65 protein-coding genes and 1 other RNA gene (1 of these 66 cut by a window edge) are annotated in these 54,958 nt (G+C 43.9%); 21 read left to right on the forward strand and 45 right to left on the reverse strand.

Features of this window, described 5'->3' with window-relative positions; genetic code table 11:
• Positions 1-379 precede the first annotated feature (379 nt).
• The 4 genes from aroQ to I8J31_RS16120 all read right to left on the reverse strand — a co-directional run bounded on the left by aroQ (position 380) and on the right by I8J31_RS16120 (position 3,237).
• A complete protein-coding gene (aroQ, locus tag I8J31_RS16105) occupies positions 380-832 on the reverse strand; it encodes a type II 3-dehydroquinate dehydratase (RefSeq protein ID WP_199469610.1) in 453 nt (150 codons plus the stop codon).
• A gap of 80 nt (positions 833-912) precedes the next feature.
• Positions 913-1,845 (reverse strand): AEC family transporter, encoded by a 933-nt coding sequence (locus I8J31_RS16110; RefSeq protein ID WP_199469611.1) that lies wholly within the window; start codon positions 1,843-1,845, stop codon positions 913-915.
• Positions 1,846-2,029: 184 nt separating this feature from the next.
• Positions 2,030-2,890, reverse strand: a complete 861-nt coding sequence (locus tag I8J31_RS16115; protein WP_199469612.1) for a class III extradiol dioxygenase family protein — start codon at positions 2,888-2,890, stop codon at positions 2,030-2,032.
• Entirely contained in the window at positions 2,890-3,237 is a 348-nt protein-coding gene (locus I8J31_RS16120) for a protocatechuate 4,5-dioxygenase subunit alpha (RefSeq protein WP_199469613.1), read from the reverse strand. Before I8J31_RS16120 ends, I8J31_RS16115 begins: the two co-directional genes overlap by 1 nt.
• 304 nt (positions 3,238-3,541) lie before the next feature.
• On the opposite strand from I8J31_RS16120, the gene I8J31_RS16125 reads away from it, so the two are divergent.
• The 4 genes from I8J31_RS16125 (at position 3,542) to I8J31_RS21135 (ending at position 8,617) form a co-directional block, all read left to right on the forward strand.
• Positions 3,542-4,756 (forward strand): LysR family transcriptional regulator, encoded by a 1,215-nt coding sequence (locus I8J31_RS16125; protein ID WP_199469614.1) that lies wholly within the window; start codon positions 3,542-3,544, stop codon positions 4,754-4,756.
• Positions 4,757-4,953: 197 nt separating this feature from the next.
• The gene (locus tag I8J31_RS16130; RefSeq protein WP_199469615.1) at positions 4,954-5,901 is read left to right on the forward strand and encodes a Gfo/Idh/MocA family oxidoreductase; all 948 of its coding nucleotides are present in this window, start codon (positions 4,954-4,956) and stop codon (positions 5,899-5,901) included.
• A gap of 108 nt (positions 5,902-6,009) precedes the next feature.
• The gene (locus I8J31_RS16135) at positions 6,010-6,990 is read left to right on the forward strand and encodes an aldo/keto reductase (protein WP_199469616.1); all 981 of its coding nucleotides are present in this window, start codon (positions 6,010-6,012) and stop codon (positions 6,988-6,990) included.
• A 319-nt stretch (positions 6,991-7,309) separates the two neighbouring features.
• Positions 7,310-8,617, forward strand: coding sequence for a methyl-accepting chemotaxis protein (locus I8J31_RS21135; RefSeq protein ID WP_199469617.1), 1,308 nt, complete (start codon positions 7,310-7,312; stop codon positions 8,615-8,617).
• Between the two features lie 78 nt (positions 8,618-8,695).
• On the opposite strand, the gene I8J31_RS16145 is transcribed toward I8J31_RS21135, so the two are convergent.
• From I8J31_RS16145 to I8J31_RS16180, 8 genes are all read right to left on the reverse strand, one after another.
• Positions 8,696-9,547 (reverse strand): class III extradiol dioxygenase family protein, encoded by an 852-nt coding sequence (locus I8J31_RS16145; protein WP_199469618.1) that lies wholly within the window; start codon positions 9,545-9,547, stop codon positions 8,696-8,698.
• Positions 9,547-9,909 (reverse strand): protocatechuate 4,5-dioxygenase subunit alpha, encoded by a 363-nt coding sequence (locus I8J31_RS16150; RefSeq protein WP_199469619.1) that lies wholly within the window; start codon positions 9,907-9,909, stop codon positions 9,547-9,549. Before I8J31_RS16150 ends, I8J31_RS16145 begins: the two co-directional genes overlap by 1 nt.
• A gap of 48 nt (positions 9,910-9,957) precedes the next feature.
• Positions 9,958-10,830: an amidohydrolase family protein gene (locus I8J31_RS16155; protein WP_199469620.1), complete on the reverse strand. Its 873-nt coding sequence runs from the start codon at positions 10,828-10,830 to the stop codon at positions 9,958-9,960.
• Between the two features lie 81 nt (positions 10,831-10,911).
• On the reverse strand, positions 10,912-12,000 hold the full coding sequence (locus tag I8J31_RS16160; RefSeq protein ID WP_199469621.1) for a 4-oxalomesaconate tautomerase: 1,089 nt from the start codon (positions 11,998-12,000) through the stop codon (positions 10,912-10,914).
• Positions 11,993-12,670, reverse strand: a complete 678-nt coding sequence (locus I8J31_RS16165; RefSeq protein WP_199469622.1) for a 4-carboxy-4-hydroxy-2-oxoadipate aldolase/oxaloacetate decarboxylase — start codon at positions 12,668-12,670, stop codon at positions 11,993-11,995. The genes I8J31_RS16160 and I8J31_RS16165 overlap by 8 nt, the downstream gene beginning before the upstream one ends.
• A gap of 10 nt (positions 12,671-12,680) precedes the next feature.
• Positions 12,681-13,688, reverse strand: a complete 1,008-nt coding sequence (locus I8J31_RS16170; RefSeq protein WP_199469623.1) for an amidohydrolase family protein — start codon at positions 13,686-13,688, stop codon at positions 12,681-12,683.
• Between the two features lie 298 nt (positions 13,689-13,986).
• On the reverse strand, positions 13,987-14,466 hold the full coding sequence (locus I8J31_RS16175; RefSeq protein ID WP_199469624.1) for a peroxiredoxin: 480 nt from the start codon (positions 14,464-14,466) through the stop codon (positions 13,987-13,989).
• An 87-nt stretch (positions 14,467-14,553) separates the two neighbouring features.
• Positions 14,554-16,530, reverse strand: coding sequence for a methyl-accepting chemotaxis protein (locus I8J31_RS16180; protein ID WP_199469625.1), 1,977 nt, complete (start codon positions 16,528-16,530; stop codon positions 14,554-14,556).
• 249 nt (positions 16,531-16,779) lie between these two features.
• Between I8J31_RS16180 and I8J31_RS16185 the strand changes: the two genes are divergently transcribed.
• The 3 genes from I8J31_RS16185 (at position 16,780) to I8J31_RS16195 (ending at position 19,392) form a co-directional block, all read left to right on the forward strand.
• On the forward strand, positions 16,780-18,183 hold the full coding sequence (locus tag I8J31_RS16185; RefSeq protein WP_199469626.1) for an aminotransferase-like domain-containing protein: 1,404 nt from the start codon (positions 16,780-16,782) through the stop codon (positions 18,181-18,183).
• A 271-nt stretch (positions 18,184-18,454) separates the two neighbouring features.
• Positions 18,455-18,865: a PilZ domain-containing protein gene (locus tag I8J31_RS16190; RefSeq protein WP_199469627.1), complete on the forward strand. Its 411-nt coding sequence runs from the start codon at positions 18,455-18,457 to the stop codon at positions 18,863-18,865.
• Between the two features lie 11 nt (positions 18,866-18,876).
• Positions 18,877-19,392 (forward strand): DUF501 domain-containing protein, encoded by a 516-nt coding sequence (locus tag I8J31_RS16195; RefSeq protein WP_199469628.1) that lies wholly within the window; start codon positions 18,877-18,879, stop codon positions 19,390-19,392.
• A 76-nt stretch (positions 19,393-19,468) separates the two neighbouring features.
• Here I8J31_RS16195 and I8J31_RS16200 read toward each other — a convergent pair whose 3' ends face one another.
• Both I8J31_RS16200 and glpK read right to left on the reverse strand, forming a co-directional pair.
• Positions 19,469-19,762 carry a hypothetical protein gene (locus I8J31_RS16200; protein ID WP_199469629.1) on the reverse strand — a complete coding sequence of 98 codons (294 nt, stop codon included), beginning with the start codon at positions 19,760-19,762 and terminating at the stop codon, positions 19,469-19,471.
• A gap of 97 nt (positions 19,763-19,859) precedes the next feature.
• Positions 19,860-21,344, reverse strand: a complete 1,485-nt coding sequence (gene glpK, locus I8J31_RS16205; RefSeq protein WP_199469630.1) for a glycerol kinase GlpK — start codon at positions 21,342-21,344, stop codon at positions 19,860-19,862.
• Between the two features lie 155 nt (positions 21,345-21,499).
• Here glpK and I8J31_RS16210 point away from each other — a divergent pair, with 155 nt between their 5' ends.
• The 3 genes from I8J31_RS16210 to I8J31_RS16220 all read left to right on the forward strand — a co-directional run bounded on the left by I8J31_RS16210 (position 21,500) and on the right by I8J31_RS16220 (position 24,795).
• The gene (locus tag I8J31_RS16210) at positions 21,500-22,270 is read left to right on the forward strand and encodes a DeoR/GlpR family transcriptional regulator (protein ID WP_199469631.1); all 771 of its coding nucleotides are present in this window, start codon (positions 21,500-21,502) and stop codon (positions 22,268-22,270) included.
• Between the two features lie 167 nt (positions 22,271-22,437).
• Positions 22,438-23,928 carry a glycerol-3-phosphate dehydrogenase gene (gene glpD / locus I8J31_RS16215; RefSeq protein ID WP_199469632.1) on the forward strand — a complete coding sequence of 497 codons (1,491 nt, stop codon included), beginning with the start codon at positions 22,438-22,440 and terminating at the stop codon, positions 23,926-23,928.
• A gap of 96 nt (positions 23,929-24,024) precedes the next feature.
• Complete coding sequence (locus I8J31_RS16220; protein ID WP_199469633.1) at positions 24,025-24,795, forward strand: TSUP family transporter; 771 nt, start codon at positions 24,025-24,027, stop codon at positions 24,793-24,795.
• Between the two features lie 88 nt (positions 24,796-24,883).
• Here I8J31_RS16220 and I8J31_RS16225 read toward each other — a convergent pair whose 3' ends face one another.
• The 4 genes from I8J31_RS16225 to I8J31_RS16240 form a co-directional block, all read right to left on the reverse strand.
• Positions 24,884-26,257, reverse strand: coding sequence for a glyceraldehyde-3-phosphate dehydrogenase (locus I8J31_RS16225; RefSeq protein ID WP_199469634.1), 1,374 nt, complete (start codon positions 26,255-26,257; stop codon positions 24,884-24,886).
• A gap of 263 nt (positions 26,258-26,520) precedes the next feature.
• Entirely contained in the window at positions 26,521-26,850 is a 330-nt protein-coding gene (locus tag I8J31_RS16230; RefSeq protein WP_199469635.1) for a DUF3392 domain-containing protein, read from the reverse strand.
• 40 nt (positions 26,851-26,890) lie between these two features.
• Positions 26,891-27,409, reverse strand: coding sequence for a uridine kinase (locus I8J31_RS16235; protein WP_199469636.1), 519 nt, complete (start codon positions 27,407-27,409; stop codon positions 26,891-26,893).
• Between the two features lie 217 nt (positions 27,410-27,626).
• The gene (locus I8J31_RS16240; protein ID WP_199469637.1) at positions 27,627-28,532 is read right to left on the reverse strand and encodes a LysR family transcriptional regulator; all 906 of its coding nucleotides are present in this window, start codon (positions 28,530-28,532) and stop codon (positions 27,627-27,629) included.
• Between the two features lie 120 nt (positions 28,533-28,652).
• Here I8J31_RS16240 and I8J31_RS16245 point away from each other — a divergent pair, with 120 nt between their 5' ends.
• The 4 genes from I8J31_RS16245 (at position 28,653) to I8J31_RS16260 (ending at position 33,761) form a co-directional block, all read left to right on the forward strand.
• Entirely contained in the window at positions 28,653-29,651 is a 999-nt protein-coding gene (locus I8J31_RS16245; protein ID WP_233402855.1) for a TAXI family TRAP transporter solute-binding subunit, read from the forward strand.
• A gap of 54 nt (positions 29,652-29,705) precedes the next feature.
• Entirely contained in the window at positions 29,706-31,652 is a 1,947-nt protein-coding gene (locus I8J31_RS16250; protein WP_199469638.1) for a TRAP transporter permease, read from the forward strand.
• Complete coding sequence (locus tag I8J31_RS16255) at positions 31,649-32,962, forward strand: sulfatase family protein (RefSeq protein WP_199469639.1); 1,314 nt, start codon at positions 31,649-31,651, stop codon at positions 32,960-32,962. The genes I8J31_RS16250 and I8J31_RS16255 overlap by 4 nt, the downstream gene beginning before the upstream one ends.
• A 187-nt stretch (positions 32,963-33,149) precedes the next feature.
• Positions 33,150-33,761, forward strand: a complete 612-nt coding sequence (locus I8J31_RS16260; protein ID WP_199469640.1) for a uridine kinase family protein — start codon at positions 33,150-33,152, stop codon at positions 33,759-33,761.
• A gap of 36 nt (positions 33,762-33,797) precedes the next feature.
• On the opposite strand, the gene dnaJ is transcribed toward I8J31_RS16260, so the two are convergent.
• From dnaJ to grpE, 3 genes are all read right to left on the reverse strand, one after another.
• Positions 33,798-34,925 (reverse strand): molecular chaperone DnaJ, encoded by a 1,128-nt coding sequence (gene dnaJ, locus I8J31_RS16265; RefSeq protein ID WP_199469641.1) that lies wholly within the window; start codon positions 34,923-34,925, stop codon positions 33,798-33,800.
• Between the two features lie 166 nt (positions 34,926-35,091).
• Positions 35,092-37,011, reverse strand: a complete 1,920-nt coding sequence (gene dnaK / locus I8J31_RS16270; RefSeq protein WP_199469642.1) for a molecular chaperone DnaK — start codon at positions 37,009-37,011, stop codon at positions 35,092-35,094.
• Positions 37,012-37,112: 101 nt separating this feature from the next.
• The gene (gene grpE, locus I8J31_RS16275) at positions 37,113-37,679 is read right to left on the reverse strand and encodes a nucleotide exchange factor GrpE (RefSeq protein ID WP_199469643.1); all 567 of its coding nucleotides are present in this window, start codon (positions 37,677-37,679) and stop codon (positions 37,113-37,115) included.
• Between the two features lie 187 nt (positions 37,680-37,866).
• On the opposite strand from grpE, the gene recN reads away from it, so the two are divergent.
• Positions 37,867-39,537, forward strand: coding sequence for a DNA repair protein RecN (recN, locus tag I8J31_RS16280; protein ID WP_199469644.1), 1,671 nt, complete (start codon positions 37,867-37,869; stop codon positions 39,535-39,537).
• A gap of 62 nt (positions 39,538-39,599) precedes the next feature.
• Here recN and fur read toward each other — a convergent pair whose 3' ends face one another.
• Positions 39,600-40,010, reverse strand: coding sequence for a ferric iron uptake transcriptional regulator (gene fur, locus I8J31_RS16285; protein ID WP_199469645.1), 411 nt, complete (start codon positions 40,008-40,010; stop codon positions 39,600-39,602).
• Between the two features lie 69 nt (positions 40,011-40,079).
• Between fur and I8J31_RS16290 the strand changes: the two genes are divergently transcribed.
• The gene (locus I8J31_RS16290; protein ID WP_199469646.1) at positions 40,080-40,397 is read left to right on the forward strand and encodes an outer membrane protein assembly factor BamE; all 318 of its coding nucleotides are present in this window, start codon (positions 40,080-40,082) and stop codon (positions 40,395-40,397) included.
• Here I8J31_RS16290 and I8J31_RS16295 read toward each other — a convergent pair.
• Genes I8J31_RS16295 through I8J31_RS16305 form a run of 3 tightly spaced genes read right to left on the reverse strand, consistent with a single transcriptional unit; the run spans position 40,394 to position 42,471 of the window.
• The gene (locus I8J31_RS16295; RefSeq protein ID WP_199469647.1) at positions 40,394-40,678 is read right to left on the reverse strand and encodes an RnfH family protein; all 285 of its coding nucleotides are present in this window, start codon (positions 40,676-40,678) and stop codon (positions 40,394-40,396) included. The genes I8J31_RS16290 and I8J31_RS16295 overlap by 4 nt on opposite strands.
• A 1-nt stretch (position 40,679) precedes the next feature.
• Positions 40,680-41,111: a type II toxin-antitoxin system RatA family toxin gene (locus tag I8J31_RS16300; protein WP_199469648.1), complete on the reverse strand. Its 432-nt coding sequence runs from the start codon at positions 41,109-41,111 to the stop codon at positions 40,680-40,682.
• Between the two features lies 1 nt (position 41,112).
• On the reverse strand, positions 41,113-42,471 hold the full coding sequence (locus tag I8J31_RS16305) for a sodium-dependent transporter (RefSeq protein ID WP_199469649.1): 1,359 nt from the start codon (positions 42,469-42,471) through the stop codon (positions 41,113-41,115).
• Between the two features lie 181 nt (positions 42,472-42,652).
• Between I8J31_RS16305 and smpB the strand changes: the two genes are divergently transcribed.
• Together smpB and ssrA are read left to right on the forward strand one after the other, a co-directional pair.
• On the forward strand, positions 42,653-43,135 hold the full coding sequence (gene smpB / locus I8J31_RS16310) for an SsrA-binding protein SmpB (protein WP_199469650.1): 483 nt from the start codon (positions 42,653-42,655) through the stop codon (positions 43,133-43,135).
• Between the two features lie 110 nt (positions 43,136-43,245).
• Positions 43,246-43,607, forward strand: a transfer-messenger RNA (tmRNA) gene (ssrA, locus tag I8J31_RS16315).
• A gap of 225 nt (positions 43,608-43,832) precedes the next feature.
• Here the strand turns inward: ssrA and I8J31_RS16320 are convergent.
• The 20 genes from I8J31_RS16320 to I8J31_RS16415 form a co-directional block, all read right to left on the reverse strand.
• Complete coding sequence (locus I8J31_RS16320) at positions 43,833-43,976, reverse strand: hypothetical protein (RefSeq protein ID WP_199469651.1); 144 nt, start codon at positions 43,974-43,976, stop codon at positions 43,833-43,835.
• Positions 43,973-44,449: a structural protein gene (locus tag I8J31_RS16325; protein WP_199469652.1), complete on the reverse strand. Its 477-nt coding sequence runs from the start codon at positions 44,447-44,449 to the stop codon at positions 43,973-43,975. Before I8J31_RS16325 ends, I8J31_RS16320 begins: the two co-directional genes overlap by 4 nt.
• A gap of 12 nt (positions 44,450-44,461) precedes the next feature.
• On the reverse strand, positions 44,462-45,127 hold the full coding sequence (locus I8J31_RS16330) for a hypothetical protein (RefSeq protein ID WP_199469653.1): 666 nt from the start codon (positions 45,125-45,127) through the stop codon (positions 44,462-44,464).
• Positions 45,127-45,975, reverse strand: coding sequence for a hypothetical protein (locus tag I8J31_RS16335; protein ID WP_199469654.1), 849 nt, complete (start codon positions 45,973-45,975; stop codon positions 45,127-45,129). The genes I8J31_RS16330 and I8J31_RS16335 overlap by 1 nt, the downstream gene beginning before the upstream one ends.
• A complete protein-coding gene (locus I8J31_RS16340) occupies positions 45,972-46,517 on the reverse strand; it encodes a hypothetical protein (RefSeq protein WP_199469655.1) in 546 nt (181 codons plus the stop codon). Before I8J31_RS16340 ends, I8J31_RS16335 begins: the two co-directional genes overlap by 4 nt.
• Complete coding sequence (locus tag I8J31_RS16345) at positions 46,507-46,896, reverse strand: hypothetical protein (RefSeq protein WP_199469656.1); 390 nt, start codon at positions 46,894-46,896, stop codon at positions 46,507-46,509. The genes I8J31_RS16340 and I8J31_RS16345 overlap by 11 nt, the downstream gene beginning before the upstream one ends.
• Positions 46,893-47,117, reverse strand: a complete 225-nt coding sequence (locus tag I8J31_RS16350; RefSeq protein ID WP_199469657.1) for a hypothetical protein — start codon at positions 47,115-47,117, stop codon at positions 46,893-46,895. Before I8J31_RS16350 ends, I8J31_RS16345 begins: the two co-directional genes overlap by 4 nt.
• 82 nt (positions 47,118-47,199) lie before the next feature.
• Positions 47,200-47,343 (reverse strand): hypothetical protein, encoded by a 144-nt coding sequence (locus I8J31_RS16355; protein WP_199469658.1) that lies wholly within the window; start codon positions 47,341-47,343, stop codon positions 47,200-47,202.
• A complete protein-coding gene (locus I8J31_RS16360) occupies positions 47,343-47,627 on the reverse strand; it encodes a hypothetical protein (protein ID WP_199469659.1) in 285 nt (94 codons plus the stop codon). The genes I8J31_RS16355 and I8J31_RS16360 overlap by 1 nt, the downstream gene beginning before the upstream one ends.
• Before the next feature lie 12 nt (positions 47,628-47,639).
• Positions 47,640-48,467, reverse strand: a complete 828-nt coding sequence (locus I8J31_RS16365) for a major capsid protein P2 (RefSeq protein ID WP_199469660.1) — start codon at positions 48,465-48,467, stop codon at positions 47,640-47,642.
• 268 nt (positions 48,468-48,735) lie between these two features.
• Complete coding sequence (locus I8J31_RS16370) at positions 48,736-49,428, reverse strand: ATP-binding protein (protein ID WP_199469661.1); 693 nt, start codon at positions 49,426-49,428, stop codon at positions 48,736-48,738.
• Complete coding sequence (locus I8J31_RS16375; RefSeq protein ID WP_199469662.1) at positions 49,425-49,916, reverse strand: hypothetical protein; 492 nt, start codon at positions 49,914-49,916, stop codon at positions 49,425-49,427. The genes I8J31_RS16370 and I8J31_RS16375 overlap by 4 nt, the downstream gene beginning before the upstream one ends.
• The gene (locus I8J31_RS16380; RefSeq protein ID WP_199469663.1) at positions 49,913-50,113 is read right to left on the reverse strand and encodes a hypothetical protein; all 201 of its coding nucleotides are present in this window, start codon (positions 50,111-50,113) and stop codon (positions 49,913-49,915) included. Before I8J31_RS16380 ends, I8J31_RS16375 begins: the two co-directional genes overlap by 4 nt.
• Entirely contained in the window at positions 50,110-50,535 is a 426-nt protein-coding gene (locus tag I8J31_RS16385) for a hypothetical protein (RefSeq protein WP_199469664.1), read from the reverse strand. Before I8J31_RS16385 ends, I8J31_RS16380 begins: the two co-directional genes overlap by 4 nt.
• Entirely contained in the window at positions 50,525-50,746 is a 222-nt protein-coding gene (locus tag I8J31_RS16390; protein WP_199469665.1) for a hypothetical protein, read from the reverse strand. The genes I8J31_RS16385 and I8J31_RS16390 overlap by 11 nt, the downstream gene beginning before the upstream one ends.
• 12 nt (positions 50,747-50,758) lie before the next feature.
• Positions 50,759-52,360, reverse strand: coding sequence for a replication endonuclease (locus I8J31_RS16395; protein ID WP_199469666.1), 1,602 nt, complete (start codon positions 52,358-52,360; stop codon positions 50,759-50,761).
• Complete coding sequence (locus I8J31_RS16400; RefSeq protein ID WP_199469667.1) at positions 52,360-52,671, reverse strand: hypothetical protein; 312 nt, start codon at positions 52,669-52,671, stop codon at positions 52,360-52,362. Before I8J31_RS16400 ends, I8J31_RS16395 begins: the two co-directional genes overlap by 1 nt.
• A complete protein-coding gene (locus I8J31_RS16405; protein ID WP_199469668.1) occupies positions 52,664-52,870 on the reverse strand; it encodes a hypothetical protein in 207 nt (68 codons plus the stop codon). The genes I8J31_RS16400 and I8J31_RS16405 overlap by 8 nt, the downstream gene beginning before the upstream one ends.
• The gene (locus I8J31_RS16410) at positions 52,858-53,091 is read right to left on the reverse strand and encodes a hypothetical protein (protein WP_199469669.1); all 234 of its coding nucleotides are present in this window, start codon (positions 53,089-53,091) and stop codon (positions 52,858-52,860) included. The genes I8J31_RS16405 and I8J31_RS16410 overlap by 13 nt, the downstream gene beginning before the upstream one ends.
• 9 nt (positions 53,092-53,100) lie before the next feature.
• On the reverse strand, positions 53,101-53,385 hold the full coding sequence (locus tag I8J31_RS16415; protein ID WP_199469670.1) for a hypothetical protein: 285 nt from the start codon (positions 53,383-53,385) through the stop codon (positions 53,101-53,103).
• 149 nt (positions 53,386-53,534) lie between these two features.
• Here I8J31_RS16415 and I8J31_RS16420 point away from each other — a divergent pair, with 149 nt between their 5' ends.
• The 3 genes in view from I8J31_RS16420 to I8J31_RS16430 are tightly spaced (at most 17 nt apart) and all read left to right on the forward strand, a layout consistent with a single transcriptional unit that may run on beyond the window.
• On the forward strand, positions 53,535-54,200 hold the full coding sequence (locus I8J31_RS16420) for a LexA family transcriptional regulator (protein ID WP_199469671.1): 666 nt from the start codon (positions 53,535-53,537) through the stop codon (positions 54,198-54,200).
• Positions 54,201-54,217: 17 nt separating this feature from the next.
• Positions 54,218-54,934, forward strand: coding sequence for a hypothetical protein (locus tag I8J31_RS16425; protein WP_199469672.1), 717 nt, complete (start codon positions 54,218-54,220; stop codon positions 54,932-54,934).
• Positions 54,934-54,958: the start of a phage integrase gene (locus tag I8J31_RS16430; protein ID WP_199469673.1), read on the forward strand. Its footprint extends 980 nt past the window's final position; only the first 25 of its 1,005 coding nucleotides appear in the window; its start codon is at positions 54,934-54,936; its stop codon lies off the right edge, out of view. Before I8J31_RS16425 ends, I8J31_RS16430 begins: the two co-directional genes overlap by 1 nt.

Consider the following 54,958-nt stretch of genomic DNA (forward strand, 5'->3'; position numbering starts at 1 on the left):
AAACATTAAGAAAATGATTGTAAGCAAAATTTACAAAACATAAATACAAAGATACATTTACTTACAATTAATGTAAATTAACAGCAAAATTCAAACGGACAATCTGATAACGAATCTAGAAAAGACTCAACTGAGAAAACATTCAATTAGTAGAAAGGTACGGTTTAAAGAAGGACGCTGATTAATTTTCCTATAAAACACACAAGATACACTGTGTTGTTTTAAGTACTGCGGAAATATATTTAAATTTGATCGTAATTTAAAGTTGTGAATATAGAAAGAAGATCAAGGAAAACCATGAAGGATGTCTATTGCGAATAATTAAGATGACAATAGATATTCATCCATTATCATCCTACACACCACACGAAAAGCGAAATTAACGATTCGTTTTATGTACCAAGCCTTGAATGCCCAACACGTAGCCTTGCACGCCCATACCAACCACTATGCCAGTGGCAACAGGAGAGATATAAGAGTGATGACGAAAGGCTTCGCGGGCATGCACGTTGGAGATATGCACTTCGATCACTGGCACTTCTGCACCTTTAATCGCGTCGTGTAAGGCAATGGAGGTATGAGTATAGGCGCCGGGGTTGAACACCACACCGAGCACTTCACCGGCTTTAATGCGTCGCCCTGCTTCGTGGATCAGGTCGATTAACGCGCCTTCATGGTTCGATTGATGACATTCCACCTTGTGGCCCAAGGATGCAGCAGCGTCAGCGCATAGGGCTTCTACATCGGCTAAGGTTTCATGACCATACTGCTCGGGTTCACGGGAGCCTAATAAGTTAAGGTTCGGACCATTTAATACCATGATGGTAGACATATAAGACTCCTACTAAATTGATCAAACTAAAATACGCAACTCACGCCTTCTCTCAGGCCATCTAACTCAGGCTCTTTCATCTAGACAAGAAAATGCAGTAATAAACTCAATGTGAGAAAAGATAACATAGTTGTCGCTAATAAGGTGCTAGCACAGAAGCTTCGTTCACCATATTCGCCACAAACAATAGGGTAAGTACTAAACATGGGCACAGCGGCAAAAATGACCACGGCGACTTTTAGTTCATATGGCATGGTCGGTGTTAACAACAGCAACAAAGCGACACTAACAGGAAAGATGATCAGCTTCGCCAAGGCCACCAAAACAATAGGGCTCAATTGCCCTTTAATCGACACACCAACCAGAGATCCACCAATGACGATCAAGGCTGTAGGTGCCGCCCCCGCCGCCAATAAGTTCAAGCCTCTACCAATAAAGTCTGGCGGGCTGATATCTAATATGGAAAAAGCCAAACCACTCACTAGGGCAATCAATAAGGGGTTGGTTGAAATACGTTTTACCACAGTAACAATCAGGCTCTTTCCTTCGTTTTTGTCTCTGCCTAACATGGTTTCAATGAAAATTAAAAACACGGGTAATAGCACGATGTTTTCAACCATCAAGGCCATCGCAAAAGCTTGCGTTAAGGGCTGATCAAAAAATTGCAACAGCACAGGAAAACCAATAAAAGCGCTGTTTGACATGCCTGAGCCGACCCCCCTAACACCGGAGATAACTAAGTTACCCTTAAGCAGTTTCCAACTCAGTAACACGGTAATAAAGAAGGTTAATAGGCCACCAGCCGCATAGACAGCAAGGTAGTCAAAGTGGATAACGTCATTAATGTCCATGTTGGAAAGCTTCATAAAGATTAATGAAGGCAAGGCGAGATAAAGTACAAAGCGACTCATTCCCGGCAAGGAAACTTGCGGGATAAAAGAATAACGAGCGCCAATAAACCCTAATAAAATCAAGAAAAAAATAGGAGCTGTAATATTTAACACAACGGCCATGAAGCAAATGTCCTAATTAGGGATATAAAAACTAAGTAGAACCTTAGCAAACAAGCTGCCAACTCAAAACAACAAAAGCAAGATAGAGGTCTTTGCACAGCGCAAAGGTCTCAGATAATCAAAGCCTGCACTAAAAATCATGATTGATTCATGGCCATTGCGCCATGAATCAACGACAAAACACTTAATTCGTGACGGCTTCCTCGGTTGCTAGCAGTTGTAAACCCGCCCCAGTATTCGAGATAGGCAGATGATAACTACGATGCAATTCTGTCAATTGACTGGCGCCTTGTAGTGTACCTCGCATGGCTAACCACATGTTGAGTTCAACACCTTGTGAGCCGCCCTTTTCAACCAAATCGTAATTACTTAACTTGGTTAGCACTTCTGGTTCATCGACGATTTTTTCCATGCAGTACAAGTCAAACGGTTTATTGATAAAGCCCGCTCGCTGACCATCCAGCTGATGGGATAAACCACCGGTGCCAAATACCACGACATTTTGGTCACCAGAGAAAGAACGAATGGCTTCGCCAATGGCCTTACCTAAGTCATAGCAACGACTTGGCTTCGGCATTGGGTGGCGCTCACAATTGATCGCAATAGGAATCACCTTAATATGCCCATATTGATGACCCGGCCACATCAGGGTTAATGGCACGGTCAGACCATGGTCAACTTTCATTTCTTGGCAAACGGTAATATCGAAGTCATTGTCGATCAGTTCATTAATAATATGCCAAGAGAGTTGGGTTTCGCCAGTCACCGGAGGAATTTCAGCAATGCCCCAGCCTTCATCGGCGTTTTCATATTTGTCAGCGGCCCCTATGGCAAAAGTCGGTTTGCGGTCATGGAAAAACTCAAGGCCATGATCGTTATAAAAAATAACGGCAATATCCGGCTGCTGGGCATATAACCACTGGCGTACAGGCGGGTAAGCATCAAAAAAACCTTTCCAATAAGGGGCCTGCTCTAAGCCTTTATCCATGGCAACACCAATAGCAGGAATATGAGACGTGGCGATACCACCTAAAATGTGAGCCATTAGACTTCCCCTTGCTTAACCAGAAACGCTTTAAATTCCTCTGTCGTCATACCGGTTTGTAGTCCGCCTACATCCTGCACATTCAGCCCCAAGATTCCCGCGAACTTCGCTAAATAATAAATGCTACCGCCCGTCTCCAACATGGCGATCACATCTCTGTCTCGCATGACCTGTCGTTGCGCTTCTGATAAGTTAAACTTTTCGTAATAGGCCTCTTCATCAGCCAGAAATTCAGCGCGTGATTCAGCTTGATTGAAGGAGAAACACATTTTATTAAGTGGGTAACCTTTTGTGGCCATTGGCCCATCAAAGAGGATATTGCCGGGGATTTGCAGTGAATGGTTCATTTTCGCACCTTTAAGCTTGTCTTCTTATTGAGAGCTTTACAGCAACTACGTTTGCCAATGCCTAATAACAAGGTCTCATCGCATACTTTTCCAACAAGAGTATAAAAAACAACCTATGGTGCAGACCTTGATCTAGATCTGTTTTTTGCTATTTAAAAAAGAGAATCAACTCATTACATAGAACTTCATTAAAATTCACAAAAACTGCCATATATATTATATAGGCTTTCATGAATCCTTAGTTTTTGTTTGTCTGCCATTCATTTTTGAGATAGTTTAAAAGAAAACCAATCAGGAGTTCCGCATGGAAATGCCGATCCCAAATCTACGTCATCTGCGTGTTTTTCTAGCCGTGACCGAATTAAAAAGCATTACCCGCGCTTCTGAGACTATTTTTTTGTCTCAGCCTGCCATCACTCAGGCTATCGCTAAGTTAGAAGGCCAGCTAGGGACGCTATTATTTAAGCGCCACTCTGACGGCATGTATCCCACCACCTCTGGTGAAGCTTGGCAAAAACGTGTTTCTCGAGCCATTGATCATCTTCACCTAGCCACGTTAGACGTAGTAAAAGACAATGTCCCCAAGGAATTTCCGCCTAAAAATCTGCTCGCCTTAATCAGCACTACACAATTAAAAGCTCTCATTGCGGTTTGTGAAGCGCAAAACTTCAGCATCGCTAGCCGTAATTTGGGGGTTTCTCAATCTTCTGTACATAGGGCAGCACGGGACCTAGAACGCCTACTAGGGGTTACCTTATTTGAAAAAAGCAGTCTGGGAATTCGTGCAACCAAGGCGGCTCAAACCCTAGCCAAGGCCACTAAGCTCGCCTTTAGCGAACTGCGGCAGGGCCTATATGAGATTAATGCCCTGCAATTTAAGGACGTGAGTACCATTGCCATAGGTAGTATGCCGCTTGCTCGTACAACCATCTTGCCTAAATCCATTTTACGCTTTAATGACCGGCATCCTGATGTGAATGTGAATGTAACCGATGGCCCCTACGGCGATTTATTACACCACCTTCGTCAAGGGGATATCGATATGATTTTAGGGGCACTACGGCAGCCTTCCCCGGCAGACGATGTGATACAGGAAGAACTATGGTCTCCGCCTTTGTCTATCGTTGCCCGTGATGGTCATCCTTTAATGGCAAAGGAAAACATCTCTGCTCAAGACCTAGCCCAATACGCTTGGGCCGTTCCATCTCAAGGCACTCCAACCCGGCAGGCCTTTGAAGCTATTTTTCACGATGCCCAAATGAGTCTACCGACCCGTCTAGTCGAATCGAGTTCACAAATACTGGTCCGCGAATTATTGCTGGAAAGTGACCGACTGACCTTGATCTCTGCCCATCAGGTAGAGCGAGAAATCAATATCAATTTATTAAAAGTTATCAATTTTCCATTGGAACACACACGACGCCCTATTGGCCTTTGCGTTCGAAAAAGCTGGCTTCCAACTGTTACTCAATCTCATTTTTTAAGTTTGTTGAGAGAGGTGTCCGAGCATTTTCGGTGATGTTTTTAAAATACCCTTTGCATAAAACGAATATCAAATGCGGTTAATCGATTACCCCATGCAAAGGGGGAATGCTAGATTTGATGGCAATAAAAAGTCGAGTTTTTCCTCTGCTTTATTTCATAACAATAACTGACCCTAGACCTTTACACGATGTCACGAGCAAAGGTTTCGATCTGCACTTTCAGGAGTAAATAATGAGAATTTGTATTGCTGGCGCCTCTGGCGCATTTGGTATGAAACACATGGACGCCATTGCGGCGATTGAAGGTGCAGAAGTTGTTTCTGTTGTCGGTACAAAAATTGATGCCATCAAAGCCTTTGCTGAAGAACGTGGCGTGCCACATTACACAACCGACTTCGCGGAAAGCTTGGCCCGTGACGACGTTGATGCTGTGATTCTTGCGACGCCAACGCAAATGCACGCCGCGCAAACCATTCAGTGTTTAGAAGCTGGTAAGCACGTGATGTCGGAAATCCCTATGGCAGACAGCATTGAAGATGCCCGTCGTGTCGTTGAAGCCCACAAGAAAACCAACCTTGTCGCTATGGCCGGCCATACTCGCCGTTTTAATCCTTCTCATCAATGGATTCACAACAAAATTAAGGCTGGTGAACTCACTGTTCAACAGATGGATGTGCAAACGTATTTTTTCCGCCGTTCAAACAAAAACGCCCTAGGCAAAGCACGTTCTTGGACAGACCATCTACTATGGCACCACGCTTGTCACACGGTAGATTTGTTCCAATACCAAACTGGCGAAACAGCAAGCAAGGTTCAAGCTCTACAAGGCCCAATCCATCCAGAACTTGGCATTGCCATGGACATGAGCATTGGCATGAAGGTCCCTAATGGTGCTATTTGTACGCTGTCTTTGTCTTTTAATAATGATGGCCCATTTGGCACTTTCTTCCGTTACATCTGCGACAACGGCACTTACCTTGCCCGTTACGATGACCTTTATGACGGTAACGATAACAAGATTGACCTAAGCGGTGTGGCCGTTTCTAACAATGGTATCGAGCTACAAGACCGTGAATTTATTGCGGCTATTCAAGAAGGTCGGACACCAAATTCTTGTGTCACTCAAGCCATCGAAGCAATGGAAACATTAAACCGCCTAGAAGAATGTCTAGAAGACTAATATTTAAACGTTCGATATATAAATAGGGAGCCTAGGCTCCCTATTTTCGTTAATCACTTTTTTGCTATGGTATGCACCTAGCTGAGCAAAATAATGAGGATATTTTCTATGTCTAAACACCCACACCTAACCAATCCAAGTATCGGCTTGGGTTGTATGAACCTTTCCCATGCTTATGGCTCACCTGTTGCTGAGGAGCAAGCGATCAAAGCCCTTCAAGCGGCCTTTGAAATGGGCTATCGTCATTTTGATACGGCAACTCTATACGGTGGTGGAAAAAATGAACTGCTCGTGGGTAATGCGTTAAAAGATCGTCGTGATGATTTCTTCCTTGCCAGTAAATGTGGCATGGCAATGGTCGATGGCAAAAAAGAAATCAATGGTCGACCAGAGAATCTAAGAACTCAATGTGAAAATAGTCTAAAACGTTTGCAAACAGACCATATCGATTTGTACTACTTACACCGTATGGATCCGAATGTTCCTATCGAAGAAAGCGCGGGTGCTCTAGGCGATTTAGTGAAAGAAGGTAAAATTGGTGGTATTGGTTTGTCTGAAGTGTCTGCTGACACGCTCGCTCGTGCTCACCAAGAGTTTCCAGTAACCGCCATTCAAACTGAATATTCCCTATGGACACGTAACCCTGAAATTGCGGTCTTAGAGGCCTGTAAGCAATTGGACATCACCTTTGTCGCCTTTAGCCCACTGGCCCGTGGTTTTCTGACAGGCACATTAAAAGACGTAGCAGAACTGGAAGAAAAAGATATCCGTCGTAATATGCCGCGCTTTCAGGCAGACAATTACCCACATAATCTAGAATTACTCAATGACTATCTAGCACTAGCAAAAGACATTGGCTGCACGCCTGCACAACTGGCTTTGGCGTGGACCCGAGCGAAGGATAGCAATATTGTGCCGATTCCTGGGACTCGTTCGGTCAATCATATGCAGGACAATTTCGACGCAGGTAAATTAGTACTTGATAACAAGCAAGTGAGCTTGCTAGATGAAATGATTAATGAAAATACGGTTCATGGCCCACGCTACAACGCAGGCCAGCAAAAAGAAATCGACACTGAAGAGTTTTAAACAGCACTTCAAACTGCAATACTACACGGAAACCTAGCGCCTATTGGGACTTTAAACACCTGATAGGCGTTGTCGATTTTATCTCGTCACGCTCCTATAACCGTCTGTTTAGCCAATCCACAACGGCCTATTTAACCTCCCAATTTGAAGCGCCTTTTTACTTGGCTAATACGCCAATACAACGAAGCAACTCACGGTTTCATCACAGTAACGTTTCAAAACAATTAAATACCACTTTTTTTTATAGACCTTCTATATTTAGAGAAATATTAATTCAGCCTTGGATACACCAAACAGTAATAAATAGCGAGGATCAGCTATGTTTTTTAATAAAACAAAACCAATACCCCAAAGCAAAAATAAAAAAACTCACTCAGACAGCGATGCCATTATTAAGTCATTAAATAAATTTTGCGCAACCATCAGCTTTTTACCTGATGGGACTATTTTGGAAGCGAACAGCTTATTTTTACAAACTGTCGGCTACTCCCTTGAGGAAATCCAAGGACAAAAACACATGATGTTTTGCTCTAAAGAAACCGCTTCCAGTCCTGAGTACCAAAGTTTTTGGCCAAGTCTAGCCGCTGGAGAATGTCAGCAAGGTACCTTTTTACGTAAGCATAAAGACGGATCCGATATTTGGCTTGAAGCCACTTACCTTCCCATTGAAGTCGACGGGGAGATAGTTAAAGTCGTAAAAACAGCGGCCAATATAACGAAAGAAAAGAAAATGGCCGACCGCCAACTGGCCGTTTATTCTGCCATTAACCGTTCTTCTGCCGTGATCGAATTTGAACCTGATGGCACCGTACTCGATGCCAATGAAAACTTCTTGGCCACCATGGGGTTTAACAATTCATCTGAGATTATCGGCCAGCATCATCGCCTATTTTGTAAAGATGAATTCTATCAAAAGAACCCTGATTTCTGGGCAGAGCTGGCACAGGGTGATTTCAAATCAGGGCAATTTGAGCGAGTAGATAAACACGGAAATACCATTTGGCTGGAAGCGACCTACAACCCTATTTTAAATAGTCAAGGCATCGTTCGAAAAGTGGTCAAGGTAGCGTCTGATATCACCAAGAGAATAAACGATCAACTCGCCATTCAACATGCCGCTGAAGTTGCTCATTCAACCTCAGTAGAAACCGCACAAGTTTCAGAAAATGGCGCGCAAATTCTACGTCGTACCGTCGAAACGTCTGACCAAATTGTGGCCGAAATTGATGCTTCAACCGAGCTGATTGAACAGCTTAATCATCAGTCAGAAAACATCGCTAAAATCGTCACAACCATTAGTTCAATAGCCGACCAAACCAATCTGCTCGCCCTAAATGCCGCCATAGAAGCCGCCCGAGCGGGTGAACATGGACGAGGCTTTGCAGTGGTGGCCGACGAAGTCAGAACCCTAGCAGCACGCACCAGTACGTCGACGGTTGAAATTGAAGACATGGTGGCACAAAACAGTAATCTCACCCGCCAAGCCAAGGCCAGTATGGGTAAGGTAACCGAACGCTCCGCTGAAAATGCTCAGTTCATCAATGAAGCGTCAGGCATCATTGATGAAATATTGAAAGGTGCTGAGCACGTAGCTGGTACGGTGAATAAATTACTCGATAGCAAATAATTTCATATTCTTTTGATCATAAAAAAACGTGCTCTCTTACAAGAAGAAAAGCACGTTTTATTTTATCTCTATGTCTAACTAGCTGTCTGGCATTTCATGCTCAAGCAACAACAGTCCCGCCCCCGTATTAGAAATAGGCGCATGGTAATTCCGATGCAGTTCTGTCACTTTACCGCGTAACACACCACGCATGGCGATCCACATGTTCAGTTCAACCGTTTGCGCACCACCAATTTTAACCAAATCTAAATTCGTATATTTGGTTAATTCTTCAGGGGTAGTGACCAGTTTGTCCATGCATTCAAGGTCAAACTTACGGTTCAGCGTACCTGCTGCTTCACCATCTAGCTGATGGGACAAACCGCCGGTACCAAAGATCGCCACTTTCATATCGGAATCGTAAGACTCAATCGCTTTACCAATGGATTTGCCTAGCTCAAAACAACGCCAAGGTTGCGGCATAGGATATTGCTCACAGTTAATGCAAACAGGGATCACTTTCACATGACCATAATTATTTCCCGGCCACATCAAGCTAAGTGGCACAGTTAAACCGTGATCCACTTTCATTTCTTGGCAAATGGTCATATCAAAGCCATCATCTACTAGGCTGTTTGCAATGTGCCAAGAGAGTTCAGATTCGCCTGTTACCGGAGGAATAGTCGCGATGCCCCAACCTTCGTCCGAGTTGTGATATTCGTCAGCGACACCAATCGCAAAAGTTGGCTTTTTATCAATGAAAAATTCAAGGCCGTGATCATTGTAAAAAAGCACGATCACATCCGGCTTTTTTTCATTCAGCCATTTCCTTACCGGTGGATAGCCATCAAAAAAAGGTTTCCAATAAGGTGTTTCTTCCGCTTTGTTTGCCATTGCATTGGCAATCGCAGGAATATGAGACGTTGTCACTGCGCCAATAATATTCGCCATTACTCTTCTCCTGAGCCACGTTTAACAAGCATGGCTTTAAATTCGTCTAGACTCATACCCGTTTGGATCGCACCAATGTCTTGCATATTCAGTTTCAATAAGCCTGCAAACTTAGCCACATAGTAGATACTGCCGCCTTCTTGCAATAAGCCAATAATATCTCGTTCATGAATGGCTTTGATTTGCTTATCCGTTAAACCAAATTTTGCACAATACGCATCTGGGTCTTGATTGAATTCATCCCGAGCAGCTTGCTCATTGAATGAAAAACACATTTTATTCAGCCCGTAACCTTTTTTAGCCATTTTGCCATCAAAAAGGTAAGTGCCCGGTACTGGTTGCGTTGGATCATTCGTTGTCATGATTCACACCTCATTTAGTTTTATAGCTATTGCGTCACAAACTTTTCATTATGACCAATAGAGACGCATTGGGTTATCGACCAATAAAGCCTGTTGCTGGGCTTCAGTAGGTGCGATATGTGGAATAACGTCCACTAGATGGCCATCATCAGGCACGTGCGTTTTCATATTCGGATGTGGCCAGTCTGTTCCCCACAAAACACGATTGGGGAATTTTTCCACTAGAGTACGAGCAAAAGGCACAACATCTGAATAATCTGGTGCTTGTAAAGTCAATCGCTCTGGACAGCTCACTTTACACCACACATTGTCATTTTCAGCCATGAAGTCCACAAAGCGCTCGAAGTCTGGGTGATCAACACCATTTGCGACGCTCGGTGTGCCCATATGATCAACGACTATGGTGGTATTCAGCTCTTTTAAGAAAGGAATCAGATCTTCAAGATCCGCCGCTTCAAAGTACACCACAATGTGCCAGCCAAAGGGCCTGATTTTTTCAGCGATGGAGAAAAACACTTCCCTTGGCGTACTATCGACAAGACGTTTTACAAAATTAAAACGCACACCTCGAACACCCGCTGCGTGCATTGTTTCCAACTCTTCATGAGTAATGCTGTCATCAACAAACGCCACCCCACGAGCCAAATCGCCCGCTGTATTTAAAGCATCAAGCAAGGCTGAATTATCAGTACTATGACAAGACGCTTGCACAATCACATTACGAGAAAAGCCTAAATAATCACGCAACGCGAATAACTGCGCTTTCGATGCATCACAAGGCGTGTATTTACGCTTTGGGTGATAGGGAAATTTATCGGCAGGCCCAAATACATGACAATGAGCATCTACTGCTCCCGCTGGTGCTTTATATTTAGGTTTGCTTGGATTCGGGTGGAATGGAAGATAATCTTTGTCCATCATGTTCAAATACCTATTTTATTATTCGTTATCTGATCTTTTATAGATCTTTCGAAGCGCTCTTAAAGAGCGCCTAAAATTCAGTTAAAGGCCATTGTCATGAGCAAAAACCTGCCCATCAAACAGCTTTCTAGCAGTACGCAAAATCGCAGCTGAACTCACATCGCCATTATTTTCTTGGTCTAAAATCACTGTCATTGCCCCAATCGGATGCTCTACATCCAAAGACATTCGCGCTCCCGCTTGATAGCTCGCAATCTCATTGGCTGGCGAGCCTTGCAATACCGCCGCCGTGGCGACACTAACCGCACCTAATACGCCAATCGAAGCATGACAACGGTGCGGAATAAAAGTGCGAGTAGAAATGGCGCCACCCTTAGTTGCTGCGCTAACCATGGTCATTTTAGGTACAGATTTATCTTTCACGTCGCCCAAGTTCATCATGGGGCCAACTTGCAGACGAATGGATTCTAGCTTGGCACGTAGCTCCTCGTTGGCTTCTAATGCTTCGCGAGATTCCGTTCCTGTAATTCCCATATCGGCGGCTCGCATAACCACAACAGGCATGCCATTGTCGATACAGGTCACTTCAATGCCATCGATCACATCCACGACGTTACCCGTTGGCAATAAAGCGCCACAACTTGATCCGACCGTATCTTGAAAAGTAATAGGCACAGGAGCAGAGAATCCAGGGACGCCATCAATACGCGCATCACCCTCATATTGCACGTCACCATTTTCAACAAGGACACGGGCAACAGCAACCTGCCCCGTATTCTCCATGAAGATACGAACTGAGGTTTCGCCCTCAACGGCATCCACTAGGCCACGCTCAATAGCAAAAGGCGCAATACCTGCAAGAATATTTCCGCAATTTTGTGCGTCTGTCACAATCGGCTGATCCACAAACACTTGTAGAAACAAATAATCTACATCGGCATCGTCCCGTGTTGATTTTTTCACCACGGCCACTTTTGAAGCCAATGGATCCGCTCCCCCTATACCATCAATTTGACGATCATCAGGAGACCCCATTGCGCGCAATAAGAACTGCGCCCTAGCATCCACATCAGTCGGTAAATCAGACGCTAAAAAGTAAGCTCCTTTCGACGTGCCGCCTCGCATCCACATGCAAGGTGCCGCCTTTGGGGCGCTAGAACCATTAGACATACTTCAGGCCTTTTTCTTTCAAACGTGGGCGCATTTCATAAATATCCAAGCCCAACTCGCCATTCGCCATACGTACACGTTTTGCTTCTTCATTGGCCATACGTTTACGAGCCAGCTCAAGCACTTCCGCTGCACTCTCACGACGTACGACAACAACACCGTCATCATCCGCCACTATCACGTCGCCAGGATTAATCAATGCATCCGCACACACCATAGGAATATTTACCGAGCCGACCGTTTCTTTGATTGTGCCTTCAGAAAAGACCGCCTTCGACCAAACTGGGAAATCCATTTGGCGCAGATCACGGGTATCACGCACACCACCATCGATAATCAAACCAACAACACCACGGGATTGAGCAGAGGTGGCCAACAAATCGCCAAAAAAACCATGATTAGAAGGTGAGGTGGGAGCAAACACCATCACATCTCCTGCTTTACATTGCTCAATGGCAACGTGCATCATCCAGTTATCACCCGCAGCACCAGAAATGGTAACGGCTGAACCAGCAATGGTTTTATCAATCTGAATGGGACGCATGTAATGGGCCAACAGACCGACTCGGCCTTGAGATTCATGAATAGTCGCTACGCCACACTCTGCTAAGCCGTCAATAACAGCTTGATCAGCACGTTCGATATTTTGTACTACAACATTATTTCGCATGATATCTTCCTTACACTTTCAGTCTAGAGAAGACGCGACGTGCATTGTCTTCAAAGATGGCTTGTTTTTGCTCTGCATTCAATACCTTGTTGTTATCAATGTAACGCTTAGTATCATCAAAATAATGACCGGTTTCTGGGTCAATACCACGAACTGCGCCAATCATTTCAGAGGCAAACAAGATGTTTTTCGTCGGAATGATATCCAATAAAAGATCAATGCCGCGCTGATGGTAAACACAGGTATCAAAGTAAACGTTATTCAATACACGCTCGGCAAGATCGAAACCTTGGTCTTGTGCCATACCACGGAAACGTCCCCAGTGATAAGGAACAGCACCGCCGCCATGAGGAATGATTATTTTCAGTTCTGGAAAGTCTTTAAATACATCAGACATCATTAGCTGTTGAAAGCCTGTTGTATCGGCTCCAAGATAATGAGACCCCGTGGTGTGGAAACAATCATTACAGGCCGCACTCACATGAATCATGGCAGGAATATCGTATTCACACATTTTTTCGTAGATAGGGTAAAAAGAACGATCTCCTAAAGACTTATCTTGCCAGTAACCACCACTTGGGTCTGGGTTCAAATTGATGCCAAGAAAGCCCATTTGCTCAATGGTACGCACAATTTCACCAACGGATTTAGCTGGATCGACACCAGGCGATTGAGGTAATTGCGCTACCGGAGCAAAATTGTCTGGGAAAAGGTCACACACACGACGAATCAGATCATTTTGATGCTCTGTCCAATATTGGCTAGTGTACTCATTACCGATATGGTGGCCCATCCAGCTAGCACGAGGCGAAAAGATCGTCAGGTCAGTACCGCGTTCCTGTTGTAAGCGCAGTTGGTTGTTGATAATACTGTCGCGGATTTCATCATCAGAAACAATTACCTTACCTTTCTCACCTACAAAAGAAGGATCTTTGGCTACTTGTTCTTTTTGCTTATCTCGGTACTCACCCACACCCGGTGGTGTTGTCGTGTAATGTCCATGGCAATCTATAATCATGCTACTGTCTCTTTCTTATTTAAGGTAACAAACTCATTAGGATAGGCTCTATTGAAACTGGTCATATAAAACCCATCACTTTATCTGGTTTAGAGTATTGTTTTCTGAAGAGAGTTTGGCTATTTCAATTTAACCGAAAGGGTATTGTATTTTGAGATAGGGTTTGTTTGCATTTTTCCAATACCAACATTCCCCATATAAAGACAAGAAGTGCAAACCGCACTTTTCACATTCTTTATTATCAAAGCACTAGGCACAAAAAAAGCCGCAATTGCGGCTTTTTTTGATCATGAGAAAATTAAAGCTGAGACAGCACATATTCCGCCGAACTCACCTTATACTCACCTGGCTCATCCAGCCATAACTGCTGAACAATGCCGTTACTCACTAACATGGCATAACGCAAACTACGAATACCCATTTTGGCAGCCGAAATATCTAACTCTAAACCTAAGGAGCAAGTAAATTCAGCTAGACCATCCGCTGCCATTACCAAGTTTTCCGCATTATTGGCTTGTCCCCATGCATGCATAACAAACACATCATTAACTGATAAACAGACAACCTCATCAATGCCTTTTTCCTTTAAAGCATCATAATGCACAACAAAACCAGGGAGGTGACTAGCACTGCAAGTTGGCGTAAAAGCACCCGGCACAGCAAACATTAATACCGTTTTACCAGAAAAAAACTCAGTTACATCTACCGTATCAGGGCCTTCTTCGCCCATTACTTGAAACTGTCCTCTAGGTAACATGTCACCGATATGTATCGACATTCCGTTTAATCTCCCGAATAGTAAATTTTGCTTACTTTAAAGCATTAAAGGCCCATTGCAAATCTGCATGGGCCTTTAGGGGAGAGGTTAAGCCGTCTTAAATTGACTCAAAAGGTGTTTTTGGTGGGATGCAAGCTCAGATAATCCAGAGCTGTCTTTTTCACTTTGATCCGCCCCAAGGGATGCTTGATCAGACATGCTTGAGATTTCCAATACATTTTGGCTGATCTCGTTCGCCACTGCGGATTGCTGCTCAGCCGCTGTGGCAATCTGAGTACTCAAGTCTCGGATTTCAACCATGTGCTCCTGTAACTCAGCAAGGGATTCCCCTACCGCATGGGCTTCATCAACACTACTATGAGCACTCTTACGGCTCACTTCCATGCTTTCCACCGTCTTACTTACACCTGCCTGTAACTGAACAATGACATTCTGAATTTCCTCTGTCGAGCTATGTGTTCTGGTTGCCAAGGTACGAACTTCGTCAGCAACAACGGCGAAGCCTCGCCCTTGCTCTCCAGCTCGAGCCGCCTCAATAGCCGCGTTCAAAGCCAGTAAGTTAGTTTGCTCAGCAATACCTTGGATCACTTCGAGAATACGACCAATATCTTTCGAATGTTCATCCAGTTGATTAACTACTCTAGTCGACTCTTCGATTTGCTCAACCAAGCCTTCTATTTTTTGAATGTTCTGATCCATGCTGGATCGATTCTGCGTGGCACTCTGATCTACTTGCTGGATTTGGTGTAACGTAATTTCTGAACTTTTTGCCACTTGGTGAACCGTTGCAGCCATTTCTGTCATGGCCGACGCAACGCCAGTGGTTTTGTCATTTTGAGCTCCCATCAGACGTTTTGATTCACCTGCTAGGCGTACATTACTTTGCGCTGATTCAGCCACATTATTAGACGCTCGTTCAATTTCAACCAAAACACCTTGTAGCTTGGCGACTAGGTCGTTAACCCAACGGGATAACTCTCCAAACTCGTCTTTCGTTTTCACTTTACTACGCTGGGTAAAATCACCTTCCGAGATTTTCCCTAGCACATTCATCACTTCTTTTAACGGTAAACGAATGCTACGACTAACCCATAAGGCCACCAGCACAGCAATAAGCACTGAAATAACCAAAACTATAGACATAATATAAATTGATAAAGTCGCTGCATCATTGGCCTCAACTTTGGCTTTGGCCCTCATAGTGGAGGCCTCAATCAACAAGGTTTTTGTAAACCCATTCAACTTTTCCATACTATCTGAAAGCTGCTCGGCTAACGCCTCGGATTCTTGACTCAAGCGAAGGTTCTCATAGTACTTGGCAATCACCCCCTCATCGGCGGTTGTTCCAATTTCTACTTCATGCACAAGGTCGTTGATACTGTCATCTTTAACATAAGCTTGCTTATCTTTAATGCCCGAGATAGTGGCAGCCATATCTTCTCTTAGACTCGCCATATCTTCCAAGTTATGGAGATCAAAATAATCACTAACCGATACTTGTAAACTTTCCATTTGGCTACGCATATAGGACGCTGCAAATTTTATCTCTGAGTTATCACCATCTTCTTCAAGCAGAGTTAAATCTTCAACGGCAAAACTCACCGAATCTTTTAAATCAAGTTTTTCATTAACGATAGCCGAGGTTAACTCCAAACCTAGTTTGTGATTGGCAAAAGCCACTTTGGTATATTCGAAGAAATTCACCGCTTCCGTATTGATGCTGTTCAGCACCCCTTCCATCTCAGGAAGTGGCTGCAACTGAGTTTCTAGCTGTTTATGTATCTCACTATAACCTGCTTGTTGACTCTGAAATTTTTCTTCTAAGCTTACTAAGGCATCAGGAGAGTTACTCAGCAAATACTGTAGAACAGAAGCATTCGCTGACGATAGCACTTCTCGTAGTCGACTACTGGAAGCGGAAATATTAGCAACATCCCCTGTTACCACATTTAATCGGTTTTCAATTTTTTGAATACCGCTAAAGCCTGAAGCTGCAAGCGTTAACAACAAGAGTAAAAGAATCCCAAAGCCCAATAAGATCCTTTGGATAACAGATAACGACATACTCAACCTCTAAATGTCTAGACAAACTAACGATAAATTACGGATTATCCGAACGTTACACAAGATTACATAATATAACACCAAATAATGCCAGCGACCTGACCAAAAAGACAACTTTTAGCACAATCACTCTACACTATTTAAATTTAATGAAGCGCCTAAATGCGACACTCTCCTTCCCATAGATTTCTTTCAATGGATCAATCTGGTAAATTGGCCTATTTCCTTGAAGACTTCGGCTAATACTTTATGGATCGCCCCCTTTACGAAAAAATTGCCGACCAAATAGCACATCAGGTTCATGAAGGCATTTTCCTGCCAGGCTCAAAGATTCCATCAGTTCGCAAATCCAGTAAACAGATGGAAGTCAGTGTCGCTACAATTTTGCAAGCCTACAGCCTGCTTGAAGACAGAGGCGTCATAAAAGCACGCCCACAAAAAGGCTATTTCGTCCAAGAACATCAACCCCAGAAAATAGAGCCTGCAAAAATTGCTCCAGCTGAAAATGATGGCAATACTCACGCTTTATTAAAGCGCCTTTTACGTCCCTCTCAAAACGATAAACTGATTCAATTTGATGCCACTGTCCCTGCCAGTCAATTTTTACCTATCCGCCAACTACAACGCTCTGTCGGTCGTTTAATGCGTCTGGCACCAGAAATATGTACCGCTTATGAATTCACGCCGGGGTCTCTCAACTTACGGCGTCAAATTGCCATCAGAATGCTAGACACTGGCTGCCAATTACAGCCTGATGACATCACTATTACTCTGGGTTGCCAAAATGCTTTAATGCTCTCTCTACAGGCCGTAGCCAATGCGGGAGATACCATTGCCATCGAAAGCCCAACCTATCATGGTATTCTACAAGCCATTGAAGTACTTAATCTAAAAGCCATTGAAGTTCCTTGCCTCAGTGAAGGAGGTATCGATTTAGACCTGTTAGATAAAGCCGCTATGGAGTGGGATATCAAGGCATGCATAGTGACACCGAATAACCAAAACCCAACAGGTGCAAGCTTAAGTAGTCCATCAAGAAAACGGCTAATAGAGCTATCAAAGCAGCATAATTTAACCCTTATTGAAGACGACGTTTACGGTGAACTAAGTTATCTAGGAAAGCGTGAACGAGCACTTAAAGCGGACGATACAAATGACAGCATAATCTATTGCAGCTCTTTCTCTAAAAGTATCGCGCCGGGGTTCCGTATTGGCTGGGTAATAGGCGGTCATTTTCAACAAAGGATTGAGCACCATGCTTATGTTCAATCACTAGCAACACCAACACTCACCCAAACGGCCATAGCAAACTTTCTAGAAAATGGTGCCTATGACAGGCACCTCCGCAAAACACGCATGACTTATCAAGAGAATCTCTCTCGCTGCCAAAGCCTCATATTAGAACACTTTCCAGTAGGTACTCAGGTCTCATCCCCAAAAGGTGGTTTTTTGCTTTGGGTTACCCTCCCAGACAGCGTGAATACCATGCAGCTCCATGAAAAAGCCCTAGAAAATGGTATAGGCATACTGCCTGGACTGGCTTTTAGCTTAACTAGCCAATTTAGCCACCACTTTCGACTCAACTACGCACTAAGTTGGGACAATAAAACAGATGCAGCACTGCGAAGACTCGGGCAACTTTGTCACCAGTAAAACCATTCACGACCCAGCAACACATGCATACAGAACCAACTAACATTTACAGCATCATTTAACAAATACCGTCGCTAAAAAGTGCGATAGTGATTGACATTGCAAGGTGGACACTTCTTCATATAGATTAAAACTATGAAGATTATGCAAACCATCTTAAAATTCGCCTGTACAGGCAGGGCAAAAAGCGTACAATTCGCATTCTTTTTATAAACACTCTGCCACTTTGGCCGATAACTTAAATACCTGAAATAGTAGCTGGCTTGTTGCGATGGAATTTGTTGCACATCCGAAAGACCTCCCATTAGAAATCACTCTAATTGAGGATCAGCCCTTCCCTCAAATAAATAGAGAAAGGTCTGGGTTTATCGGCATCACATATTTTACGTCTCGTCCCTTTGATAATGGACGCTCTGTAAGAATCACTTTAGAAGAAATCGACCCAAATTTTTGCGTCTCTGGACGAGTAGCTTGGTGCAACAAAGAAGTTGACGGCTACCAAATTGCGATTGAATTCCCCACTAAAGAAGAATGCTACAGTGTACGTATGATAGAACAACTATCTCAAATTGAGCATTATCGACGCCAAGCAAAAAGCGAAGGCCGACGACTAAACTACAATGAGGCCGCCGCTGAATGGATTCAAAAATTCGCTGCCAACTTTCCCGCATTCATCCTCTAATTTAAGACATCATGACTCAATCGCTCTCGCAATGTGATATCGACATTATCACCACACAGCTCGGCCGTACACCAACCGGCATTAGCGCCATCGCACATTACTCTCCCAATGGCATCCCACAAGTCCTAGAAATGGAAACTTGGGTTTTCGATCAGCCTTTCCCAACACTCTACTGGCTATCTAGCAAAGCAATTGACAAAGCGCTGGCCAAAATAGAAAGCCAAGGCGTAGTAAAGGAACTCGAGCAACGAATCCGAGATGATGAAGAACTAAGAGAAGCCCATTACGCCTCCCACCGAGACTATATTGCTCGGCGCTGGGCAGTAATGAGTGACAAGCATAAAGCCATTATCGAAGCCAAAGGCTTTACTCACTTATTTGATAAATTAGGCATTGGTGGTATCGCCAGTTGGGATCAAGTACGCTGCCTACATATGCAGTACGCACATCATTTGGCAGGTAATAACGCCATTGGACGTTTACTGGACGAAGAATATAACATTAGAGCAGTTGCTGACGCGGAATAATGCAAAGTACACAGCTAAAAAAGGGAACCACAGAAGATGAGGTTCCCTTTTTATATGTTGAGTAAATAAACCTGTTTCAGTCTATTACTGGGCTCAATAATTCCCTCAACTCTTCTGCGGTTTTTGCTTTCGGCAGAGCTTCACGAATTTTATTAAAAGCGGCTTGCGCAACGGCTGGGCGCTGAGCGTACGTTGTCAAAGCACCACCAGTCCAACCAGCCAATTTGACCATATCATTTTTGAAATTATTGCCATTAACACCATGACCACCTAAAGCCATTAGTGCATCTTCTATCCCTAAATAGCTTGGGCGTTCCCCACCAAACTTCATAAAATCATCTTGTTGCACTTCAGCAAATTGCTCTGACATATTTTTAAACCTTCCTTTATAAAGCTACCTGTTTATTACGGTAACGATATCTAATTCATGGTACAAGAAATTGGATGTAGAAAAACGTAACATTTTATTAGTCCCGTGTACGAACACGATCTACTGCCTGTTGCCAACCTTGATACAAACGATCTCCGGTTCCGCTTGCCATTTTTGGCTCAAAGCACTTATCCGCCTGCCATAATGTCGCGACTTCATCCAAGGACTTATATAAGCCAACATGCAGACCAGCCAAAAATGCGACACCCAACGCGGTTGTTTCCGTAACACGAGGACGCTCGACGGTGATTTCCAGTAAGTCACTAAGAAACTGCACCATCACGTCATTTATTACCATTCCCCCATCAACACGTAAAGAATTAAATGTAGCACCATCTTGCGCCATTGCCCCAACTAAATCTCTCGTTTGATAACAAACCGAACGTAAACCCGCACTGACAATGTCGGCAACACCAGTATCACGAGTCAAACCTATCATGGCGCCACGGGCATCTGGATCCCAATAAGGAGCACCTAAGCCAGTAAAGGCAGGCACCAGATAAACAGAATCGTCATTCAGCGCCTGCTGAGCCAAACTTTGTGTTTCTTTCGCATCAGAAAACAATTTTAAACCATCACGTAACCATTGGATCGCGGCCCCTGCAACAAAGATACTGCCCTCTAATGCATAGGTGACTTTACCCTTTAAGCGATAACCAACTGTGGTAAGTAGCTTGTGCTCTGAACGGATGGCTTGATCGCCCGTATTTAGAATCAAAAAACACCCTGTGCCATAAGTACTCTTTACCATGCCGGGCAAAAAACATGCTTGACCAATCAACGCCGCCTGCTGATCACCAGCAATACCGTTGATTGGAATTTCTGCTCCCAACCAAGACGAATCAACAACACCAAAATCGGCACTGCAATCCATAACTTCTGGCCACAATACCTCTTCGATACCCAATAGCTGAATGAGCTCTTTATCCCATTCTTGAGTATGAATATTAAACGCCATGGTACGCGCGGCATTGGTTGCATCGGTTTTGTGAGATTGACCATTGGTTAAACGCCACAATAAAAAACTGTCGACAGTCCCAAAAGCAAGCCGCCCTGCTTTTGCCTTATCTCGAGCCCCTTCTACATTATCTAGCACCCAACGAATTTTCGTTGCCGAAAAATAAGGATCAATCAACAACCCCGTTTTTTCTTGAACCTTATCTCCCAAGCCTTGCTCACTAAGGCTTTGGCAAAAGGCACTAGTACGTCGATCTTGCCAGACGATAGCATTGTAGACGGGTTGACCTGTTTGTGTATCCCAAAGTATCGTGGTTTCGCGCTGATTGGTGATACCGATACTTGCTACCGCTTGCGCATCGATACCTGTATCCTTAAGCACAGAGCGACAAACAGACAAAGTAGACGACCAGATATCTTCTGGGTCATGTTCGACCCAAGCATCATGGGGAAAGAGCTGTGGAAACTCTTGCTGAGATTGACCAATTCGAACGCCTCTTTCATCAAATAAAATAGCGCGTGAGCTAGTAGTACCCTGATCGATAGCAAGAATATAATGGGTCATGGCGGGTTCTCTTTGAAATCGTTGGCTACTCAGCAGCCAAACAAGCCGATTATTTTTGTTTTATGAACATAGATATTCAAATACGAATATCTCTATTAAAAACCAATGTACACTCGTTTAGCAAGTGACAACCTTTTTTGGGAGTAAAAATCGACATGAGCCAACTCACTCGCCAAGACAAAATTGTCGCCATCGTAAAAGAAAACGGCTATGTGACAATAGACGAACTAGCTAGCAGGTTTGCCGTCACTCCTCAAACCATACGCCGTGATATCAACGCCTTAGCAAAAGCAGAGCAAATACGTCGTCACCATGGCGGAGCCAGCTATGATTCCAGTACTACCAACGTCGCCTACGCCACCAGACAGATCCTACAACTGCCAGCCAAAGAGCACATTGCCAAGCGTATCGCAGAAGAAATCCCCAATCACGCTTCGCTCTTTATCAATATTGGCACCACCACAGAGACCGTCGCTCGCGCTCTACTTAATCACCAAGGGCTACAAGTCATTACCAACAACCTCAATGTTGCCGCAATATTGAGCAGTAAAGAAGACTTTACCGTAATTATTGCTGGCGGTACCGTTCGGTCCCGTGACGGCGGAGTGATGGGAGAAGCAACCATAGATTTCATCAATCAATTCCGCGTTGACTTCGGCATAGTCGGTATTAGTGGTATCGATCCACACGATGGATCATTATTAGATTACGACTACCAAGAAGTCCGAGTTGCACAAAGCATCATATCGAATTCCCGCACTGTTTTCTTAGCTGCAGATAGCGGTAAATTTGGCCGTAACGCTGTTGTCAGATTGGGCAATATTACCCAAGTTGATCGGCTATTTACCGATGAACAACCACCAAAAGACATTACTAACTTAATGAAAGAACACAAGGTACGTTTAGAGCTTTGCACACCTAAATAACCCACTTAGGGTGCTTCTTCATAGGCTTTCAGAAAACTAAAACTAATCTCAATATTCATAAAAACTTCATCTCACTTGCTTGTCAGCAAGCAAATAGAGGTTTAGTATCGAATAAATATGTTCACTTTCGAACATTTTGTATTCATTTTACGAACATGAGGCTCAATATGACGGACAATCATTTCGACCTATTTATTGTTGGGGGCGGCATAAACGGAACAGGCATTGCGGCTGATGCAGCAGGTCGTGGTTTAGACGTCGGTCTATGTGAAATGGACGATCTAGCCCACGCCACCTCTTCCTCCAGCAGCAAGTTGATTCATGGTGGTTTACGTTATTTGGAGCATTATGAGTTTCGTTTAGTAAAAGAAGCCCTAACGGAAAGAGAAGTACTATTAAAAGTCGCCCCTCACCTTGTAACCCCCATGCGCTTTCAAATGCCTCATCGCCCTCACTTACGTCCAGCTTGGCTAATACGTATCGGCCTATTTCTTTATGACACCTTAGGCAAACGGGAAACATTACCTGGCTCCCACGGGGTGAAATATGGTCCAGACAGCCCTCTAAAGCACGATATAACCCAAGGCTTCGAATATTCAGACTGTTGGGTAGATGACGCGCGCCTAGTGGTAACAAATGCCTTAAGTGCACAACAGAATGGGGCCGCTATTTTTGCTCGTACTCGTTGTACCTCTGCAAAACGAATGAATAATCAATGGCACATCACCTTAGAAGATCAAATTAGCTTACAGACTAAAACAGTGACTGCTGATGCCTTAGTTAATGCTGCCGGCCCTTGGGTATCCTCCTTCATCGAGACAGGCTTACAACAAAAAGCACCCTATGGTATCCGCATGATCAAAGGCAGCCATATAGTCGTGCCAAAAATGTATCAGCACTCTAATGCCTTTATTATGCAAAACACAGATAAGCGCATCGTATTTGCCATTCCCTATCGCGAAAAATATACCCTACTGGGCACAACCGATATGGAATATAAAGGCGATCCAAATCAGGTAAGTATTTCTGAAGAGGAAACCCAATACATATTGAGTGTCGCCAATGACCACTTCAAAAAAGCACTCACAGCTAAGGATGTCATTTGGAATTATTCTGGCGTACGCCCGCTATTAGAGGACGAATCGGATGACCCTTCCGCTGTCACACGCGATTACACCCTGCACTTGGATGATGAACAAGACAAAGCGCCGCTACTAAGTATTTTTGGCGGAAAAATCACCACCTACCGTAAACTGGCTCTCTCGGCCATGCGTAAGCTATCCCCTTACTTTGACACACTAGGGCCAGAATGGACCCATAAAAAACCACTTCCCGGTGGCGACTTAAACATGTCTTTGGATGCTTTTACTCTAAAGCTACAACTGAGCTACCCTTTCCTCGGCGCTCATTTAGCCCATAGATTTGCAAATAGCTACGGCACTTTAACCCATACCCTACTCAACGAAGCCAATTCAAAAGACGAATTAGGCCAACATTTTGGCGAAGGCTTATATCAATTGGAAGTGGACTATCTTATCCATCATGAATGGGCACGCTCAGCAGAAGATATTCTATGGCGTCGTAGTAAATTAGGTCTTGAGCTTCACGATGAACAAATAAAAACACTTGAAGAATACGTGAAAACAGCCATCAAATAATTCACTAAGAGATTGTTACAAGCTCGCTTAAGCCATTGTCTAAACGAGCTTTTTTTGGTCTACTGAAAGTATCCCTCTCTTCAGGAAACCAGCAATATGGATATGGTGTTTTTCGACATTTCCCTTTGGGTCTATCTACTACTCTTTGCTACCGCATTTGTAGCAGGCGTCATCGATGCCATTGCTGGAGGTGGCGGTCTAATTACCGTACCAGTTCTATTAGCTGCAGGACTATCCCCTGCCGAAGCGCTCGCCACGAATAAACTACAAGGCTGCGCAGGCACAGTGTCCGCTTCTTACCACTTTATCAAGAAGGGAAAAGTGAAGCTCTCCGATATGTGGCTACCTATCGCTATGACCGCTATCGGTGCTATTAGTGGCACACTTTTAGTTTCCTATTTAGACAGCAGCTTATTATTAAAAGCCGTTCCAGTCATTTTAATCGCCGTGGCCGTTTTCTTTTTCTTTTTACCGAAAATTCAACCTTACATTGCCAGTAAACTCTCTCTGAGCCATATACAGTTTGCTTTTATTATCGGTACCAGCATTGGTTTTTATGATGGTCTGATCGGCCCCGGAACAGGGGCCTTCTTTTCTACTGCTTACCTTTGTCTAATGGGCCTAACTTTGGTTTCAGCTACAGCTCATACAAAAATACTTAATGCCACCAGCAACTTATCATCATTAGCTATATTTGCTTTTACTGGTCATGTTATCTGGGCTTTGGGCATTGTAATGGGGCTTGGCGGATGGGTTGGTGCGCAAATTGGCTCACGACTCGTCATCACCAAAGGGGCAAAATTAATTCGCCCTATGGTAATACTCATGTGCTTGGCTATTTCCGTAAAACTGCTGATTAGTAACTAAGGCTTTTCATTAGCTGAACAAAAAGCCCAAACAAAAACGGCGACCTAGGTAGGTCGCCGTAAGATAACACTTTATATATCTACTTCTTTTAAGCCGCTTGTTCCTCAAGCAACTTTGCCTTCGTCATATCCGCTTGTGCTAATTTTTCCATCAAACGAACGACCTGACAGCTGTAACCGTACTCATTATCGTACCAAACATACAAAATAGCCTGATTATCTCTTACCTTAGTGGAAAGAGAGTCCAGAATACCTGCCTGTTGAGAACCAATGAAATCAGAACTAACCGCATCTGCACCATCGCTATAACCAATCTGACCAGTCAATTCTGCGCTATTAGAAGCCACTTTAAGAAGCTGATTAATTTCCTCAACAGAGGCTTTAGATTTAAGATTTAAACTTAAAACGGCAATCGATACATTGATAACAGGAACGCGAATCGCACTACCACTTAGTTTGCCTTCTAATGAAGGAATCGCTTTCGATACCGCTTTTGCTGCACCAGTTTCCGTCATCACCATATTCATGCCAGCGGCACGACCACGACGATCACCTTTATGGATATTGTCAATCAGGTTTTGATCATTGGTGTAAGCATGAACCGTTTCTACATGACCAGACTCTATGCCGTATTTATCTTCAAGCACAGATAAAATCGGCGTAATGGCATTAGTTGTACAAGAAGCGGCCGAAACAATACGATCTTCTTCGGTTAAATCAGCATCGTTCACACCAAACACAATATTTTTCATTGCTTTGCCTGGTGCGGTTAAAACAACACGCTCAATACCAGGACGGTTCAAGTGCACACTCAAACCGTCGTGATCACGCCAGCGCCCAGTGTTATCGACCAATAATGCCTTGTCTATGCCATATGCTTGATAATCAACGTCAGCAGGGTCTGAAGCGTAAATGACTTTTACGGGGGAGCCATTAATAATCAAAGCTTGATTAGCTTCATCAACTTTTACTAAGCCATCATAAGTGCCATGAACAGAATCGTATTTCAGCAAGCTAGCACGCTTAGTAAGGTCATTGTCACAAGCCTTACGCACAACAATAGCAGCCAAAGACATACCAGGAGTGGTGTGACCTAGAGTACACATACGACGAGCTAGTAAACGGCCAATACGTCCAAAACCATACAAAACAACAGGAGTATCAGAAGTGTTTGCAGTCTGTGCGGCTAGCACAGAAGCCACATCCGCCTCTGCGATAAGCGACTCAAGCTCAACAACGGTATGGGATGCACCGCTAATAAGCACTTCCTCTAACACTCGATAGACTTGCACAAGATCTAACTCGGGATATTGATCAAAAGCCGTCATCAAACCAGTCACAGAATCAGCCATTAAGGTTTTCCCTGCCAACTCAACTTTAACTGATTTTTCACGACCCAATTTACCCAAAAGAGGAATCATAGATTCAGCTTGTGAAAGTGATTGTAACCAAGTGCTTGTCATTTTCTGCCCCCGAAAAAAGACGTTGTTGTCATAATATGTTGGCAAGTCTAACGTCCGTATTAAGCAAAAACAAATTGTAAGAAGACTACGAAAAGTCCTTTAAAAACGGGGATTTAATATTTTTTTTATGAAAATAACGAGATTAAAAGGAAGGAATAGAAAGTTTACTACATATTTAATCAGCTCAAAGCTTTCAGCCATTAAAAGTGGCTATTATGTTGTAATTTGGCAACCAAAAAAGAGAGAGAATTTCATGAATTATTTTATAAATGACGCTTTCTTTCTGCCAAAATACCTAATAAACAAAAACATACGCACACCACAATGGGGCGATAGGCAAAATCAATACGTGTGATCCCCCAATATACTAAAGGCTGACTCCACAATGTCAGCAAACCATAGCCAAAGGTACACATCAGAATAAATGCCGCTACTCGCGCAATAAATATCCAAGAAGCCACAAGCCGTTTAAGAAAATTATTTATCTTGCCGCCATAGATTACCAAACAGGTCGCTACCAAGGCTAAAGAAATATCATTCAGGTGAGGCTGCATCATCTGTGCAGCACGAAGGTTAAAATCTAAAATCAACATAGAAAATACAACAACACGCTAATAAAAATAGGAAGCTAGCTTAACGAGCTTTTCGTGACAGGGCTTCAACATCAATCTTACCTGAATGAGATTGAACTTTTGGATGTTCATCGCCATAACGAATCGACACATCAAAGGTGGTATTATGAAGTTCAATAAAGGTACCATCTGGAAACAACCATTTAGCACGACCATAACCATTTTTTACAAAACCAATAGTAGGCTCCCCATACTTTTTCTCTAGTAAGGCACCAATCGAGCCACGTTGGCTATTATTTGTAACCACTCCAGACATCACCGCTTGTCGGATGTAGCCAGAACGATTAAAAAGTATATTCAGACTTTTTATTCCCAAGATGCCATCAGGACCCAGACTATAGCTAGCCACCCCTTTATGGTAAGAGGGGTAAGGTTGCAACCCCATAGAAGTAAGTTGTTTTTCAAATGCCGGTTGACTTAAATCATTCACTCTTAAACCAAATATCTCAGCTTCTGTAGAAAACTTTTCCTTTACAGGCTCTGATTCTGACTCTTCTAGAGCATAAGATAGCTTAGACATAACCAAAATCAGTACAACAAAAAAGAGCCTAAAATAGCTATTCCTATACATTACCTTTTCCCTCCCAGAGATGAAGCCTCTCCCCGACAACAGGCAGAAAAAAATACTTAATCCAATATATTATAAGACACTATTTCATCCTTGCACTCAAGCAGTGAAAAATGAGTAAAATAACATTTTGACAACGCTCTAACAGGTTATGTAGATCACCATTTATTCACTTTAATGACTCAAACACGTCTTTTATTACCTTTTCAAAAGCTAGAAAAGCAGGCTGCCTCAAAACACTTGCTCTTGTCCACATATAAACATCACGACTGATTTTCAGATCAAAACGAATATTAAGCTCAACCAATGAAGCATCATCAGCAGCCAACACAGAAATTTTCGGTAACACGGCAAGATGTCGGCCACGTGATAAAAGCTTAATCAACATGGCGGCATCGTTTCTAAAGACAACTTTAGTGCGAATTTTTTCAATACCATAGGTAACCAAAAACTCAAGCACTTGTTCTTCAAAACGACTAGCAATCCCTAAACTAAGCCAATCTGCCGCCTCAAAATCTTTAACTTCAAGATTTTTCTTTTTCGCCAACGGATGATTTTTTCCACAAAAAATTCCGATTTCATCTTCTTTGATTAAAACTTTATGAATCCCTTCCAAAAAACGGTCATCTGGCGATGGCGCTAATAAGACATCAAACTTGTCTTCTTGTAATGCTTCAATACCTAACCCAGGAGCAACAGCTAATACCGTCAGTGAAATATTAGGGTTTTCTCCTGTCATACGTTCCAATATTTCAGGCATCACCCCCATACCAAGTAAAGGTCCGGTTGCTATTCTCAACTCTGTTCGCAAACCCAGTTTCTGGCTTGATATTTTTTCCTTTGCTAGGTTCATTGCGTGGATGACTGCACGCCCTTCACGAGCTAATACCTCACCCATTTCAGTACTCTTTACACCATATCTACTGCGTAAAAATAGCTTAGTGCCAGCCTGCATTTCTAATGTCGCCATTGCCCTAGTAAGGGTTGGCTGCGCCACAGACAAATATTCAGAGGCTGAAGTAATCGAGCCTTTATCAAGAATCGTAACAAGATAGATGAGGTGTTTTGGGTCCATAGAACATGACCAATATTCATTTTTGATTGTTTAGAAAATCAAATTAACATTTTACCTAGACAAATGGCTAATATAAATTGATGACAAACCAAACAATAAAAACAATATTGGAGAGACGACATGTTCAAACAAATCAAAACACTCAAAAGCGGTTTATATATTTCAACTCTATTATGCTTTGGAGCGTTAACAAGCACTGCTAGCTATGCTGAAAACATCGGCATGGAATCCGCCAGTGCCAACAGCATTGTCGGCATGGTTCCACAGGCCATGGCGCCCTATTGGTCCAAAGCAGGTGTCGATGTACAACTGGCCCTCAATCAAACACTCACCAAGTCCCTTCTAAAAATTGCACGCAACAAATTAGATGCCGCCGTTGTACCGCCGCCAGCCTTTTCGGCGCTGCAAAAAGGCGTCGGCCCTTACGCAAAAATAGCGGATGTTGCGAAAGAATCGTCTAAAAATGTCCGTGGCCTTTTCAGCATGCCAGGTAGTTACTATCACGCCATCACATGGGCAGATTCAGGTATTAAAAACTGGGCAGACGGAAAAGGTAAAAGAATATTTATTGGCCCCCCTGCAGGCGCTGCCAATAGACAAATTACGACTTTAGTGGCTGCAGGAGGGTTACCAAAAGACGACTATGATGGGCTAAAAGCGCCATGGGGAGCTGCAACACAAAGCTTTCAAGACGGTCAATTTGATATTTATGTTGGCGTTTTTGGCCTCGGCTCCCAATCCCTATCAGAGCTCAGTTTATCGCACGATATTAGGTTATTAGGTGTAAAAGCTGAAAATATGACTCCCCCTGAAGGGTTAGGCATGCAGGCAGCAGTCATCCCTGCTAACACCTACCCGGGACAAGTTAACAAAAAAGACGTTATCACTTGGCAAACATTAATGATGATGGCTGTTAACAAAGACATGTCGAATGACACAGCTTACAAGCTAACCAAAACTTATTTAGAAAATAGAATCACCCTCGCAGAGTCAAGCGCAACCTTTAGAGACCTCCCAATCACGGACTATTTTGTTGGTGTAAATGCCCCTCTTCACCCTGGCGCGATAAGATATTATCAGGAAATCGGCATTGCCATCCCTAAAAAATTACTACCATAATGTTTTAAATTAGAACCAAGGCGGTTTTCCTCTTTGGTTCTCGGAGTCCTATCTATGTCAGTTACTTCCAAACCTACTTGGGTTTTATGTACTTGGATTACCGCAGTCTTAAGCTTCGTGGTCAGTATCTACGGTCTAGCTAACGTCATGCCAGCTATAGGCAACTTTCGACTAGGGCCTTTTCCCTTAGTTCTGTTCCGCTCTACCTTTTTTGCCTTATGTATCATGACAGTCACCTTCAATATGCTGAGCAAATACCAAAGAGGAGAATTAAGCATTTGGCTAGCAAGTATAAGTACATTCTTCTTATTCACTATGCTTTGGTGTTGCTGGTCTTTCTATCAAATCAGTATCGCCCTAGATGATGGCATGTTTCTTTTTGGCTCCTATGAAATGTGGACAGCCTTAGTGGCTTCCGCTGGAGCACTCTTTTTCTGCTGGCGTATTTGGGGCATTCCCGTTGCCTTACTGGGTATCATTGGCATTCTTTACATGGCAACAGGTCAATGGTGGCCTGGCCCATTACAGACAGTGAGCAACGACATACATGAAACCCTAGCGCAAAACCTTTTATACAGTTTAGACACGGGCATATTAGGCAGCACCTTTGCCATTGTCATCACTACTGTTTTTCCTTTTATTATTTTAGGGGCTCTACTCGAAGGTGTGGGCGCTGGCGACTCCATGATCCGCATTGCCTTCCATTGGATGCGAAAAACCGCTGGTGGCCCTGCCCATGCCGCTGTTCTGTCTTCCGCCTTATTTGGCACTGTGTCAGGCAGCGCAGTAGGAAATGTCGTTGGCACAGGGGTGATCACCATCCCTATGATTAAAAAACGGGGCTTTTCACCCAACTTTGCTGGCGCAGTAGAAGCATCAGCCTCAACGGGGGGGCAAATTATGCCGCCCATTATGGGAGCCGCCGCCTTAGTCATGGCAGATTTCATCGGCATTAGCTACATGACCGTTATTATTGCTGTTCTCGTGCCATCCATTGCTTACTACGGCAGTCTGTTTGCAATGATTGTATTTGAGTCTCGCAAGCTTGGAATAAAAGCAACGGACAAGGTAGAAGGCGTTGATAAACCTAATCGGCAAGATTACCTAAATCTACTGCTAATTTTTATACCTTTAGTCATCATTGTGGCATTACTTCTCTATGGACTATCACCTTCAGGTGCGTCTATCACAGCGCTTGCTTGTCTCATACCTCTCAGCTTGATCAACCCAGATATACGAAAATATCCGCACAAATTAATACTCAGCGTCTGCTCAGGCGGCAAAACATTTTCAGGCCTGCTTATGGCAATAGCAGCCGTTAGCATTGTCATTTCTGCTTTATCCGCGACCGGTGTACCAGTGAAGTTCAGCGTCTTGCTTGGTAGCATAGCTTCAAGCTCGCTGATGTTTTCACTACTGATTGCCGCCTTCTGTTGCATTATTCTTGGAATGGGCATGCCGACACTGCCCGCCTACGTAACAGTCGCAACCATTGCTATACCGGCTATGCAACAACTTGGATTGGCCCCTCTTACCGCGCACATGTTTGTCTTCTTTATTGCGGTGGGATCAGCGATTACGCCACCCGTTGCCATTGCCGCCTTTGCGGCCGCCAGTATCTCTGGTGGTGGGCCAATTGGTACCTCTTTTCAAGCGTCAAAAGTCGGCATCATGGTTTTCATTATTCCATTTGCTTTTGCCTTTAACCCACTACTACTAACCGTGAGTCAATCTGGCATAGACTTTGACCTTATCAGCTGGCTATGGCTATTACTAAAACTAGCAGTAGGCATCATGCTGACAGCAACAGCCTTAACAGGCTTTCATTCTCACGCATTACGTTTTTACGAAATTATCGGCAGATTAATCGCTGCCATCATGCTTTTCATTCCAGGACTATTATGGGACCAATTAGGCATCAGTCTAGCCATCCTATTATGGATGGGACACCTTCGAATAGATCTTAAATTAATACGCCGTTTAAAAGGAAATCAACTATGACCAATATTATTTACATCGTCGCAGACGACCTTGGCTACGCAGATCTGGGATGTTACGGCGGTCGCGAAGCGCAATTTGGCAAGGTATCCCCCAACATAGATAAGCTTGCCGAAGACGGCATGATGTTTCTCGAAGGGTACGCGAATTCCCCCGTTTGCTCGCCAACCCGCTTTGCTCTAATGACCATGGCCTATCAGTACCGGTTACGAGGTGCACTGGAAGAGCCCATCAATAGTAAAAGTAAAGGCAGCGCAACACTGGGGTTACCGCCTAATATTCCGACACTTCCATCGCAGCTTAAAAAAGCAGGCTATTACACTGGATTAATGGGAAAATGGCACCTTGGTTACCCTCCTCACTTTGGCCCTAGAGCCTCTGGTTACGATGAATTCTTTGGCATTATGGCGGGTGGTGTTGACTATTTTTCCCATAAAAGTGGCCGAGGTGATCACGATTTATACATCAACGAAGAAGAACATCGAGAAGTCGGTTACTTAACCGATTTAATTTCTGAGCATTCCGTGGAATTTATTAATCGCCGCGCCACAGAAGCTAAAGATCAACCCTTCTTTTTAAGCATTCATTACACCGCCCCGCACTGGCCATGGGAAACAAGAGATGACGCCCATCTAGCGGATGACATCTCAACCTTATTCCATTTAGAGGGTGGCAACATCCATACTTACCGGAAAATGATTCATCATATGGATGAAGGCATAGGGAACATCATGGCAACCCTTGATAAACATGGCCTTACAGAAGACACCTTAATTGTTTTTACCAGTGATAATGGCGGCGAACGCTTTTCAGATAATTGGCCCTTGGTCGGTGGTAAAATGGATCTCACCGAAGGGGGCATACGCGTACCTTGGATAGCCCGCTGGCCTGCCGCTATCAAAAAAGGCACAGTTAGTATGCAACACAGCATGACCATGGACTGGTCGCGTACCTTACTTGAGGTGGGTGGTGGTGAAATAGACCCACACTACCCTGTTGATGGCATCTCCTTAATGCCCATTCTAACAGGTGAAACTGAACGCTTCGAAAGGCCTCTCTACTGGCGCATGAACCACCGTGATCAACGCGCACTACGTGTAGACGACTGGAAGTACCTGAAGGTGGATGAACATGAATACCTTTTTAATATCACCAACGATGCCCGCGAGCGAGCAAACCTTGGCAAAAAATACCCAGAAAGGCTCGAAGCAATGCGTAAACAGTGGCTTAACTGGAATGAGACCATCCCCCCCATTCCGGATGATGCGACCGTCAGCCTAGGTTACAGTGTCGCAGACATGCCGCAACGCTAATATCGCCACAGAGGCACTCTATTTTCCATCTATATAGGGAAATAGAGCGCCCTAAATTGCATAAACAACCTCACCAAAACAAAATAACTCCCCCTCAAATAGAAAGGCGGCACTAACTTCTGCTAATATGAGCGACTCAAACGCTCGGCTTTAGAAGCAGAGTTTCATTTTATATTTGAGGTAATAAATGGCGCTTGTTATTGGTATCACGGGGGTATCCGGCAGTGGTAAAAGCCGACTTTGTTCACTACTAGCAGAAGGGCAAGGTGATAAAATCACTGTACTGTGTCAAGACAACTTCTATAATGGCTGTGGCAGCATAGACCCTGATGTTTATAACTTTGATGACTTAAGCTCTCTGGACATAGAAAGCTTAACGTTAGCCATTCACAACTGTAAAAACCGCCAACAACCAAATGAAATCCCCGAGTATGATCACTCTCAACACAAACGTGTAGGTTATCGTAATCTCGACCCTACTCATGTCGTACTCGTTGAAGGCCACATGATGTTTCAAGATCCAGGGGTTCGAGACGCCGTAGATTATTTACTATATGTTGATACAGATATGGACATTGCTGTGGTACGTCGCTTGAAAAGAGATATTGCTGAACGTGGGCGTAACGTCAATGAAGTAACCAGCCGCTATATGCGCCATGTACGTCAAGCGTCTCTAAAAACCATCGACATACGCGACAAAGCAGATTTTATTATTCCTAATAATAAAAGCTTCACCAATGCTGCAAATTTACTTCGCTCTCATATCGACTTCTTATTAAAAGAAAAAGGCGCTAAATAAGCGCCTTTTTCATGTCTCTTTCAAATCAATCAAAAATTACTTTTTGATATCATCGAAAAATCTTTTTACACCATCAAACCAGCTTTTCTGCTTAGGGGAATGATTCGTTCCTTCTCCCATGCTTTCTGCTAGTTCAGTAAACAGCTCTTTTTGGCGAGCCGTCAAATGCACTGGTGTTTCAATAACCACTTTACAAATCAAGTCGCCCACAGGGCCGCCACGCACAGGCTTTACGCCTTTATTACGCAAGCGGAACAGTTTTCCTGTCTGGCACTCAGCTGTCACCTTCAAACGTACACGACCATCTAGTGTCGGCACATCAATATCACCACCTAAGGCAGCAGTAGTAAAGCTGATTGGCACTTCACAGTATAAGTTCGCCCCATCACGCTCAAAGATATTGTGAGGTTTTACAGACACTTGTACAAACAAGTCACCAGATGGCCCACCTTGAGCTCCAGCTTCACCTTCACCAGACAAACGAATACGGTCACCCGTATCCACACCGGCTGGAATCTTAACGGAAAGTGTCTTGTATTCTTGGGTGCGGCCTTGTCCATGACAGTCATTACAAGGGTCACTGATAACTTGCCCAGCACCATGACAATGAGGACAAGTTTGCTGAACCGAGAAAAAGCCTTGTGAAACTCGAACTTGACCTTGTCCCTGACAAGTTTGACAAGTTACTGGCTTAGTACCTTTTTTAGCGCCTGAACCATCACAGGTTTTACAATTAACCAAACTTGGAATGCGAATTTTTTCATCGCAACCCCAAACAGCCTGTTCTAAATCAAGCTCCAAGGTATAACGTAAATCGGAACCACGACGAGTACGGCTTTGACCGCCGCCACCGCCACCTCCAAAAATATCACCAAACACATCGCCAAAAATGTCACTAAAGCCGCCGGCTCCGCCACCACCACCGTAACCCTGCTGGCCGTTAACACCTTCATGACCAAATCGATCGTAGGCTTCACGCTTTTCATCAGACGATAAAATCTCATACGCCTCAGCAAGCTCTTTAAATTTTTCAAGCGCTTCCGGATTATCTGGGTTTTTATCTGGGTGATACTTATTTGCTAGGGAGCGATAAGCCTTTTTGATCTCTTTCTTATCCGCACCTTTGGCAACACCAAGAACGTCGTAACAGTCTCTTTTACTCATTGCAGGCATTCCTGAATTAAGAAGTCTGAAGTTTAAAAATCAGAGTCATAAAATCTTTTGTAATTGCCACTATTCTGTTGGTTTTATACATAGCAAAACACGGTCCTAAAACCGTGTCCGCAATACCAACCCTTAACATTAGGGCGACGAAAATAAGCCTTACGGCTTATTTTTTATCGTCTTTTACTTCTTCGAACTCTGCATCTACCGCATCATCTTGAGCTGCACCAGAAGTCGCTTCTTCAGCACCCGCCGCACCTGCTGCTTCCGCCTCTGCATACATTTTCTGAGCTAAAGAACCAGACGCTTGAGTCAACGCATTGGTTTTCTCTTCAATCTGCTCTTTATCATTTGATGTTAATGCTTCTTCAAGTTCAGTAATCGCTGTTTCAATGGCGGTTTTTTCTTCTTCTGTGGCTTTATCGCCAGCGTCAGTCAAGGTTTTACGAGTTGCATGAATCATACCGTCAGCCGTGTTACGAACTTGTACAAGCTCTTCAAACTTACGGTCTTCTTCAGCATTCGCTTCCGCATCCTGAACCATTTTTTCAACTTCTTCATCACTCAAACCAGAAGAGGCTTTGATGACGATAGATTGTTCTTTACCTGTCGCCTTGTCTTTCGCAGACACACTCAAGATACCATTGGCATCAATGTCGAAGCTTACTTCGATTTGTGGCACACCACGTGGAGCAGGTGGAATTTCAGCTAAATCGAAACGACCTAGAGATTTATTCTGAGACGCCTGTTTACGCTCACCCTGTACAGCATGGATAGTAACCGCACTTTGGTTATCTTCTGCTGTAGAGAAAGTTTGCGACTTTTTAGTAGGAATAGTCGTGTTTTTCTCGATCAAAGGTGTCATAACGCCACCCATAGTCTCAATACCTAAAGACAGTGGCGTCACGTCTAGAAGAAGAACATCTTTTACATCACCAGCAAGTACCGCACCTTGGATAGAAGCACCAATCGCAACCGCTTCATCTGGGTTAACGTCTTTACGAGGCTCTTTACCAAAGAATTCAGACACTTTCGCTTGAACAAGTGGCATACGAGTCTGACCACCAACCAAGATAACCTCATCAATATCAGAAGCAGAAAGGTCTGCATCTTTCAACGCTTGACGACAAGGCGCTAAAGAGTTGACAACAAGCTCTTCTACCAAAGACTCCAACTTAGAACGAGTCAATTTGACGTTCAAATGTTTAGGGCCAGAAGCATCGGCTGTAATATAAGGAAGGTTAACTTCTGTTTGCGAAGAAGAAGACAACTCAACTTTTGCTTTTTCGCCCGCTTCTTTAAGGCGCTGTAACGCTAAAGGATCACTATGTAGATCAATACCAGTGTCTTTCTTAAACTCTGCCGCTAAGAATTCGATAACACGCATATCGAAATCTTCACCACCTAGGAAAGTATCACCGTTAGTAGACAATACTTCGAATTGCTTCTCACCATCTACATCCGCAATTTCAATGATAGAGATATCGAACGTACCACCACCAAGGTCATAAACCGCAATAGTAGAATCACCCGCATTTTTATCTAGACCGTAAGCCAAAGCCGCTGCAGTTGGTTCGTTGATAATACGTTTAACTTCTAGGCCAGCAATTTTACCAGCATCTTTCGTTGCTTGACGCTGAGAATCATTGAAGTAAGCAGGCACAGTGATAACCGCTTCAGTTACTGTTTCACCTAAGAAGTCTTCTGCTGTTTTCTTCATTTTTTTCAGAATTTCAGCAGATACCTGCGGTGGAGCTTTCTTGTCGCCTTTTACTTCTACCCAAGCATCGCCATTCTCAGCGCCTACAATTTTGTATGGCACCATAGAAATGTCTTTCTGAACCACATCGTCTTTAAAGCGACGACCAATCAAACGCTTAACCGCAAAAATTGTATTGTTTGGGTTAGTAACTGCTTGACGCTTAGCAGACTGACCTACCAAAATTTCGCCATCGTCTGTGTAAGCAACGATGGATGGTGTGGTGCGATCGCCTTCAGCGTTTTCGATTACACGTGCTTTTTCGCCGTCTAAAACAGCAACACAAGAGTTCGTTGTACCTAAGTCAATACCAATGATTTTACCCATGGTGTTCATCTCCAATAATTCGTTTGTAATATTGATAGTTCTGTATTTGGGTACGCTTTAAAACTTTTCAAGCGCCCAGTGTCAAAAAAATGACAGGTTATTTAAGCCGCACTTGAAACGACTACCATTGCTGGGCGTAATAAGCGGCCGTGGAGCGTATAACCTTTTTGAATTACGTCCATGACAGTGTTCGGTTCCAACTCGGGATTCGGCACCATAGTCATAGCTTGATGTAATTCAGGGTTAAAAGGTTCACCATGTGGATCAACGACTTTCACCTCAAAACGAGACAGCGTTTCAAGCAAATCTTTCAGCGTAAGTTCAACACCTTCACGAACAAGATCTGGCTCGTCCGTTGCAGGAGTAGAGGTCAAAGCACGCTCAAGGTTGTCCGCGACGCTAACCACTGATTTAGCAAACTTTTCTAAACCAAATTTATGCGCCTTTTCGACATCTTGCTCAGCACGACGACGTACATTTTGAGCATCGGCTTGGGCACGAAGTGCAGCTTCTTTATAGTGAGCCACCTCCTCTAGTGCTTTTGCAAGCTCATCATTTTCAGGCTCTGCTTCTAGTAGCTCTGCTTCAGGCTCTAAAAGTTCTTCCACTGCTTCGCTTTTCAAATCTTGCTCCGCTTCTTGATTAGGATTTTTTTGCTGATCACTCATTTCTTTAACTCCAAATAACAGAAACAATTCTTCCTCTGTGCTGGGTATATGGGGACAGCTTTTTTCCTTTCAACAGCAAAACCTCATAAATTTAAAGGGAATTAATTTTCAACAGAGTACTTGTCAAAAAACAACCAAATACTGTATAAATAACCATATAAATAACTTCTCTTTTGTGGAGCACCCTATGCTGAACAGCATCGCCATTTCCAACTTTGCTATTGTCGAGTCTTTAGAACTTGAATTCAAAAAAGGCATGACAGTAATTTCAGGGGAAACAGGAGCTGGAAAATCCATCATGGTCGACGCCCTTTCCCTATGTTTAGGTGGACGAACCGATGCAGCAGTAGTACGACATGGCGAAAACAAGGCCGATATCAGCGCCAGTTTTGACATCCAAAGCTACCCTCATGTCTACCAATGGCTTGAAGAAAGAGACTTAGAAAACGAGCAACACTGTATTTTACGTCGCGTCATCAGCAAAGAAGGCCGCTCCAAGGCTTACATTAATGGTCGCCCTTGCACCCTTGGTGACCTAAAAGATGTGGGTAGTCACCTAGTCGACATCCACGGTCAACACGAACATCAGTCCTTATTAAAGAAAAGCGCCCAAAGACAACAACTGGACGAATACGGCAAACTCACCGAATTAAGCAAAAAAGTAAACCAACAATACAATGTTTGGCGACAACTCAAAGATGACCTTGCTGTTCAGCAGAACCGCTCATCTGAACAGGACGCAAAAATTCAGCTATTGTCTTACCAGTCTCAAGAATTAGAAAAACTCGACCTAAAAGAAGGCGAAATAGAAGCACTAGAAAACGAGCAAGCATTTCTCTCCAATATTGCCGATTCACAATTTAAAGCTTATCAAGCAAGTAATATCTTAATAGATAGCGACGAAGGCAACATTTGCTCTCTATTGAACCAAGCACTCAGCAGCGCTAGCCAAATTAACCCCGCAACCAAAGAACTAGAAAGCGCGCTAGAAATGATGAATATCGCTCTGATTCAAGCACAAGAAGCCGCAGACAGCTTACACCACTATCAAGACACACTAGAACAAAACCCGGAGCGTCTAACAGAAATTGAGCGCCGTCTTTCTGATATCTATGAAACAGCCCGTCGCCACAGACAACTGCCTGAAGCCCTCATCATGCTGCGTGAAAGCGTCAACACAGAACTGGCCGCCTTACAAGGTAGCGAAGAAAGCATCGATGTATTAAAAGAAAAAGAAGAACAAGCTTACGAAAGCCTCACTGCCCTTGCGACCACACTGACAGAAAAACGCATGACAACAAAAGATGAGCTAGCCAAGCAGGTAGAAGAACAAATCCATGGTTTAGGCATGCCACATGCGCGTTTCTTGATTCACTGTCAGCCGCTTAATCAAGTTACAGCTAATGGCTTTGAAGAAATCGAATACATGATCGCCTCCAACCCAGGCCAACCACCACAACCGCTGCGAAAAGTCGCCTCTGGTGGTGAATTATCTCGTATCAGTCTCGGCATCCAAGTGGTAACAGCTCACACTTCGACTATTCCAACATTGGTATTTGATGAGGTTGATGTGGGAATTAGTGGCGGTGTCGCCGAAGTTGTGGGGCGCATGCTGCGTTCTGTTGGGGCGCGCGGACAAGTTTTTTGTGTGACTCACCTAGCGCAAGTGGCCGCTCAGGGTAATCAACACCTTAGAGTTAGCAAGCAAGTAAAAGACAAAGCAACGTCTTCTCAAGTAGCACAATTGAAAGACAATGAACGAACACAAGAAATTGCGCGTTTATTGGGCGGATTGGAACTCACCGAGCAAACCCTAGCGCACGCTAGAGAGATGCTTGGCAATGTTCAACTACAATAAACACAGGCTTAAGCTCTGCAACTTAGGCCTGAGTCATTGCAACTAACGACTAAAAAATGAGTTTATTTTTTCTTCGGGCGTACATACATAATCAGACTATGGTCTTCAATATCATAACCATACTCTTCAGCGATCTCATGTTGCCGCTTCTCAATTACTGGATCAACAAATTCAATAACCTTGCCAGTTTCTAGGCAAATCATATGATCGTGATGATCCCCTTTCGCCAATTCAAAAACTGCAGTCCCTGCATCAAAATGATGACGCTGTACCAAACCTGCGGTTTCAAACTGAGTCAAAACACGATAAACCGTTGCCAAGCCAACATCTTCACCTTGATCAAGCAAAGTACGATATACATCATCGGCACTCAAATGGTGCTCACCCGCACCTTCAAGGATTTGCAAAATCTTTACTCGCGGCAAGGTTACTTTGAGTCCCGCTTTCTTTAATTCTTGATTTTCACTGGTCATGAGTCATTCTCTATTCGATCTTGTTGATAATTACTTTATCATTAGCATACCTGAGTTAGGATGATACCAATGAAAAAATCAATTTTTATACTATGCGCTGCACTTTCGCTTAGCGCATGCAGTTTATTTCCACCACCTTACAAGGCCCCTGTTGCGCAAGGAAACCTTATTACAGAGGAACAGCTTGCTAAATTACAAGTTGGTATGTCTGAATCTCAAGTTACTTACCTCCTGGGGAACCCGATGATAAGAGATACATTCAAGCCAAATGAATGGCACTACTTATACGTTATCAAACACGCTACACCAGACGCACCTAAAAGTGCTGCCGATAACTTAACTTTAATTTTTAACGCTGGCACCTTGGCCCAAATCAAAAACAACTAATCTTTTGCTGCTTTCGCTGCGCGGTTGGCCCTAGCTTGCTTAGGGTCAACGATTAGTTCCCGATAAATCTCTACACGCTCACCCGCCTTGAGCTCCTGCTCATCAGCATTTCTTACTGCTTTACCAAAAATACCGACTTTCACCGTCTCCACATCCAATCCCGGAAAGAAGGCTTCCATATTAGAACGACGCACGGCCTCACGCACGCTGCAGCCGTCTTCAACTTCTAAAGTAATTATCTTCTGCTTTTCCGGCAAAGCATAAGCTACTTCTACTCTCATATTATTTACCGTATACCACAATGGCACGCTTACTAAAGGCTTCCACCATAGAGTTTGCAATTTGACTAAACACACCGCCAAAAGCAAACTTCAGCATGCCACTTAATTCAAAATCAATCGTTAATGCAATCTTACAACTCGTAGCAGACAACTCAGTAAAGGTCCAAATACCATGCAACCTTTTAAAAGGCCCTTTCACCAAGGTCATCTCTATTTTATTAAACTCTTGCAAAAAGTTTTTAGTCGTAAAAGATTGTCGTACCGGGCCCTTCCCTACCTCTAAAGATGCAACTATTTCATCTGATGTATGAGATATCAAAGTCGCATTCAAGCAACCGGGTAAAAACTCTGGATAACCGTCTATATCATTTACCAACGCAAACATTTGCTCACAACTGTAATTAACATGAGCAAAGCGCTCTATATGACTCAAACTACACTCCTATCCAACCTGCAACAGTAATCACAATCATCATGGGAATACTGATGTACTTCAATATGTTATACCACCATTTAAAATGGCCGGCCTGCTTAGTCACCTTCTCATTTTGCAACATGGAACGAGGGATAAACCAAGCCACCAAAACAGACAATAAAATGGCCCCAAATGGTAACAAGATCAGAGAGGTTAATTCATCTAATAATTCAAAAAAGTTAAGATCAAACAGAACCTTGTTGTCCCAGTGATTAAAAGACAACAACACCACAATACCAATAAGCCATGCTGCAATACCTAACAGCAAAGCCGCCTTAAAACGATCGATGTAAAATTTCTCATGCATCCAAGCAACAAATAACTCAAGCATTGAAATGGCAGACGTTAACGCAGCAATCACCAACAGAACGAAAAACACGCCACCAACAACTTGGCCGGCAGGTAAACTGCCAAAAATAATAGGCAAAGACACAAAGGTTAAACTTGGCCCAGCTTCCACATCAATATTCAAAGCAAACACAAGAGGGAAAATCACCAACCCAGCTAAAATCGCCACCAGCAGATCCACACCAACCACAATGGTACAGGCTCGAGCGATAGACATACGTTTATTCATGTAAGCGCCATAGGAAAACATAGCCCCCATCCCTACACTCAAACTAAATAAAGCGTGACCAATGGCCGACAACACCACATCAAAAGTAATGTCCTGCCAAGACCAATGGAATAAAAAAGCCAATGCTTCAGAAGTGTTGCCAATAACAAGCGAATAAGTTGCCAATACAACCAATATAATAATAAGTGAAGGCAACAAAATACGAACAATCGCGGATAGTCCACGAATCACCGACTGACCAACCGTCAACACCACCAACATCATAAAGATAGAATGCCAAAGCAGCATTTCCCCCGGCGAAGCTAGCAAGGAATCATACATACTCGCCGCACCCTCATGACTAATACCCTTAAAGTCGCCTGAGACAGCACGCTCCAAATAGCCAATCGACCAACCCGCTATCACGCTGTAGAAACTCAATATCAAAAAGCCTGTAATACCTGCGATCCAAGGGGCAACCACCCAAGCAGAATGAACAATACGGCGTTCACTAAGATCATTAACGGTATCAATAGGATTAGAGCGAACCGTACGCCCCAACGCCACCTCGGCCATCAATACAGGCAAACCAACTAATAACAAACACAAGCAATACACCAACAGGAAAGCGCCACCGCCATTCTGACCGAGCAAATAAGGAAACTTCCAAATATTCCCCAAGCCCACTGCGGAACCACTGGCCGCAAAAATAAATATTAATGGACTCGACCAGATACCTTGTAAACATCGACTTTCAGGCATAAATTACGCTCTAAATTAAGCAAGTATCATTTAATAATAGGGGTAAAAGATCGGGATGACTAATTCCTTCTCAAATCCCACAAATACATTTGTATTAACCGATACGAATTTTCTAACATTCGGAGGCATACCTCAAGAAAAGCATAGGTTTTTGCCCCTATCGACCGTATAATTTCTAACTATGAGTAAAGTAAAGAAAAAATCCAACAGTACAGGCACCATTGCACTTAACAAACGCGCGAAACATGACTACTTTGTCGACCAAAAGTTTGAAGCGGGGCTTGTTTTAGCGGGATGGGAAGTAAAAAGCCTACGAGAAGGCAAGGCTCAACTAGTCGATTCCTTCGTCATCATCCATCAAAACGAAGCATGGCTGGTAGGTGCACGCATTACGCCATTACTAAGCGCGTCCACACACGTTGTATGTGAGCCCATGCGCCAGCGTAAACTACTACTAAACCGCAAAGAGCTTGAGAAAATAATTCAAGTGACCGAGCAAAAGGGCAAAACCTGTGCAGCCATGGCGCTGTACTGGAAAGGAAACAAAATCAAGTGTGAAGTCGCACTGGTAACCGGTAAGAAAGAGCACGACAAACGTGACACAGAACGCAACCGCGACTGGGCACGAGATAAAGAACGTTTAATGAAGCACAACAACAATTAAGCACAACATAAAACGGCACAGCCAAACTACTGTAAAGTGAAGATACTGCGCACTTTATATGTTATCTCTAGCGCAAACTCTAGGTTTCCGTTAGAATCGCGTTACTTTTTGGGGGCGACATGGTTTCGACGTCGGTTACAAACCCAAAGGTGCATGTCGAGAGTGATGCGTGATCTCGTAAATCCCCCGCATCAATTTAATAGTCGCAAACGACGAAAACTACGCTTTAGCAGCCTAAACCGCTGCTAGTGTGCTGCCCTCAGGTTGCTCGTAGCCAGAGACTCTGCAGTATCATAAATTACGAGATGCTAACTGATGCCCCGCCTAGGGATAAGGTTCTAAGACTAAGTAGGCTCGCCATTAACACCCTGTCCTTCGGGCGGTTCGTGGTCAAATAATAGAAGTGACTATGCATGTAGAGCCGATGGCAGAGGACTGACGGACGGGGGTTCGATCCCCCCCGCCTCCACCACTTAAGCGATTGATTTTAAAAGGGTTTGCACTTTTTAAAGTTAATCCGACACACAAACGACACACCGTTTGTAAGTCACATAAAAAAGAGAGCTAAATTAGCTCTCTTTTTTTTCGTCTTCTAATCGCTTTATTCGAATATGATAATTCCAAAGAATATAGCTTAAAAGCATTACTGAACTGTTTGCTCCAGTCCCTGTTATTTGATTAATTAACTCTAAATCCATTAATCCACCATTTCCGCTGCAAATTCACCCGCCGCATTACCAGCGGTTGTTGCAACTGGTGCTGGTACATTCAAACTAATTAAAACAACCGTTACGACAGACCCTGCCAACCATTTAACAATTTTCCCTTTAAAAAACTTCATGCTGTTAATTCCTTTATTGAATTGTTGATATACCAAGTCGAAAACGGCACCGCGCCTATCTCAAAGTGGATGATTGCTTTTACCAGTTTTGGTAATTTTTCTTTTACGCTGATTTGTTCATCAGCCCCCACACCCGCCGCACTCGCTACGCTGTTTATATAAGCGTCCGTTGGGTTTTCATGCGCTGGAGCATATCGAGAGATAAGACCGCGCACGGTGTTTAAGCCGTAGAGCTTTTCATAATTCGTTAGCAGCTTGGCCCCTGCTCGTATTCCGTATGAATAGCTTTTAAAGCTTTCAAAGGTAGGGTCATCACCTTGTACTTTACCGTCCCATGCAATGTTCGTTTTCACGACATTCATAGGGTTTTTGTTGCGCATACCACGCACGTTATCCACTGCTAGCATTTTGCTCCCCCTGTAGATCAGATAAGCCAGCCCAAGACCGCCAAGGGTTAGAACTGCTTTATTCATTGTTTAATGTCCTTACTGGTATCGAATGCAATATAGAAAAGTGACATTTTTCATTGTTGTTTCCGTCGCACCCGAACTGTTAATAGAATGAGTGTGATTGCCATTCACATTGATTGTATGGGTGTGTTCTCCAGCATAATCCGTATACATAACAGTTCCTCCTGCCCGCGCCGTATCAGGAGCAACGCGAGGGGTATTGTCATTTGGCGAACCGACAATTCCATGCCTATGATTACCCGCTGCTCCCATAGAGTGACTGTGATTGCCAGCCGCTCCCATAGAGTGACTATGTGCCCTGTTGTTATCTCCTTGGTAACGTCCTAGTGTTGGCGCTGAGTCCAACCCAGCGCCATTATCAAAGCCGCGACCAACTACGCCCCTATGGTCTGGAATGGTGAAGGTAGTAGAGCCATTCCCTGTACCAAATTGACCACGCTGCTTACTGGCTTGATCTACAATATTTCCACTCGCTTGCGCGTATTCCCAAAGCCGCCAAAAGGTTTCCCTGCTTAGCTCTGCACCATTGGCCTTAATGGTGTTTTCTGGTGGTACTGAAGAAGCGTATTTTTCAATACGTCCCACACCGCCGAATTCCATGGAGCGTAGAATTTCAATCTCAGCATTAACGTTTTCAATGTCCTTAATAAGCTTTGCACTTCCAACAAAATAAACGGCCATTAGAATTCCTCCAGAACGTGAATAGAAATCGTCTCACCTGAAGGATTCCAAACTTTAACCGCCGCGCTGTGGTGCTGTGCAATCTCTCCCATTAAGCCGCCACCACAAGGCAAAATTGCGCCTGTGTTAGCCGTGGCGCTTGTGTGACTAATGCGGCAAAGCGTGGTCTTTTCAGATTCAGAATACCCCTGTACTAACAGACGTTTACGATTGACACGCCCCGCGATGGTTAAAGAGCTATTAGCAGATAATGCATACTCACTTGTCACCATGTTTAAAGTGGCAGCGCTTTTGATTTCTGGTAACTCAGAAACAGCAACAGACGAGCCGGATACATCAACTAAGGGCATTTCAGAAACCGCCACAGACGAGCCGGACACATCAACTAGGGGCATTTCGGAAACGGCAACCGCACCAGACACCGCCACAGATGAACCAGACACATCAACCACAGGCATTTCGGAAACGGCAACCGCACCAGAAACCGCCACAGACGAACCGGACACATCAACCACGGGCATTTCGGAAACAGCAACCGCGCCAGAGATAGCCACAGACGAGCCGGACACATCCACCGTATTGATAATTTCAGCACTGATGGTGGCACCTTCAAACAGCTTACGAAACTCACCCTCACAGATAATCACATCAGCAACTAGCTCTGTATCACCTTTATTCTGTATGCTGATTTCGTTAAATTTTGGAAACCGAACCTGACTACCACTTGGAATTTCAGCGCGCTTTCCACTGGCTTGCAGCTCCAATGAATGCGCGCCATCCAGATAGACAAACGATTCCCCAGTAATTGAAATCAACGTTTTTTCAAACGGCTGTAACTGTATTTTCATGCTTTACGGCTCCCTATCATGACGACAAAGCCAAGCATCACCACGGCTAAAACGGCCCCAATGGTGTAAACCATTTTTGTTGATCCTTCGATCACATCAGAAGAGCCGCCCGTTGCTAATGAATTAGCCAAGTCTTTAATGGCTAAGGTGGAATTGGCCGCATTCACGCTATTTTGATTAACTAAAGATTCAGCGAATTCAAAACCGCTTTGCGTTGTCTCGTTTGCGCCTTCTATTGCGTCCGCAGCAAAGCCAATTGTCTGGCCTGCTAAATCACTGTTTTTATCAAGGGCGTACTTGGTTACATCTTCGTTTGAATCAACCACATTTCCAGCGAATTCAAGCGCACTGTCACCAAACCCAAACGCTTGGCCGCTCTGTTCGCTCGCAAAATCGAAAGCACCTTCTACCGCGCCGTGATCAGTTGTGTAGACTGTATTATCATTACCCGCAACCACTGCACCGCCAGTCTCGATACCGTTTAAGCTGTAGTTGGCAACATTGTTTGTTGTGCTGTTTGAACTGTTCGACCTACTGCCCATCAGCGCCCCCAATATCTACTTTATAGACTCGCTCTTGCTCCACACCACCGAAGCCATAACCGCAGTACAAGCGATGTACTGCGGGGTTTTTCGTGTGATAGCGGATAGAGGCAAAGCCAAAAGCGCGAGCCTGATCAATCAAGAACGGCCCCACTTCTTTCATACCTTTACCACCCACACACAAAATCACTAATTGGCTCCCTTCGGGAAATGATTCACCGCGAGTGACTACCCATAAATCGACGTTTTCACCTTCCAGATGGTAAAGGTGGCTGACACCTTCATTCACTTCTTTCTTGATGGTTTCAACATCTTCACCACACGAACCACATAGGTTTTTAGCTGTGTCTTCTGTCCACGATTTACGAGTCGCTTTCATCGTTTTTTACCCTTCATCATGAACCAGAGCACGGCCAGAACCACCGCACCAATGATGTAAGGCGTGTAGTTTGGCGAATCGTTGTAACCGCCAAATGAAAAGCCGCCTAGTGAGTTGTTACCACCTTTGTTTGATGAACTGGCACTAGATGACGGGCTAATGCCACCGCCGCCTGTGTCAACACCACCCACACCGCCAGCTAATTGACTTGCTCCAGCCATTAAGCCACCCCCAATTTCTTAGAAACAAAAAACGAGATAACCGCGACGATCAGCGACTTGAATAAGTAAGAAATAAACGTCATCAAATCACCCCCATTTTTTTAAAACCAAAATAAGCAAACACAGCAATTAACAACCACATAATCCAGCCGTAATTACTACCAGACCACCAACCCAGACCAAAACCGCCAGCACCCGCCAAGAGGGGTAATAAAAATAGTGGCATCACTTCCCCCTTAGCATGAGTGCAAAAAACAACAGGACAACAACCAAAACCCCGCCGCCAATTAAGAGCGGCGTATTTGATTGAGCCGATGCATAAACAACGGTTTCACCTGTATTTGTTTGGGCACTAGGAATTGTTGTGGCGTTATTACCTGCCGCGCTATTCTCTTGCGCCGCTGACTGCTGATAAGTTGCAGGGGCTGGCTCGCTGTCTTCAAACAACGAACCAGCGGCATCTTTGTAAACCGTAGATACGGCGCTTTTTGCATCATCCCACCAACCCATAAATAAAGCCCCCTACGCTTGCAGCGTATTAACCTGTTTTATGGATTCAACGAGAATCGGAACCGCCGCCGCTGTACCTAGATCCAGACGAAATACAAATTCCGACACCTTGCCAGTATTCAAAACGTCCGCCATTTCATACCCGTAAATTGTCGGGTCGAAAGTGAAGTAACCAGTTTGAGGAACACGACCAACACGCACTTGCTGAAACTCATAAACGCCTTTGCTTGCATCAAACAAGGTTGTCCCGTCTCGCTCTAAGACCAAGCGTGAAATATCACCTTTAAAATACATTCGACGTAGATTAACTTTGTCGCTGGATGGGAAATTAGGGTAATCATTCAAGCCTGTAGAATTGGCCTGAAAGATATGCGTTTTAATATTTGGTTCCCAAATTCGTCGAGCTTGTGCAAACGTACTATAGGAAAAACCACCCAAAGACAAAGCGCCTGTACCATCAGCAATTTCGATTTCTAAGGTGATATTTTCACCTTTCAAAGTAACCAAACCGCCAAAGTTTGCGCCGTTCTGATTTTTTGCCGTTGGATTAGTAAACGGAATCACAAAAATACCCTTCTGTGTAAGCACACCATCATTGTCAAAAGTGGCTTCTTGGATATGATGCTTTTTGTATTTTTCCATCATCACCAAGTCAGCGCCTGATACCTGCACAATCGTTTCACCGTTTAGAATCACATTGACTTGGCGAATTTGCTCCGCTGTCAAAGAGGTTTCTAAATGGATTTCTGTATAAGTAGGGCCTGCTGGCAATGCAACGGAAGCTTTAGAACCCCATGCAACACCGTTTAAGCCGTTTAATCGTTTTAGGACTTGAAGCATTATTTTTTACCCCTATCCTATGGCGTCTTCGACGGCGTCCACGTTATTTGAAGCCCACACAACACCAGCCGCGACTAACAGCGCGATAATGGCAATGGGAGCGTATTTTTTTACGTTCATGTTTTTTTCCTGTTCGAGTTAATAAATGTGTTTTGAACAGGTCGAAAATTAGCAAATCGCTTTAGGCTTCCGTCAAGCAAAAAAAAAGCCCCGATACCTAAAGGTATAATGGGGCTATTTATCCTTATTTTTTGCACAAAGTAAGTGATTAAGCGGCGAGTTTTCGAAGTTTGCCTTCATCAAATTGGCCTATGTTGTGGTCGTCTGTTTTCATCAAATAATGAAATTTTGGTAAAGCAATAATCTTGTCCACGGGTAGCCCAATCTCTCTAGCGAGATAAACGGCGTCTTGTTCTCGTTGCTGCTTGCCTACCCATTTAATAGAACATTGGCCCATAACCGTTTTAGGCACTTCTTGCCCACGCTGGAAAATACAAATAGCGTGAATACCAAACTTCCGGCCACCAGTGAGGATTTCACCAAAAGCCCCGCGAGCCGCGCCGCTTGTGGTCACACACTTGGCTAATTCTTCAAAAACAACCTTTAACGGCTTCTTATGGTTACCGTCTCCAGCGCCCCAAATTACCCGAGAAAACGCCTCTAGATTCTTAGCATTTGCACCATCTTTAGGGCTATAGGCAATCTTAAAGCCTCGCCCCGTCTTGGTAGCGCGAGCCGAAAACAAAGCACGGGCAAACGCCGCTAACGAGGTGTAGCGGCGTATTTCACGACCACATAGCGCTTCATAATCCAAGTAGGGGTCAAACAAGGCCACCTGATCCGTGGCATTGATGACACCCACTTGCTTTACGCCTGTTGTTTTACCGGAACCAGAGGAACCGACAAAAAGCGCATGTTCTGCACTTAATCGGTTGTTAGGGTTTTTAGGTTGTAAGATCATGCGGCCACCCTGTCACCGTCTTGTTGGTCACTTTGCCGCTTAGCCTCAGCTATTGCCGCATCTTTTGCTTTTAACTCTTTGGCCGTGCTCACCCCCTCAGACACTAACGAACCAACAGCCATTGCGGCCTTAATTTCTGGCTCGTACTCTACCGCCCAAGCAGGTATCAACGCCCCATATTTAATTAAAACAGGGGCTAGGTTTTCAACTGCATAATCTTTTGTACTAGCAGTAAATTCAAAATCAGGATGAATAACCCGTCTCAATGTAAACTCAATCATTGATAAGCCACCCAATGCCGTCATTTTTGCGGCTTGCTCGTCTTTTTCTGCTTGCTGCTCTTGCTCGGCTTCCTCGGCTTGGGTTTGTTCAGGGTCAAGGTCTTCTATTGCCTCTTCTGCTTCCAGAGACTTCAAAAAGTCCTTTTGATCATCTGGTAATTCACCGCCTGTTTGATCTTCGATCATATCTAACTGCTCTTCGCTCATATATCCACCTTATAAACTTTTGATTCTCTATTAAGTACAACGTCATCTTCTTGACCAACGTTCACATAGATAACTTTGTCGCTGTAAACAGCACAGCAAGAACGGTAATTACCTGAATAAAAAAGCCGCTCAGGCTCACCATATTTTTCAATCAACTTAAAAACCTTGTCTCTTGTTAACGCAAAAACCATATTCATGCTGTTTGTCCTTTAGGTTTACGAGTGGCAAAAATAGCCGTAATAACCGCCGCCAGTAATGCCAGTACGCCAAGCAAAACAGGGGGAGCCGTAGGCATATCTTTAGGCTTATCTATAGGCTTCTTTTTAGGTATCGGGTCGGTATCCTCCGAAACGCTGGAAGCCGCATTCTGTGTTGGTATAGCGGCGTTTTCTTCGGTATCGGATACCGTGGGTTTTTCCGCTGGGGTTTCCACCTCTTCACGGGATACCTTTAGGCTTTCTGATAGGTGTTTTTGACGTGCTAAGCCGCTGCCTTGGTTAGTGCCACAAGCCGGACATTTTGTGTAAAGCGTGGAGCGTTTACCGCCTGCTTGCCACACCTCGGCCACTTCTGAACAGTGCCGTTCTGGACACTGGATAAATCCCTTACTAATCGCCATGGTGTAAAGCCCTCTCTGCTAGTTCAGTAATGACTTGATCATTCAAAAACGCCACGCTCTGAAATTGCGCCGCGACCCCTTCAAGGGAACTAAAACCGCCTGTCATTAAAGACATTGGGCTTAAGCCTTTAAGCCCATCCATCGATTTCATCAGCGCCGCTTGTGCGGTTTCTCGTTTTTGCATAATTTCCTGTAGTTCTGTGTTTTCCATTTTTTAAGTCCTTTAAGGTTGATAGTTGGGTTGATACGGGGGGCTAGAACTGCCCCGTGTACAGTTATTGACACAAGTCCAAGGAACGGCTGCGCCGTTCTCTAGAGCCAAAGAGCCAGTGCCGACCCGTTGAACAGTCCACTCGTATAGGCGAGTCACAACGACATCAGCGGCACGACATACGCCTTTAATGGACGCGACCATTTCCCCAAACTGGTTTGGCTCAGGTTCCGAGTAATGAGGTTTTAAGGTTTGGTTACGACCAGCGAATACGCCGCCCATTAAGGTGACGAATTTAGACCAGTCCGCACGATTGGCGGCATGGTAAATATCAGGGAAGGCTTTAGGGGCCGCATTCACCCCAAGACGGCGCAATTCACGCCAGACTGTGACCGACGCACCGCCGAAAAATTGAAACTGCCTAATCCGGTTTAGACGTGCCCACGCTGTAATGCGTTGCGCGGCATCTTTACCACTGCGCCCCGTTTCAAAATCGGTGTCTATGTCTTCACCATCAATATTCTTAGCCACGTACTTAGCCGCATAACCCGCTGCCGTTCCCTTGCTTGGGTCGATCTTCACCACAGTAAAGCGGTGTTCTGCCGCGCCTCTTTCTTTGCCGTCTTCTTCCATGGCATAAGCACGAAACGCACTTAAGAAATGCGCGGCGTTTTCGGGTTTAACAAAGGTAATTAGGTGCCAGTGTGGGCACCCGTCATGGTGGGGCTCGACAGTACGTAAGCCATAAAAAGGAATGCCGTGATTCTTGCAATACGCCCTAAAGCGTTTCCATACCCCATTAAGGTAAGCATGGGCATCACGCACCGTAGGACAATCAGCCTTTAGGTATTTGCGGTTGCGTCTGCCGTTGCTGATCGGGTGATACTTAGACGGGCAAGTAATCGTAATAAAATACGATTCATGCCCAAGGTAAGCGGCCATTTCTTCGAAACCACGAATACGGACCATCAATTCCGCTTTACGGTTCTTAGGGTTTGAAATGCCTTTTTCTGAAAGTTGCGCCAAGGTGTAAGACTGTCCTAAATCGTTCACCGCCTCCCAACCTTCGAGAAAAGCACGATTGTTTTGCAATTGCTGACGAAACTTATTTAACGCCCAACTAGAGGCATAAGGCGAAGCGTGGCGGTGTACTTGGCCGCACTCTCTTAGAATTTGCTCGACAATAATCCATTGGCGTTTTGCTTGGCGTTTCCACCACTCAGGCGTCACCATACGCAGCATTAACGCGTTTACCTTGTCGCTGTCTTCCCAATCATCAAACAGCGCCCCCGCCATGGTCGCTTGCTCTTTCAGGAAGGCACGAACCGCCCCTGCCCCCTGCTTAGTCGAATATTGCGCAATGCCTATTTCCACATCACGGCTTACACGCTCGGCCCATTTTGCCAAGTCTTCCCCGCTTAAATCGGTGATGTACTGGTCACAATAGGTAAGGCGAGCATTCACACGACCTAACCAACGATTAGCCAGGACATAACCCGCCTTTTTATCCAGACGGGTTAACTCGTTTTCAATCACGGTTTTTAAAATAGAAATGCTTTTCAGAATGCCGGCACGCCACTTTATGCACTCAGCCGTTGGAGTCGTTAAAATCATTACTCCCAGTCCCCACAAAAAAATGGCTTAACCATCCACGCTCTAATAATCTTAATAGAACGCTCATCCATAACTTGCATGGCTTTAATAAAATCAAACTCAAACATATCCGAGTTTCCAAACCACACAGCCGCATAGAAACTTAGTAGGGCTGATTCGCCTTCTGTATCCTCAGAAGAAAGCAAACGATTTATAGCCCCACCTAGCGTTCTTTGCTTACAAACACCCTCTTTAATGTCCCAATATTTCTCAAACTCAGGGCATAAAGAGAGCATCTTAAAAAATCGACTTTCGCTTTCAGGGTTAAACATTCGGCATACCCTCATTGAACAGAGTAATTTCGTATTGGTTGAACGTGGTTTCAGTCGCAGTAGTGGTTCTGGCCTGAACAACTTCATGCGAAGGATTCATAGCGTGATAGGAACAGGCAAGCCGTTCCTCTAGTGGCTTAGGTGGGTATTGCATCATCCAGCCTAAAAGCTGTTTTCGTTGCTCCTCTAAAGCTGCCATTCTTTACTCTCCTTTAACTTCGCTTCAGCATCAGCATTGGCCTTGAGTAAAAATTCATTTTGTATAAGCTGACTTCGCAAGCTTTCACGCTGTGCCATTAGCCAACCTTCACGCCAAAAGATAACTAGGAAGTCTTTGTAAGGGTCAGGACAACCATAGAAAGAAACACCCTCGTGATAATCATTAGATCCGTTCTTTTTTATGTATTCAGGTGTAAGCATGAGTCCCCCCTACCTATTCCATGGTTTTGATTCAACTAAACGGCGTGTTTCTTCGATCACGTTGACGAACAAATCACCTTTAGGGGAAAACTTGTGGCGCGCCATTTGTCGGTTATAAAGGGCGAGTTTGACCACGTCTTCATCCATGCCCGTGCGCTCTGCCCATTCCTCCCTTGTGCAATACGGGGCAGACACTTCCACCACGACACCATCAGGAAAATGAACTTTCATTAATTGAATAGGCTTTCTTTCTTTGATTTTTTGCTCTTTTTTATCTGGTTTTGTTGCCGCCATGTTCCTATACTCCATAGTTTTATGTTTTTGTTCTGAATAATTCAGAATATTCAACATTTGAATACCTACAAGTGAAAAGTATATTTTGTGTCTTCTTTTGTCAACACAATATTTATTCATTTGTAGACTTTTATTTAAAGGGTATAAATATGGAACTCAATGCAATAGAAATCGTAGATAGACTCATTACTGCCTTTAGCGCAAAAAATGCAGCAGATTTAGCAAAAAAAATAGACTCAACGTCAGCAATAATTTCAGCATGGAAAAAACGAAACACCATCCCCTACAAAGAGGTTTACGAGACATCAAGAACAACAGGCTATTCAATGGATTGGATATTGACAGGACAAGGCATGAAGCAAACAGACAAGATTCAAGTCATCCCAGAGGACAACGATTACTGCCATATTTCCCAATACAGCATCGAAGCCAGCGCAGGACAAGGCGCACTTGTGGAAGCGGAAAACATAGACCAGCATTTGGCCTTTAAAGAATCATGGTTAAGAAAATCAGGCATCAACCCCGCGAACCTAATCGCCATTTATGCCCGTGGGGATTCCATGGAACCCACCATTTTTTCGGGTGACTCGTTAGTGATCGACAAGACCAAAGACACAGTCACCAGTGACGGCGGCGTGTATGTCATCAACTACGATGGGGAGTTATTCGTTAAGCGAGTGCAAAAACAGCTAGACGGCTTGGTTGCCATCACCTCGGACAACAAGAACTACCAACCCATGACCATACCTATTGAAGGCTTAACCAAACTTAAAATAATTGGTCGTGTTGTATGGTCAGGCCATCCAATGATTTAGGAAAGGAGCATAAGGGAATGACAGATAAAACAAAAAAAGACGGCCTTGGTTGGGCTATGTGGTGTGGTATCACGGCTTCAGGACTGTACGCTGTTGGCGCTATTTCCATCTTAATTATGAATGTATTTTACAACCCACCTTCACCTTCACCTTCAATGAGATTAAACGAAATAGGAGACTATCTGGCTGGAGCCTTTAGTCCATTAGCTTTTTTATGGCTGGTAATTGGTTATTTGATGCAAAACTCTGAGTTAAAGCTAAATCGAATCAGTATAGAAAGACAAGCCAATGAGCTGGAATCAACAACAAAAATACAATTAAAAAGGGAAAGAAAATTTTTTGATTCTAATCAGCCCATAATAGAAATAAAGCTTTTTAAAGTATCAATAGATGAAAGTAATATTTCAATATTTTTTTCAAACCTAGGTAGCCGAGCCACTAACGCAACTTTTTCAAGTCAATTTATGAACGACAATATATTAGAAAAAATTGATATTGACAAAGGGTCAAACAGCCTAGACCTATTTTATTATGATTTTAGAAATAGAATTGAGGCTCTAAATTTATTAGAAAATGATAAAAAAGAACTAGATAAGATAACCATTGATTATGTAGATAGCAGTAACTTACAACAACGCTCACAGCTAACAATATATATTATTAAGCTCCCTACTCTTGAATATAAATTCGAGATAAAAATACAACAATATTTTGATGGAGAATTATTAGATTAATGACCATTAAAAAAGTATCTACAG

Source organism: Marinomonas transparens (assembly GCF_016463975.1).
Taxonomy (GTDB): Bacteria; Pseudomonadota; Gammaproteobacteria; order Pseudomonadales; family Marinomonadaceae; genus Marinomonas; species Marinomonas transparens.

What these genes read in the sequence shown, in the direction of transcription:
- I8J31_RS16200 (WP_199469629.1), bottom strand. Translation starts at nt 19,762, where the DNA reads ATGTCAGAGCAATTTGCTGAAGTGCAACAAGATGATTTTATGAAGTTT.
- I8J31_RS16335 (WP_199469654.1), bottom strand. Translation starts at nt 45,975, where the DNA reads ATGAAAATACAGTTACAGCCGTTTGAAAAAACGTTGATTTCAATTACT.
- I8J31_RS16360 (WP_199469659.1), bottom strand. Translation starts at nt 47,627, where the DNA reads ATGGGTTGGTGGGATGATGCAAAAAGCGCCGTATCTACGGTTTACAAA.
- aroQ (WP_199469610.1), bottom strand. Translation starts at nt 832, where the DNA reads ATGTCTACCATCATGGTATTAAATGGTCCGAACCTTAACTTATTAGGC.
- I8J31_RS16225 (WP_199469634.1), bottom strand. Translation starts at nt 26,257, where the DNA reads ATGACAAGCACTTGGTTACAATCACTTTCACAAGCTGAATCTATGATT.
- dnaK (WP_199469642.1), bottom strand. Translation starts at nt 37,011, where the DNA reads ATGGGTAAAATCATTGGTATTGACTTAGGTACAACGAACTCTTGTGTT.
- I8J31_RS16250 (WP_199469638.1), top strand. Translation starts at nt 29,706, where the DNA reads ATGTCAGTTACTTCCAAACCTACTTGGGTTTTATGTACTTGGATTACC.
- I8J31_RS16180 (WP_199469625.1), bottom strand. Translation starts at nt 16,530, where the DNA reads ATGTCGTTATCTGTTATCCAAAGGATCTTATTGGGCTTTGGGATTCTT.
- I8J31_RS16260 (WP_199469640.1), top strand. Translation starts at nt 33,150, where the DNA reads ATGGCGCTTGTTATTGGTATCACGGGGGTATCCGGCAGTGGTAAAAGC.
- I8J31_RS16120 (WP_199469613.1), bottom strand. Translation starts at nt 3,237, where the DNA reads ATGAACCATTCACTGCAAATCCCCGGCAATATCCTCTTTGATGGGCCA.
- I8J31_RS16290 (WP_199469646.1), top strand. Translation starts at nt 40,080, where the DNA reads ATGAAAAAATCAATTTTTATACTATGCGCTGCACTTTCGCTTAGCGCA.
- I8J31_RS16415 (WP_199469670.1), bottom strand. Translation starts at nt 53,385, where the DNA reads ATGGCGGCAACAAAACCAGATAAAAAAGAGCAAAAAATCAAAGAAAGA.
- I8J31_RS16320 (WP_199469651.1), bottom strand. Translation starts at nt 43,976, where the DNA reads ATGAAGTTTTTTAAAGGGAAAATTGTTAAATGGTTGGCAGGGTCTGTC.
- dnaJ (WP_199469641.1), bottom strand. Translation starts at nt 34,925, where the DNA reads ATGAGTAAAAGAGACTGTTACGACGTTCTTGGTGTTGCCAAAGGTGCG.
- grpE (WP_199469643.1), bottom strand. Translation starts at nt 37,679, where the DNA reads ATGAGTGATCAGCAAAAAAATCCTAATCAAGAAGCGGAGCAAGATTTG.
- I8J31_RS16255 (WP_199469639.1), top strand. Translation starts at nt 31,649, where the DNA reads ATGACCAATATTATTTACATCGTCGCAGACGACCTTGGCTACGCAGAT.
- I8J31_RS21135 (WP_199469617.1), top strand. Translation starts at nt 7,310, where the DNA reads ATGTTTTTTAATAAAACAAAACCAATACCCCAAAGCAAAAATAAAAAA.
- I8J31_RS16350 (WP_199469657.1), bottom strand. Translation starts at nt 47,117, where the DNA reads ATGGCTGGAGCAAGTCAATTAGCTGGCGGTGTGGGTGGTGTTGACACA.
- glpD (WP_199469632.1), top strand. Translation starts at nt 22,438, where the DNA reads ATGACGGACAATCATTTCGACCTATTTATTGTTGGGGGCGGCATAAAC.
- I8J31_RS16340 (WP_199469655.1), bottom strand. Translation starts at nt 46,517, where the DNA reads ATGGGCAGTAGGTCGAACAGTTCAAACAGCACAACAAACAATGTTGCC.
- I8J31_RS16220 (WP_199469633.1), top strand. Translation starts at nt 24,025, where the DNA reads ATGGATATGGTGTTTTTCGACATTTCCCTTTGGGTCTATCTACTACTC.
- I8J31_RS16230 (WP_199469635.1), bottom strand. Translation starts at nt 26,850, where the DNA reads ATGTTGATTTTAGATTTTAACCTTCGTGCTGCACAGATGATGCAGCCT.
- I8J31_RS16150 (WP_199469619.1), bottom strand. Translation starts at nt 9,909, where the DNA reads ATGACAACGAATGATCCAACGCAACCAGTACCGGGCACTTACCTTTTT.
- I8J31_RS16235 (WP_199469636.1), bottom strand. Translation starts at nt 27,409, where the DNA reads ATGTCTAAGCTATCTTATGCTCTAGAAGAGTCAGAATCAGAGCCTGTA.
- I8J31_RS16185 (WP_199469626.1), top strand. Translation starts at nt 16,780, where the DNA reads ATGGATCGCCCCCTTTACGAAAAAATTGCCGACCAAATAGCACATCAG.
- glpK (WP_199469630.1), bottom strand. Translation starts at nt 21,344, where the DNA reads ATGACCCATTATATTCTTGCTATCGATCAGGGTACTACTAGCTCACGC.
- I8J31_RS16155 (WP_199469620.1), bottom strand. Translation starts at nt 10,830, where the DNA reads ATGATGGACAAAGATTATCTTCCATTCCACCCGAATCCAAGCAAACCT.
- I8J31_RS16145 (WP_199469618.1), bottom strand. Translation starts at nt 9,547, where the DNA reads ATGGCGAATATTATTGGCGCAGTGACAACGTCTCATATTCCTGCGATT.
- I8J31_RS16245 (WP_233402855.1), top strand. Translation starts at nt 28,653, where the DNA reads ATGTTCAAACAAATCAAAACACTCAAAAGCGGTTTATATATTTCAACT.
- I8J31_RS16385 (WP_199469664.1), bottom strand. Translation starts at nt 50,535, where the DNA reads ATGGCGATTAGTAAGGGATTTATCCAGTGTCCAGAACGGCACTGTTCA.
- I8J31_RS16330 (WP_199469653.1), bottom strand. Translation starts at nt 45,127, where the DNA reads ATGGCCGTTTATTTTGTTGGAAGTGCAAAGCTTATTAAGGACATTGAA.
- I8J31_RS16165 (WP_199469622.1), bottom strand. Translation starts at nt 12,670, where the DNA reads ATGCGAAATAATGTTGTAGTACAAAATATCGAACGTGCTGATCAAGCT.
- I8J31_RS16160 (WP_199469621.1), bottom strand. Translation starts at nt 12,000, where the DNA reads ATGTCTAATGGTTCTAGCGCCCCAAAGGCGGCACCTTGCATGTGGATG.
- I8J31_RS16170 (WP_199469623.1), bottom strand. Translation starts at nt 13,688, where the DNA reads ATGATTATAGATTGCCATGGACATTACACGACAACACCACCGGGTGTG.
- I8J31_RS16325 (WP_199469652.1), bottom strand. Translation starts at nt 44,449, where the DNA reads ATGAATAAAGCAGTTCTAACCCTTGGCGGTCTTGGGCTGGCTTATCTG.
- I8J31_RS16380 (WP_199469663.1), bottom strand. Translation starts at nt 50,113, where the DNA reads ATGAATATGGTTTTTGCGTTAACAAGAGACAAGGTTTTTAAGTTGATT.
- I8J31_RS16305 (WP_199469649.1), bottom strand. Translation starts at nt 42,471, where the DNA reads ATGCCTGAAAGTCGATGTTTACAAGGTATCTGGTCGAGTCCATTAATA.
- I8J31_RS16420 (WP_199469671.1), top strand. Translation starts at nt 53,535, where the DNA reads ATGGAACTCAATGCAATAGAAATCGTAGATAGACTCATTACTGCCTTT.
- fur (WP_199469645.1), bottom strand. Translation starts at nt 40,010, where the DNA reads ATGACCAGTGAAAATCAAGAATTAAAGAAAGCGGGACTCAAAGTAACC.
- I8J31_RS16125 (WP_199469614.1), top strand. Translation starts at nt 3,542, where the DNA reads ATGGAAATGCCGATCCCAAATCTACGTCATCTGCGTGTTTTTCTAGCC.
- smpB (WP_199469650.1), top strand. Translation starts at nt 42,653, where the DNA reads ATGAGTAAAGTAAAGAAAAAATCCAACAGTACAGGCACCATTGCACTT.
- I8J31_RS16110 (WP_199469611.1), bottom strand. Translation starts at nt 1,845, where the DNA reads ATGGCCGTTGTGTTAAATATTACAGCTCCTATTTTTTTCTTGATTTTA.
- I8J31_RS16390 (WP_199469665.1), bottom strand. Translation starts at nt 50,746, where the DNA reads ATGGAAAACACAGAACTACAGGAAATTATGCAAAAACGAGAAACCGCA.
- I8J31_RS16410 (WP_199469669.1), bottom strand. Translation starts at nt 53,091, where the DNA reads ATGCTTACACCTGAATACATAAAAAAGAACGGATCTAATGATTATCAC.
- recN (WP_199469644.1), top strand. Translation starts at nt 37,867, where the DNA reads ATGCTGAACAGCATCGCCATTTCCAACTTTGCTATTGTCGAGTCTTTA.
- I8J31_RS16355 (WP_199469658.1), bottom strand. Translation starts at nt 47,343, where the DNA reads ATGCCACTATTTTTATTACCCCTCTTGGCGGGTGCTGGCGGTTTTGGT.
- I8J31_RS16400 (WP_199469667.1), bottom strand. Translation starts at nt 52,671, where the DNA reads ATGTTTAACCCTGAAAGCGAAAGTCGATTTTTTAAGATGCTCTCTTTA.
- I8J31_RS16425 (WP_199469672.1), top strand. Translation starts at nt 54,218, where the DNA reads ATGACAGATAAAACAAAAAAAGACGGCCTTGGTTGGGCTATGTGGTGT.
- I8J31_RS16375 (WP_199469662.1), bottom strand. Translation starts at nt 49,916, where the DNA reads ATGAGCGAAGAGCAGTTAGATATGATCGAAGATCAAACAGGCGGTGAA.
- I8J31_RS16345 (WP_199469656.1), bottom strand. Translation starts at nt 46,896, where the DNA reads ATGAAAGCGACTCGTAAATCGTGGACAGAAGACACAGCTAAAAACCTA.
- I8J31_RS16195 (WP_199469628.1), top strand. Translation starts at nt 18,877, where the DNA reads ATGACTCAATCGCTCTCGCAATGTGATATCGACATTATCACCACACAG.
- I8J31_RS16240 (WP_199469637.1), bottom strand. Translation starts at nt 28,532, where the DNA reads ATGGACCCAAAACACCTCATCTATCTTGTTACGATTCTTGATAAAGGC.
- I8J31_RS16365 (WP_199469660.1), bottom strand. Translation starts at nt 48,467, where the DNA reads ATGCTTCAAGTCCTAAAACGATTAAACGGCTTAAACGGTGTTGCATGG.
- I8J31_RS16130 (WP_199469615.1), top strand. Translation starts at nt 4,954, where the DNA reads ATGAGAATTTGTATTGCTGGCGCCTCTGGCGCATTTGGTATGAAACAC.
- I8J31_RS16210 (WP_199469631.1), top strand. Translation starts at nt 21,500, where the DNA reads ATGAGCCAACTCACTCGCCAAGACAAAATTGTCGCCATCGTAAAAGAA.
- I8J31_RS16190 (WP_199469627.1), top strand. Translation starts at nt 18,455, where the DNA reads ATGGAATTTGTTGCACATCCGAAAGACCTCCCATTAGAAATCACTCTA.
- I8J31_RS16115 (WP_199469612.1), bottom strand. Translation starts at nt 2,890, where the DNA reads ATGGCTCACATTTTAGGTGGTATCGCCACGTCTCATATTCCTGCTATT.
- I8J31_RS16395 (WP_199469666.1), bottom strand. Translation starts at nt 52,360, where the DNA reads ATGATTTTAACGACTCCAACGGCTGAGTGCATAAAGTGGCGTGCCGGC.
- I8J31_RS16370 (WP_199469661.1), bottom strand. Translation starts at nt 49,428, where the DNA reads ATGATCTTACAACCTAAAAACCCTAACAACCGATTAAGTGCAGAACAT.
- I8J31_RS16175 (WP_199469624.1), bottom strand. Translation starts at nt 14,466, where the DNA reads ATGTCGATACATATCGGTGACATGTTACCTAGAGGACAGTTTCAAGTA.
- I8J31_RS16135 (WP_199469616.1), top strand. Translation starts at nt 6,010, where the DNA reads ATGTCTAAACACCCACACCTAACCAATCCAAGTATCGGCTTGGGTTGT.
- I8J31_RS16405 (WP_199469668.1), bottom strand. Translation starts at nt 52,870, where the DNA reads ATGGCAGCTTTAGAGGAGCAACGAAAACAGCTTTTAGGCTGGATGATG.
- I8J31_RS16295 (WP_199469647.1), bottom strand. Translation starts at nt 40,678, where the DNA reads ATGAGAGTAGAAGTAGCTTATGCTTTGCCGGAAAAGCAGAAGATAATT.